This is a genomic window from Pseudomonas sp. W17 (assembly GCF_040268305.1).
GTDB lineage: Bacteria > Pseudomonadota > Gammaproteobacteria > Pseudomonadales > Pseudomonadaceae > Aquipseudomonas > Aquipseudomonas protegens.
On record NZ_CP158490.1, the window covers coordinates 6,559,087 to 6,614,496 of the forward strand.

Below are 55,410 nucleotides of genomic sequence, written 5' to 3' on the forward strand. Positions count from 1 at the left end.
GGTTCCTGGTCAAGCGTGAAGACCAGGGCACCCGCCTCGGGGTACTGCAATCGGCGGTGGCGGCACGGCCGGAAGCCGGCCAGGACGAGCAGGTGTTCAAGGAAGGCCAGCAAGTGCTGATGCGCCGTGACGGCCTAGGCCCGCTGCAGGCCCTGAACCTGGGCGCCGATGCCTGGACCCGGGGCATGCTGGTGGTGGACAACGCCCGCCTCGGTGACCTGATCGATGAGCTGGGCCGTTATCGCCGTGGTCACCTGGGCGTCGCACCGGAAGTGGCCGACCTGCGCATCACCGGCAGCTTCCCGCTGCAGGACACCGACCTGGCGCTCAATGCCCTGCTGCCGACCCTGCCCGTGAAGATCGAGCGGCACACCGCCTGGTGGGTGACGGTGGTGGCCAAGGCCGACGCCAAGCGCTGAGGTTGGTGTCGCAGCCTTCGCCAGCAAGCTGGCTCCTACACCGATCCCGTAGGAGCAGGCTTGCCAGCGAACCACCCCGACCGATCTAAATCTAAATTATTTTCAATTCGCCCTATCACTTTTCCAATCTCGTCCGGCACCTAGGCAATTGCGAAACATTTCCATTCAGGAGCCGCCGTATGCCCCGCCCGCTAGACACCCTGTTGCGCCCCAGTCTCTTGGCCGTTGCCATCGCCCTCAGCGCCCCCCTGGCCAGCCCGGCGCTGATGGCTGCCGAACAATCTTCCAGCGTGCGCGCCTACAACCTGCCGGCCGCGCCCCTGGCCAGCACCCTGAACCAGATCGCCAGCCAGGCCGGCCTGGCCCTGAGCCTGAATCCGTCCCTGGCGGCGGGCAAGACCTCGGCCCCGGTCAAGGGCCAGTTCGATGCCCCGGGCGCCTTGCGTGAAGCCCTGCGCGGCACCGGCCTGCAGCTTGAACACAGCGATGCCGGCAGCTACAGCCTGGTGACCATCCCCGACGGCGTGGTGGCCTTGCCGGAAACCAATATCACTGGCCAGGGCAGTTATGAAACGGCCTGGGGACCGGTTGAGGGTTACATGGCCAAACGCACGGCCGTCGGCACCAAGACCGATACCGAACTGCGCGAAGTGCCCCGCTCCATCTCAGTGGCTACCCGTGAGCAGATGAGCGACCGCGCGGTGCAGAACCTCGACGATGCCGTGCGCTACATGCCCGGCGTCACCGCCAGCAGCTACGGCAGCGACAGCCGTGCCGAATGGCTGAAAGTGCGGGGCTTCGAACCTACCCAGTTCCTCGATGGCCTGCCCCTGCCCAAAGGCACCTACACCATGCCCAAGCTGGAAACCTGGGACCTGGAGCGCGTGGCCCTGCTTCGTGGCCCGGCGTCTTCGGTCTACGGCCAGACACCGCCCGGGGGACTGCTGGACATGGTCAGCCGCCGTCCGGAGGACAGCAGCAGCCACGAAGTGCAACTGCAGATCGGCAGCTACCAGCGCAAGCAGATCAGCTTCGACAGCACCGGGCCCATCGATGACCAGGGACGCTTCCTGTATCGCGTCAGCGGCGTGGTCCGCGACAGCAACACCGCCATCGAACACAACCAGGACAAGCGCTACAACCTGGCCCCCAGCCTGACCTGGAATATCGACGAAGACACCAAGCTGACCTTCCTCAGCCAGTTCAACCGCGACGATACCGGCATCACCAGCCAGTTCCTGCCGTTGCAGGGCACCAAGCTGGCGAGCCCGGCAGGCGAGATCAAGTACCACAAGAACCTTGGCGACCCGAGCTGGGAATACTACGACAAGACTTACTACGCACTGGGTTACGCGTTCGAGCATCGCCTGGATGACGTCTGGCAGTTCCGCCAGAACCTGCGCTACACCAAGAGCGACCTGTCGTTCCAGGGCATCACCGCCGGTGGCAGCTTCTGGCCCAACAAGCCCGACCAGGCAGTGAGTGCCGACGGCACCGTGCGCCGTGGCGCCAACATCGTCAACGAGGACATCAGCCAGTTCGCCGTGGACAACAACTTCCAGGCCGACTTCAACACCGGTGAGCTCAAGCACACCCTGTTGCTGGGCCTGGATCACCAGCGCGTCAACACCAACTACAAGTGGCTGTACGGTGAAGCGCCCACCAGCAACATCATCAACCCGATCTACGGCCAGGACTTCAGCAAAGTCGCCTACTTTGCCTACAACGATTACAACCAGAAGCGCCAGGGCACCGGGCTCTATGTCCAGGACCAGATGGCCCTGGACAACTGGCGCCTGACCCTGGGCGGACGCCAGGACTGGCTGCACACCGACTCCAGGTTCTACAACATCACCAACAAGCCCCACGACGAGCGAGACGATCACGCCTTCACCGGCAACGCAGCCCTCAGCTACGTCTTCGACTCCGGCTTCACCCCCTACATTTCCTATGCCGAATCCTTCCAGGCCGAGCCCGGCGGCAACGCCAAAGGCCAGGCCTTCGAACCCAGCACTGGCAAGCAGTACGAACTGGGCCTCAAGTACCAGCCTCCGGGCAGCGAGATGCTGTTCACTGCCGCGGTATACGACCTGACCCGGCAGAACATCGTCCTCACCGACAGCCTGGGCGTCAGCCGCCCACTGGGTGAGGCCAAGGTCCGCGGCTTCGAGCTGGAAGCGGTGGGCAACGTCAATGAGAACCTCAAGCTGACGGCCGCCTATACCTACGCCAACAGCAAGATGACCAAGGTCGGCGACCCTCAGGACAAGAACCGTCCGCTGCCATTGACCCCGGAAAACCAGGCCTCGATCTGGGCCGACTACACCTGGCACAACGGGCTGCTGGACGGTTTCGGCGTAGGCTTCGGAGCCCGCTACATCGGCGAGACCAACAACGTTCCGGCAGGCAACCTGGCCTATGTAGCCCGCAAATCCGACGGCGATACCGCGGCCTATACCGTCTACGACGCTGCGGTGCATTACGACCTCGGCCGCCTGGACAACTCGCTCAAGGGCGCCAGCGTAGCCCTCAACGCCAACAACGTATTCGACAAGGAATACATGTCGACCTGCGACGGTACCTATTGCTACTACGGCGACCGCCGCAACGTCATGGCCAGCGTGAATTACAAATTCTAAGAAGGGAAATCCCTCACCCAAGGGCCGCCTGAACCGCGGCCCTTTTGCCTGTTGGAGCCTTGATGAAAAGCAAGACAATCCGCCGCTGGTCCTTTATCCACACCTGGACCAGCCTGATCTGCACGGTGTTCCTGCTGATGCTGGCGCTTACCGGCCTGCCGCTGATCTTTCACCACGAGATCGACCACCTGCTGGGGGACTCCCCCGAGCTGCGGCAAATGCCCGCCGACACCCCGCACCTGGACCTGCAACAGCTGGTCAAGGCCGCCGAGGCTCATCGCCCGGGTGAGGTCATGCAGTACTTCGGCTGGGACGAGGACGAACCCAATGGCGTGATGACCATCATGGCCAGAACCGCCGGCACCGAGCCCAACGCCTCCCACACCTTCATGCTCGACGCCCGCACCGGCGAGGCCGTGGCCATGCCTTCGGCCAATGGCGGGCTGATGATGGTCATGCTGCGCCTGCACGTGGACCTGTTCGCCGGTCTGCCAGGCAAGCTGCTGCTGGCCTTCATGGGCATCCTCTTCGTGCTGGCGATCATCTCCGGCACGGTGCTCTACCTGCCGTTCATGCGCCGCCTGAAGTTCGCCACGGTGCGCCAGGACAAGTCCAGCCGCCTGCGCTGGCTCGACCTGCATAACCTGATCGGCGTGGTAACCCTGACCTGGGCCCTGGTGGTGGGCGTTACCGGCGTGATCAGCGCTTGTGCCGACCTGATCATCGCCGCCTGGCGCAACGACAGCCTCAGCGCCATGGTCGCGCCCTACCGCGACGCGCCGCCACTGACCTCACTGGCGCCGGCCAGCCGCCTGCTGGATATCGCCAGGGAAGCCGCCCCGGGCATGCAGCCGGACTTCATCGCCTTCCCCGGCACACGCTTTTCCAGCGAGCATCACTACGCGGTGTTCCTCAAGGGCAGCAGCCACCTGACTTCGCACCTGCTGACCCCGGTGCTGATCGACGCCAGTAGCCTGCAGGTCACCGCCGTGGCCGGGCGGCCCTGGTACATGGACGCCATGGGCATGTCCCAGCCGCTGCATTTCGGCGACTACGGCGGCATGCCGATGAAGGTGCTGTGGGCGGCGATGGACGTGCTGACCATCATTGTCCTGAGCAGCGGCCTGTACCTGTGGCTAGCCCGCCGGCGAGCCGGCAAGTCGATGCCGCAGGTGCGCCCATGAAACCCCGGCAATCGAACTTCTGGAAGGTCTTCGCCGCGCCCCTGGGCATTGGCCTGCTCTGCGCCGCCGGGTTGTTCGCGGCGCTACTGGGAGACGGGGCCTGGGACAGCCTGAGCTGGCTGGGCCTGGGCCTACCGACGCTGATCGCCCTGCGCGGCCTGTTGCGGCGCAAGCCGGCGGCCTGAACCTGGCGCCGGGAAACCACGCCACAGGTACATCGAGAGCCCGAGGCCGATCAGCATCACCGGGATGAACAGGCGATTTTCCAGCAGCGCCTCGATGGCCACCAGCACGCTGAACAACGCCAGCCCCAGCAGCGGCACATAGCTGGCCGCCAGGCTCCAACGCCAGGGCTGGGTCACCGGGTCGGGCCCGCGCCAGGCCAGCAGTGCGCAGCCCAGGCCCGGCAGGGCCAGTGCCGGCAGGGCCCAGTACCAGGCCATGTAGGCGAACGCCATGACCAGCTCCGGCTCCCCTTCGCCCTTGCGGCGGAACTCGTATTGCAAGGCCAGATACACCGCCAGCGCGCCCAACAGGGTCAGGGCCAGGCTGTACAACCCGTGTAGAAGATAGGACCTGCGCACTCATCACTCCTCGTCTGTATCGCCAATCGCCCCTGTGGCCAATGCCACAGGCTGCGCTAAGATCCCCGGGCTGCGAGACTTCCACCCGCGAGGAATATTCATGTCCACCCCAAGCATGACGCTGTTCCACAACCCGGCATCACCTTACGTACGCAAAGTCATGGTGCTGCTGCATGAAACCGGGCAGTTGAACCGGGTCGCCCTGCAAGCCAGCCAGTTGAGCCCGGTAGCTCCGGACGCCGCGCTGAACCAGGACAACCCCCTGGGCAAGATCCCCGCCCTGCGCCTGGACAACGGCCAGGTGCTGTACGACAGCCGGGTAATCCTCGACTACCTGGACCAGCAGCACGTCGGCAACCCGCTGATCCCCCGGGACGGCTCGGCCCGCTGGCGGCGCCTGACGCTCGCGGCCCTGGCCGACGGGATCATGGACGCCTCGGTACTGGTGCGCTACGAGCTGGCCCTGCGTGCCCCGGAAAAACACTGGGAACAGTGGCTCGACGGCCAGCGCGACAAGATCCGCCGAGCCCTGGCGGTGCTGGAAGCCGAAGCGATTGCCGAACTGGCCAGCCACTTCGATATTGCCGCCATCAGCGTTGCCTGCGCCCTGGGCTACCTGGATTTCCGCCACCCCGACCTGGAATGGCGTCAGGACCATCCCCAGCTGGCCGCCTGGTACTTCGAGATCAGCCAGCGCCCGTCGATGCTGGCGACCCGGCCGCCGGTCTAATCGGTCAGGCGATCGGGCCTCTTCGTCGGCAAGCCGGCTCCTGCAGCACGGGGCATGGCTTGCTGGCGTACCAGCCACCAGGCATCGAGCGGAAACAACTGGCCGATGCGCTGCGCCAGATGCTCCCGCTGGCGCTGATCCTCACGCAAACCCAATGACCTACTCATGGACGGCCTCCAGATCGAACTGCAAAGGCTGCGCTGCCTTGCGCTGGCCAATGCCATACCAGTCCAGCTTGCGGGTCAGCACCATGAACACGCCCAACAGCCCGAACAGCAGCAGCGAGCCCATCAGCAGCGCGTAATCCTCGGCGCTGAGCAGGCCATAGAGCAGGCCGTACAAGGCCGCCAGCGCGATCGCGAACAGCGCGCCGTTACGCCAGCTGTGCAGCACATGGCTGACATAGAAGCCGATCAGCCCCACACAGGCTGCCGCTGATATGCCATAGGCCAGCGCAAAGCCCAGGTGCTCCGATAGCGACAGCAGCAACAGGTAGAAGAACGCCAGGGCCACGCCCACCAACCCGTACTGGATCGGGTGCACCGACAGGCTCTTGAGTACCTCGAAGAGAAAGAAGCCGGCGAAGGTCAGGCCGATGAACAGCAAGGCGTATTTGATGGCCCGGTCGCTCTTCAGGTACTGGTCCACCGGGTCGATGAAACTCACGCCGAAGCTGCGGCCGTTGAAGTCCTGGCATTGCGTGCCGAATGCGCAACGCTCCATGGCCTGTTCCAGGTTGGTGGAGAAAAACGAGGTCTGCCAGATGGCTGAAAAGCCCTGCTCGGTCACTTCACGCTGCACCGGCAGGTAGTTGCCGATAAAGCTCGGGTGCGGCCAGTTGGCCGTCAGCAGGACCTTGCTGGTCTTGCCCACCGGCAGCACCTGCAACTGGCCGGTACCCTGCAGGCGCAGGTCGAAGGCGAAATCCAGGCGGGTGTTCTTTTTCAGGTCCAAAGGCGGCAGCAGCACATGCACGCCTTCATCCAGCCAGCTGACAAAGGTGCCCGGGGCGAAGTCCAGGGTCTGGCCGTTGAGTTGCAGTTGCAGGGCGTTCTCGATGCCGCGGATATCGCTGATGCCCACCGCCAGGAAGGGCTGGTCGAACTGGTAGTCGGCAAAATCTTCCTTGATCCCGTATTGCTCGGGCACGGCGAAATGGCCGCTGATGTGATTGTCGGCGTGGAACAGCCGAGCCTCGTAGATGCCCCGGGCACGCAGCTCGGTCTGGGCCTTGCCGTCCAGCTCGAAGTGTTCCGGCAGGAAGAACATGCGCCCTTGCTCCTCGCCGATTTCCTGATAGCGCTTCTTGGTCTTTTCGTCGGTCTTCCAGGTGCGCACGGTCTTGCGGTAATCCACCACCATCACCGGGCCGCGGATCTGCTGCTGGGTGCTGGAGCTGCGGGCAATATCGTCGAGCACGCCGTCGCGCAGGCTCTGGCGCTCGCTGATCAGGCCGCTGATCATCAGCAGCGGTATCAGCAACAGCAGGATCAACAGGCCAATGGCCCCGAGTTTGAAGGTCAGGTTGCGGTTCATGAGGCTCTCCCGGTTCGAATGGGAGAGAGTCTGGAACGCGGCTATGGGGGTTTTATGGAAGCAATGTGGAGAGTCTGTGGAGAATCCCCGCTCAGGGCAGGCGCAAGGTCACCTGCACCCCGCCCGGAACGTTATCGATACGCATCTGGCCGCCATGCAACTGCACCACTTCCTCGACGAAGTTCAGCCCCAGGCCGGTGCTCTTGCGTCCGCTGTCCGGGCGCGGCAGGGAATAGAACCGCTCGCACAGGCGCGGCAGGGCATAGTCCGGAATCGGCTCGCCCTGGTTGAACAGCACCAGCTCCACGCCCTCCTCCACAGGTTGCGCGCTGCAACGCAACAGGCCGCCCACGGGGCTGAAGTCCAGGGCATTGGTCAGCAGGTTGCCCAGGGCCTGGCGCAGCAGGAACGGCTCGCCGGACCAGGCCAGGTCCGCCGGCACCCGAAGTTCCACCTGCAGTTGCTTGCCTTCGATACGCCCGTGCTGGCTGTTCAGCAGCTCCTTGCACAACGGCGCCAGGGGCACATTCACCTGCTCTTCCAGGCCCTGGCGCTGCTCCACCTGCGCCAGGTTCAGCAGGCGCTCGATCAACTGCTGCATGCGCGCGCTTTCGCTGTCGATATTGCCGACGAAACGCTGGCGCTGTTCCAGGGGCATTTCGCCCTGCAGCAGCTCCGCCGCCCCGCGAATCGCCGCCAGGGGGCTTTTCAGTTCGTGGGTCAGGGTATGCACGTAGCGCTCGACGTAGGCCTTGCCTTCGAGCTGGGTGCGCATGTGTTCCACCGCCGTGGCCAACTGCTCCATTTCACCGCCGCGATAGTGCGGCAACTCGGCCCGGCGCCCTTCGCTGACCGCCAGGGCATAGGCGGTCATGCGCCGCAGCGCGGCGCTCAGCCACCAGGACAGCAAGGCACCGAACAGCAGGCCCATGGCGATCAGCCCGGCGCCGTACCACAGCAGGCGCCGCTCGGTGCGGTCGACATAGGGCTGCAGGGAACTGTTGGGCTTGGCCACAGTGACCACGCCGATGATCTGGCCGTTGTCGCGGATCGGCGCACCCACGTGCATCACCGAGGAGTTGGGATCGTCGGCCAGCGAGCGCGACGAGCGCGCGCCGTACTGGCCGCGCAGGGTCAGGTACACGTCGTTCCAGCGCGAATAGTCCTGGCCCACCGCCAGGCCGCTGGAATCCAGGACCACGATGCCCTTGGCGTCGGTCACGTAGATGCGGTGGTTGACCTGATTCTTCGGCAGGCCCCAGATGGTCGCCGCCGGTTGCCGCTCGCCATAGGCACGCAACAGCTGCGGCCAGCGGTTCTCGCTGAGGGTGCCGGCCTTGAAGTCATCCCGCAGGATCTCCGCCAGCAGGTTGGCGGTGTCCACCAGGGTTTCCTCGGTGGACTGGCGGACCCCGGGACGGATCTCCTTCATCACCGTGCTCAGCACGAAATAGCCGGTCAGGCTGATGAACAGCAAATAGACCAGGAAGATCCGCAGCCCCAAGGTCATCAGGCGTGGCTCGGGCTGTAGCTGTAGCCCAGGCCGCGATGGGTCTGGATCGGTTCGGCCTGGGCCGCCACCAGGCGCAGCTTGGCCCGCAGGCTTTTGATATGGCTGTCGATGTTGCGCTCGTAGCCCACATCCGCCATTACCCCCAGGGCGTCCAGCAACTGCTCGCGGCTGAACACCCGCTCGGGCTGTTCCAGCAGGCATTGCAGCAGGCGGAACTCATGCCGGGTCAGGCTCAGGGGCTGGCCACGGTAACTGATCTGCACCCGCTCAGGGTCAATCACGAACAACGCCGCGACCGCCTCGGGAGCCACCCGCGGGACCATGCGCTTGAGGATCGCCTTGACCCGCGCCGCCACTTCCCGCGGGCTGAAGGGCTTGACCACATAATCGTCGGCACCGATTTCCAGGCCCACCACCCGGTCGATCTCGCCGTCCCGGGCACTGAGGAACATCACCGGCACCTCGCTGAAGCGCCGCAGTTGCTTGCAGGTTTCGAAGCCGCTGATATCCGGCAGGCCGATGTCGAGGATGATCAGGTCCGCCGGGCTCGCCTGTTGATGCTCCAGGGCCGCACGGCCCAGGCTCAGCCAGGTGGTAGTGAAGCCTTCGCCTTGCAGGGCAAAGATCAGGGTGTCGGCAATCGCCGCTTCGTCTTCGACAATCAGGATATGGGGCATGGCATCCAAGCACGCAAATTCAGTGGGCGAACGGTGCCGGATGCCTGGTAAGTCGTCAATCAGCAGTCGGGTTTATCGGCGGTATAACGCCGCGCCGGGTTCACCGCCGCACCGAATTCGCGCAGGGCCTTGGCGCCAATCAGCAGCGGGTAGTTGAAGCTGCTGCGGTCGGTGAGGTTGACCTCCACCGTGCGCTTGACGTTGCCCAGGCACATTTCCAGTTCCACCACCGGGCGCTTGGCCGCCTGCGGCTCTTCCCGGTCATCGTCCTCGTCGGAACGGCTCTTGATCTTGCTGATGCGCGCCACCTTATGTTCGTAGACCTTGCTGCCAGCGTCCTTGGTGGCCAGGCGGAAGCGCACCCAGTCCTCGCCATCGCGGGTGAAGGTCTGGATATCCTTGGCCGACAGCGAAGCGGTCAGGGCCCCGGTGTCCATCTTGGCTTGCAGGGTTTCGCCGATTTCCGGCAGGCGGATGTATTCGTAACGGCCATACAGGGTCGGCTCGGCAGCCATCACCGGCAGCGCCAACAGAGACACAAGAGCAAGGACAGATTTCACGACGGTGGATTCCTTGAAGAAAGTGGGCAGCGGGATTTTAGACCGCTGCCAACGAATTGGTTCTACCCGAGCCCCGTAGGAGTCGGCTTGCCGGCGAAAGGGCCCCGATAGACACCCCAGCCAATTGCCACCCACCCTACCCGCCCCCAGGTGAAACATTCGTCAGCACACTAGAATTTGGCCTGCCCGCCGAAGCTGCTTATCATGGCGCGCCCAAAAGATTGCAAAGAGTGCCTTATGCGCCGCCTGCTCACCGGCTGTTTCGTCACCCTGCTCCTGCTGCTCAACACCCTGGTGCTGTTCGGCCCGTTGATGGTGTTCGCCCTGCTCAAGCTGGTCCTGCCCGGGCGCCTGCGTGACTACGCCTCGGCCGCGGTGATGTGGATCGCCGAGACCTGGGCCGAGATCGACAAGCTGATCTTCGCCCTGTGCATCCCCACCCGCTGGGACATACGCGGCGGCGAGGGCCTGCGGGTCGACACCTCCTACCTGGTGGTGAGCAACCACCAATCCTGGGTCGACATCCCGGCCCTGATCCAGACCCTCAACCGGCGCACGCCGTTCTTCAAGTTCTTCCTCAAGAAGGAACTGATCTGGGTGCCGTTCCTGGGGCTGGCCTGGTGGGCCCTGGACTACCCCTTCATGAAGCGCTACAGCAAGGCCTTCCTGGCCAAGCACCCGGAACTGCAAGGCAAGGACCTGGAAATCACCAAGGCTGCCTGCGAGCTGTTCAAGCGCCAGCCGGTGACCGTGGTCAACTACCTGGAGGGCACCCGCTTCACCCCGGCCAAGCGCCAGCAGCAGGGCTCGCCCTTCCAGCATCTGCTCAAGCCCAAGGCTGGCGGCGTGGCCTTTGTCCTCGCGGCCATGGGCGAACAGCTGGACGCCATGCTGGATGTCACCGTGGTCTATCCCCAGGAACGCATTCCCGGTTTCTGGGACCTGATCTGCGGCAGCGTGCCCAAGGTGATCATCGACATCCGCACCCGCGAACTGGACCCCGCGCTGTGGCAGGGCGATTACGAAAACGACCCGGCGTTCCGCCAGCAGGTGCAGGACTGGGTCAACCGGCTGTGGACCGACAAGGACCAGCGCATCAGCGAGTTGCTGGGCGAAAGCCGCTGATCAATCGCTGATCACGTGCGGCAGGAAGCGGCTGCTGTCCTTGGTGATCGGCGAGTTGTCCTCACGAATGCCGATACCCGCCGGCTGGTCCCCGATCACCCAACTGCCGATCACCGTGTGGTTGCCGGCAAACACCGGCAAGGGGTGGAACTGCTGGCGGATGCAGGGCCCGCCGCCGTAGGGCCCGGCCTCGATCAAATGCTCGCCGCCTTCGGTGCAGATTTCCACATTGGCGCCCTCTCGGGAAAAGAACGGCTTGCGCACCCAGCCCGGGCCCAGGCTGGCGGAGGGGTCGTCGTCGATAAACGCCGGCAGCAGGTTCGGGTGCCCCGCATGCCGTTCCCAGAGCAGGGCCAGCGCGCCCTTGTTGGAGAGAATGGCTTTCCACGGGGGCTCGACAAACTGCGTGCGGCTGCCGGCAATGGCCGGGCCAAAGGCTTCGTTGAACAGGTGCTCCCAGGGGTAGAGCTTGAACAGGCTGTCGATGGGGGTGCCCAGCAGGTCGACGAAACGCCCGCCGGCATTCAGGCCGATGTCCTCGATGTCGAGCAACCGCGTCCCCAGGCCAGCCTGACGGGCAATGTCGCGCAGGTATTCGACCGTGCCGCGGTCTTCGAGCGAATCCCTGACCGAGGCAAAGTGCATCGGCGACTTGAAGCCGCCCTGGACGAAGGCCTGGAGCAGCTTGTCCTCGATGCTGTTGAACTGGTCGCAGCCGGCCGGCAATTGCCCGCGCTGCATCTGCTGTTCGAGCCAGACGTACTGGAAGAAGCTCGCCTCGTACAGCGAGGTCGGCGTGTCGTAGTTGGTTTCCAGGAGCTTGGCCGGGCCGGTGCCGTCGTAGCACAGGTCCATGCGCCCATAGAGGTGGGGGTCGCCCTGCTTCCATGACTGGCGGATCAACTCATGAAAGGCCGCAGGGATAGCCAGGCGCTCCAGCAGTTCCTCGCTGTCCACCACCTCGGCCACCAGGGCCATGCACAGCTCGTGCAGTTCCTGGGTCGGGTCTTCCAGGTCGTCCTCGATCTGCCGCAGGCTGAAGCGGTAGTAGGCCGACTCGTCCCAGTAAGGCTCACCGTCGAAGGTGTGGAAGGCAAAACCCAGTTGCTCCGCCGTGGCTTGCCAGTCCGCACGCGGGGTGCTGGGGATGCGCTTCAAGAACCGAAGCTCCAACTGCTGCGGCTGGAGGAACCGAAGCCGCTGCGGCTGACCACTTCATGGGCGCCGGCCAGCGGGTTGCCGGCGCTGGTGAAGTGTTCCGGGCTGGATATCCCGAAGCGCCCGCCACTGGCGCCGGAGAAGGTCTTGCCGGCCTCCACCTGCTGGCTGAGGGTGCTCAGCTGGGTACCGCCACGACCATCGCGCTGCTTGTACAGGGCCTCGCTGAAATAGCGCGGTTCAGGGGTCGAATCCAGGCCGATCCAGCGCCAGAAGCGCGAGCCCGAGCTGGAGCCACCACCACCACCACCACCACCACCACCACCACCACCACCACCACCACCACTGGAGCTGGTCTGTTGTTCTTCTTCGGGCTTGTCCGGCACCGTGCGCTGGGAGGTCAGGGCAAAACCGCTGGAAATCGGTACATAGGCTCGGTTATCGCGCGAGACCATGCAGTTGGCGGTGACGAAATCCTCCTCGCAACGTTGCAGGTCCAGGTAACGCGGGGCCACACGCTCCCCACGCTCGCGGGCGTCATCGCGGGCGGCCTGGCAAATGGCGGACGGAATCTGTGCCCGTTCGCATTCGCTGACGCTGCTGAAATTCTGGGTCTGGCGCACTTCCCGGGTCGCCTGGGGCTGGCCGTCACAGGCGGCCAGGGCAAACGGCACGCTGCCCAGCAACACCAGGCGCACGCTCTTGCTGCGTTTCATGGCCGCGCCCTCAGACCGAAGGAGTCATGCAGGCCGCGTTCAGCAGGCCGACACCGACAGAAACCGATGCCACCAGGATCGCCGCCGCGTACTCCTGGCTGGCAATGCGCTGGGACAGGCCCTTGAGGATCAGGCTGACCACAAAGAACGCCAGCAGCTGCACCACCGCGGCGATGCCGGCCCAGAGCAGGAAGTCGATGATCGAGATTGAATGGGAAATAGCGCTGGCCACCGGAATGGCAAAACCCAGCAAGGCACCGGACAGGGCGATGGAAGCCGCGCTGTTGCCCTCGCGGATCAGGGCGAATTCGTTATAGGGGGTCAGGCGCGTATAGATGAACGCATAGAGGGCAAAGACCAGGGCCGCGCCCAGCATGTAGAGCATGAAACCGAGCACCGCATCGGCGGGCAGAGACATCTTCAGTGCATCCATGAACATCGCGTTCAAGCTTCCTTGGAAAACGGGGCGCGAGATATAGCACAGGCCCGATTCGGCGAAAACTCCGGGAAAGGTAAAGACCAGGATTGCAGGAAACTGGGAGGGCCCCGGCGCGCCAGGCGCCGGGGCCGGAGCGCGCTACTTGGCCACGCCCCAGATGCCGCTCAGGCTTTGCAGCAGGGAGCCGCCAACGCCCTGCTGGCCCAGGTACTGCAGGATCACCGGCGCAAACTGGCCGATCATGCCGCTGTCCATGCCCAGGGCGCCGAAGGCGTTGTTCAGGTCATTGGTGTCCTTGACGTCGCCCAAGGCGCTGTCCAGGCCCTTGGTCTGCCCGGACGACTGGCCCAGCAGGCCGCTCAGGGCACCCAGGCTGCCCAGGGCGTTGCTGCCCGAGAGCTTGTCCAGGCCCGGGACACTTTTGCTCAACTGGGAATAGTCGGTGCTGCTCAACTGGTTCTTCGCCAGGCCAAGCATGGCGCCCGTACCGCCGATGGCTTGCTGGGGAGTGACATTCAGTTGCGAACCCAGGGCTCCGAGCAGGCCGGCGGTCTGGGAAGTGGGGGCCGCGGCGGCAGCCTTGTCGCCGCCCTGCATGCCGGAAATGGCATTGGCCGCGTCGTTCAGGCTGAAACCGCCGGCCAGGGCCGAACCGGCTGCCAGGGTCATCAGGGTAGCCAAGGCGAAACCGCGTGGAATATTCATCGAAACAACCTCATGGGGCAGGAAACCACCCGTGTTCGGATGGCTGGAAAACAGCCTTTTGACTGAAGCATCGGGCGAATGTTCCGAAAGTGACGCAGCGGCGCCCGCACCCTGTGGATTTTAGTCGAGAATCACGCATCCACGGCTCGCCGCTCTGCGTATATGCAGCAACGACGACCGGCGCAGGCACATCGGCACCGGCCGTAGCAGGAGGTCGCAACCCGTGAATGGAACAACCGCCCACCCTGGACTACCCTCTGGCTGGATCGACCGTTGCCAGCCGTGGTCCATTCATTTGCCACCTGCCTGGAGAACCGCCATTTCCGCTCTCGACCCCGATCAACTGCGGCACTTGCTGGCCCAGTGCTCACTGGGCGATCGCCGCGCCTTCGAAACCCTGTACCGCAGCGTTGCCCCGTGCCTGAATGGGGTGGCCCTGCGCTTCATGGGCCGCCGCGACCTGGCCGAGGAGGTGCTGCAGGAAAGCTTCGTGCGCATCTGGAACAACGCCGTGCGCTACCAGCCGCACCTGTCCGCCCCCCTGACCTGGATGATCAACATCACCCGCAACCAGGCCATCGACCAGTTGCGCAAACAGCGCGAACGGCCCCTGGGCGAACTCGAAGAACAACAGCTGGAGGATCAAAGCCCTTCAGCCCACGACCAACTGGACAGCGCCCGCAAGGCCCGGGCCCTGAACCGCTGCCTGGAAAGCCTGGAGGGCATGCAACGCCAATCCATCACCGTGGCCTACTTCCAGGGCCTGTCCTGCTCGGAACTGGCCGAGCAGCTGGCCGCCCCCCTGGGCTCGGTCAAGTCCTGGATCCGCCGCGGCATGGAACGCCTGCGCAGGTGCCTTGAATCATGAATTATCGAACCCCCGAACGGCGCCGCGCCCTCGCCGCCGACTACGCCATCGGCCTGATGCAGGGCGCCGCGCGCCGGCGCTTCGACATGCTCCTGCTGGACGACCCGGCCCTGCGTGAGGAACTGGCGCAGTGGCAGGAGAGCCTCGCCAGCCTGACCGACGCCTTGCCTGAAGAGTTGGTGCCCGAACGAGTCTGGGAGGGTATCCAGGCGCGCATCGAACCCCAGGTCCTGCATGTGCCGAAGAAAAATCCACTGTGGATGCGCCTGCGCTTGGCGATTGCCGCCTGCGCCGTGCTGGCGACCCTGTACATCGGTTTTATCCAGCAGAGCGATCGGGTGCGCTACAGCGCCACCCTGCTCAGCGCCGACCAGCAACCGGCCCTGCGGATCAAGGCCCATGCCCAGTACCTGCAAGTCGAACCCTTGACCCTGGCCGCAGTCGGCCTGGATCGCAGCCTGGAACTCTGGGCGATTCCTGCCGATGGCAAGCCTATTTCCCTCGGCGTGGTGCCGGTAGGCGGCCAAGGCAAGATCAACCTGAGCCCGGCCCAACGCGAACTGCTGGGCACCCCGATCGCCCTGGCCGTGAGCCTGGAGCCCCACGGCGGCTCACCTACTGGGCAACCCACCGGGCCGGTGTTGTACCAGGGGCAATTGGCGGCGCTGTAACAGGCACCTGCTGCCGCAGGAACGGGCTTGCCCGCGAACGCCGTCAGGGTAAACTCCGCGCCCAGGCCCCCCGCCGCGTCCTTGCAGGCAGGCCCTTGCCTGCCATGCAAGCCCCCGCCTCGCCTGGCGCCATCCATCGAACGGACTCTTATGAAAGCTGCGCTCTACAGCGGTCTCCTGCTGGCCCTGGCAATCGCCGTCTTGCTCTGGCGAATCGGCACCCCGGTCGATAGCAGCCAATGCGCCGACACGCCCCCGGGCCCCCTGACCGGCTTCATCCGCCAGCACTTCAGCGATCGCCAGGGAGCCGACTGGCGCGACGACGGCAGTGCCTTGGGCATTCTTGGCGTTGCCGAGGCCCAGGCGTTCGCCCGCCAACCCGAGCGTTACTACTGCGAAGCCCTGAACCTGCTGCAGGACCCAGAGCGAACCCAGACGGAAAAGGTGCATACCACGGCCCTGATGCTGTCCCTGCCCCTCGACTACTACCTGGACCTCATGGACCGCAGCCACCAGCTGTACCAACGCGGCGCCATGGACCGCCCCGTCCTGACCCTGGTGCTGATACCAAGAGGCACGGCGCTGAACTACTGGTGGCTGCCCCAGTGGCGCTCGCGCTTCCAGCGGGATGCGCCAGGCATCCTGGCCGAGACCGACATAAAGGAAATCCTGAGTGGCGAACACTGGTTCGACTACCCGGGTAGAGGCTATTGATCAGGCTTGATTGGCGGGCAACACAAACCCGCCAATAGGCGGGTTTGTACAATCTGCATTAGGCTATCTGAACAATTCGGCATGGCTGCCCAGGTCGACAAAGGTCACAAGACCGGCTCGGGCCACGTCATAAATCAGCAGAAAATCGCCACCGATATGACACTCCCTGAAACCGTCCCACTCCCCCTTCAGCGCATGATCGAGATACTGCGCCGGTAGCGGCTCCCCCAGGAACAGCAGCACCATGACCTTGCGCACTTCGTGCATGTCACGACGCCCTGCACGCCGATAGCGCTCCCAGGACTTTTTAAACTCCGGCGTTTGTGCGCATTGCCTGGGCAGGTCAGCGCGCTTTGGGTTCCTCTCCGGCTTCGCCATCAGCATCCCTCAACATGTCGTCAATCGAGTCGTACTGACGACGAATCTCACGCGCCTGCGCCATGGCTCGAGCGGTTTTCTCCGATGGGACACGCACTTCGAAAGGCAGCCCCTGCACGGCCACAACCTGACGCAGGAAAAGACGCATGGCCTCGCTCAGGCTCAGCCCACAGGCATTGAGCACAGCGGTGGCACTGACCTTCAAATCCTCGTCTATGCGGCAACGCACGTCAGTGGTTTTCAGTAATGCAGCCAAGGTATCACCTCTATTCGTTATTTGTAGCTACATTGTGGCTACGTTTTTCCATTCTGCGAGGTCGACTCTTTGCGGTCAACCGATTTCAGTGGACCGGACTCGTAAACAGGACCTCATGCACGTTCAGCGACGCCACAGCGGACGAAACCTTCTGCAAGACATCAACCACCCGACGCCTTGCCGCCCCTGCGCCGGCGGCTTATAGTCCGCCGGTCGCCCAGATGGCGACCGGGTTTGGCGACCCGTTAGATACAAGGCGTACACGGTTTCCGCACACAGTGGAAAACGTGAGCGCATGCGCATCCGTTGCTTCATGGCAGCTGTGCGCGGGAGACCTTAGGGTCTGCCGGGTTCTTGTGTCTCCGGTTCGCCAACCTGCGTACAGCTGCCACCCAATGCTTGGCGACAAATGAGTGGCGGCATTCAGGAAGACGACACAGGAGTGTTATCGAATGAACCGTTACATGCCGATCACCGGCCACGACTGCAACATTCCCTCTCTACTGATCGATACCCAGGCGCCGCTGGACGTGCTCCATGAAGCCGCCGCCTTCCGTATCCGCGCCGTGACCCAGGTGCTGGAGCAACTGGCCTTGAGCGATGCCCTGGGCAAGGACCCGGTACTGGCCCAGGAGTTGGCCCAGCTCTGCGCCATTCCCTTGCGCGATGGCTGCGACCTGATGGATGTGCTGGGACGGCGCTTGTGCGCCACACTGATCGCCTGATTGAAAGTGCCTCCCCCCAGAAGAAAAAACGCCGCGTTCTCGGCAAGAGAAGGCGGCGTTTTAAGTGACTGACAGGCTTCAACCCAAAGGCTGACTGTCCTCAGGCAGCGCTGAACAGCTTGTGCGGGTCGATGACGAATTTCTTCGGCACGCCGGCGTCGAACTCGCCATAGCCGCGCGGGGCGTCGTCGAGGCTGATGACTTCAACCCCCACCACGTCGGCGATGTTGATGCGGTCCCACATGATGGCCTGCATCAGTTGGCGGTTGTATTTCATCACCGGGGTCTGGCCGGTGTGGAAGCTGTGGGACTTGGCCCAGCCCAGGCCGAAGCGGATGCTCAGGCTGCCCATCTTCGCCGCGGCGTCCACCGCGCCCGGGTCTTCGGTGACGTACAGGCCGGGAATGCCGATCTTGCCCGCCACCCGCACCACGCCCATCAGCGAGTTGAGCACGGTGGCCGGGGCTTCGTGCTGAGCACCGGCATGGCCGTGGCCACGGGCTTCGAAGCCCACGGCGTCCACTGCGCAGTCGACTTCCGGCTCACCAAGCAAATCGGCGATCTGTTCGTGCAGCGGGGTGTCCTTGGACAGGTTGGCAATTTCAAAACCCTGGGCCTTGGCGTGGGCCAGGCGCACCGGGTTGACGTCGCCGACAATCACCACCGCCGCCCCCAGCAAGCGCGCAGAAGCGGCGGCCGCCAGACCGACCGGACCGGCACCGGCCACATAAACGGTGCTGCCCGGGCCAACGCCAGCAGTGACGGCGCCGTGATAACCGGTGGGTAGGATGTCGGAGAGGCAAGTCAAGTCGCGGATCTTCTCCATGGCCTTGTCGCGATTCGGCAGTTTCAGCAAGTTGAAGTCGGCGTAAGGCACCAGCACGTACTCGGCCTGGCCACCGGTCCAGTCGCCCATGTCGACGTAGCCGTAGGCACCACCGGCGCGAGCCGGGTTGACGGTCAGGCAGACCCCGGTGTGCTGTTCCTTGCAGGAGCGGCAGCGCCCGCACGCGACGTTGAACGGCACCGACACCAGGTCACCGATCTTCAGGTTCTCGACGTCGCTGCCCTTCTCGATGACTTCGCCGGTGATTTCATGGCCCAGCACCAGGCCGACCTGGGCGGTGGTACGGCCACGGACCATGTGCTGGTCCGAACCGCAGATGTTGGTGGAGACCACGCGCAGGATGACGCCGTGCTCAATCTTCCTGCCGCGCGGGTCCTGCATTTTTGGATAGTCGATTTTCTGTACCTCGACCTTGCCGCTGCCCAGATACACGACACCACGATTACCAGACATGCTTTCACCTCGCTGTTGTTGTTATGGAACCGCGTAACCCAAAGGGGAAACACGTGGATTGCTCGGGTACAGATGCTGTTTCGTTTTCAAAATCGCTTTCGCGCGAACAGGCGCAACGCCTGTAGGAGCGAGCTTGCTCGCGAAGGGCTGCGCAGCAGCCCCGGGAATCATCAGAGCACCACCGTCCGGTTGCCGTTCAGGAACACCCGCCGCTCGATGTGATAACCCACCGCCCGGGCCAGGGTCAGGCCTTCAATGTCCCGGCCCTTGGCGATCAGGTCTTCGGGGTAGTAACTGTGGTCCACCACTTCCACGCCCTGGGCGATGATCGGGCCTTCGTCCAGGTCGTTGTTGATGTAGTGCGCCGTGGCTCCCACCAGTTTCACCCCCTTGTTGTAGGCCTGGTGATAAGGCTTGGCGCCCTTGAAGCCCGGCAGCAGCGAGTGGTGGATGTTGATGGCCTTGCCATCGAGCTTGCGGCACAGCTCCGGCGACAGCACCTGCATGTAGCGGGCAAGGATCACCAGTTCGGCGCCGGAGTCCTCGATCACCTGCCACACCTGGCGCTCCTGGGACGGCTTGTCGTTGGGATCGAGGGGGAAGTGGTGGTAGGGAATCTGGTGCCAGTCGGCCAGGGGCTTGAGGTCCGGGTGGTTGGACACCACCGCCACCACGTCCATGGGCAACTGGCCGATGCGCTGGCGGTAGAGCAGGTCGTTGAGGCAGTGATCGGCCTTGGAGACCATGATCACCACCTTCGGCCGGTAGTGCGGCGCGGTCAGTTCGAAGTTCATCTCGAAGGCCTTGGCCCGCTGTGCCAGGCCCTCGCGAAAACCCTGCTCGTTCAGGCCATCGGGCTGGCGGAACTCCACGCGAATGAAGAAACGGCCCGAGAGCCGGTCATCGAAGGAATGGTGCTCGGTGACGTAGCAGCCCTGCTCGAACAGAAAGCGGGTCACCGCGTCCACCGTGCCGAGCACGCTGGGGCAGTCGGCGGTGAGAATCCATGTATCGGGGGCGCGGCTCATGCGGGATAACTCCTGTTCGTTGGGGCAACCGCAGCGCGGTCGATTCTCTGTAGGAGCGAGCTTGCTCGCGAAAAATCCAAGGGCGCTGTGGTCTTCCGGAAAATCCATCCTTCGCGAGCCAGCTCGCTCCTACCAAGCCAAGCTGGGTTCAGGCCTGGACGCTCAGGCCATATTCGGCCGCGGCATCCTGCAGCCACATCCACCAGTAATCGGAAAAGCTGCGGCGCACCAGCAGCTCCCAGGTGTCTTCGCCGGTACGGCGGATCACCAGTTGCGACTTGGCGAACACCGTGCCCACGGCCTTGCCCACCGGGAAGTTGTTGGGGTGCACGTCGTAGCTGGTGGACTTCATCAGCACCTGGCGCACGTTGGGCCCGGACAATTCGAGAATCTGCTGGCCGCCGCTGACGTTGACGATCTGGATATGCAGGTCGCCCAGGGCGGCCCGCAGGTTCTGCTCGGCGGCGAACTCTTCGCCGCTGGGCACGATCAGCAGCCACTCATCCGGGCCCAGCCATTGCAGGCTGGTCTCGCCCTTGACCACTACGCTCAGGGCGCCCGGCAGTTCGATGCCCAGGGCCTTGTGCACGCCGGCGGCGAAGGCCGGATCGTGGCCGTCGCCACGGATCGTCAGGTGGCCGAGGAGTTTTTTCTCGCGCAGGGTCACCCCGGCGTTCTTGCGGCCCTTGCCCACCAGGCTCGGCAGGTCGGCGTGGTGCAACGACGACTCGGCCTTGGCCCCGCTGGTAGGGCGCTGTTGGTAAACGTTGACTGCGGTCATAGAGCACCTGTCCTGAATTCTGTTGATAACGCCAGCCCTGTGGGGAGGCGGCTGTCGGCGAAGAGGCGCTTGGGCCTTGTGCCGGCCCTAAGGCCGCCTTCGCCGGCAAGCCGGCTCCTACGTGAGCCGTGTTGTGCCTTAGATGTTCTGGCGGTCGCCTTTGGGGTCGAAGAACACCGAGGAAACGATTTCCGCCTCGATCACCCGGCCATCGGCCAGCGGTGCGAAGACCCGCTCGCCCAGGCGCTTGAGCCCCCCCTTGACCACACCCAGGGCGAAGGAATAACCCAGGGAGTTGTGGGCATAGCTGGAGGTCACGTGGCCCACCATGCTCATCGGGATCGCCTGCTTGGGGTTGAACACCAGTTGCGCACCTTCCGGCAGCCACTGGGTCGGGTCGATCGGCTTGAGGCCCACCAGTTGCTTGCGCTGCTCACGCACGCAGTCTTCACGGTTCATGCCGCGCCAGCCGATCCAGGAGAACGGCTTGGTCCGGCCCACGCACCAGCCCATGTTCAGGTCGTCCGGGGTCATGGAACCGTCGGTGTCCTGGCCGACGATGATGAAGCCCTTCTCGGCCCGCAGCACGTGCATGGTCTCGGTGCCATAGGGGGTCAGGTTGTACTTCTTGCCGGCCTCGACGATCTGCTCCAGCACGCCCATGGCGTAGTCGGCCTGGACGTTGACCTCGTAGGACAGCTCGCCGGTGAACGAGATACGGAACACCCGCGCCGGTACGCCACCCACCAGGCCTTCCTTCCAGGTCATGAACGGGAAGCCGTCCTTGTCCAGGTCGATGTCGGTGACTTCGCTCAGCAGCTTGCGGCTGTTGGGCCCGGACAGGGTCATGGTGGCCCAGTGGTCGGTGACCGAGGTGAAGTACACCTTGAGGTCCGGCCATTCGGTCTGCTGGTAGATCTCCAGCCACTGCAGCACGCGAGCCGCGCCGCCGGTGGTGGTGGTCATCAGGAAGTGGTTGTCGGCCAGACAGGCAGTGACGCCGTCGTCGAAGACCATGCCGTCTTCCTTGCACATCAGGCCGTAGCGGGCCTTGCCCACGTCGAGCTTGGTCCAGGCATTGGTGTAGATGCGGTTGAGGAACTCCCGGGCATCGGGGCCCTGGATGTCGATCTTGCCCAGGGTCGAGGCGTCCAGCAGGCCGACGCTGTCGCGCACGGCCTGGCATTCACGCTTGACCGCGGCATGCAGGTCTTCGCCGTTCTTAGGGAAGTACCAGGGGCGTTTCCACTGGCCGACGTCTTCGAACTCGGCGCCATTCTTCACATGCCAGGCATGCAGCGCGGTGAAGCGCACCGGCTCGAAGATGTGCCCGCAGTGCCGGCCAGCCACGGCGCCGAAGGTGATCGGCGTGTAGTTCGGACGGAACATGGTGGTGCCCATCTGCGGAATGCTGACGTTCAGCGAGCCGGCGGCGATGGCCAGGCCGTTGACGTTGCCCAGCTTGCCCTGGTCGGTGCCGAAGCCCAGGGCGGTGTAGCGCTTGACGTGTTCCACCGACTCGAAGCCCTCGCGGGTCGCCAGTTCGATGGCGGCCGCAGTGACGTCGTTCTGCAGGTCGACGAATTGCTTCGGCGCACGCGCCGTGCCTTTTTCGTGGGGCACCTGGAACAGCGCCAGGGTCGGTTCTTCAAGACGGGCCAGGGCCTTGGGCAGAACGCCCTCAACGGCCTGGAAACCGGCTTCGCTGGCGGCGCGCACACCGCCTTCGAAACCGTCGGCCAGGGTATCGCCGAGGCTGTAGACGCCGTTGATGCCACCGACGCACACACGTTTCTGCGGCGCTTCACCGGGCACGAAACCGAGGATGTCTTCGCGCCACACCGGCTTGCCGCCCAGGTGCGAGGCCAGGTGCACCACCGGGCTGTAGCCGCCGGAGCTGGCGATCAGGTCGCAGTCGAGCCATTCGCCGGGGCTGGTGACCTTGTGTGCCTTGACGTCGATGGCCGCTACACGCGCGCCGGTCACGTGCTTGCTGCCACGGGCCTCGATCACCGCGCTGGAGGTGAGGATGCGAATGCCCTTGGCCCGGGCTTCTTCCACCAGGGCGCCGCGCGGGTTGTGCCGCGCATCGGCGATGGCCACCACTTGCAGGCTGGCGTCGAGCCAGTCCAGGGCCACACGGTAGGCGTGGTCGTTATTGGTGGACAGCACCAGTTTCTTGCCCGGGGCCACGCCGTAGCGGCGCACATAGGTGGAGACCGCGCCAGCCAGCATGTTGCCCGGCACATCGTTGTTGCCATAGACCAGCGGCCGCTCGTGGGCGCCGGTAGCCAGCACCACGCGCTTGGCGCGTACCCGGTGGATGCGCTGGCGTACCTGGCCGATGGGCGCGCGGTCGCCGAGGTGATCGGTGAGGCGCTCGTGAATGGTCAGGAAGTTGTGGTCGTGGTAGCCGTTGACCGTGGCCCGCGGCAGCAGCAACACATCCGGCAGCGACTGGAGTTCGGCAACCACACTGGCCACCCACTCCGCCGCCGGCTTGCCGTCCAGGCTCTCGCGGCTGTCCAGCAGGGTACCGCCGAACTCTTCCTGCTCGTCGGCGAGGATCACCCGGGCGCCACTGCGGGCCGCTGCCAGGGCGGCGGCAAGGCCCGCGGGGCCGGCGCCGACGATCAGCACGTCGCAGTGCTGGTTCATGTTGTCGTAGGTGTCCGCATCGTTCTCGGTGGGCGAGCGACCGAGGCCCGCCGCCTTGCGGATGTACTTCTCGTAGGTCATCCAGAAAGATTGCGGGTACATGAAGGTCTTGTAGTAGAAGCCCGGCGGCATCAGCTTGCCGCCGACCTTGCCGAGAATCCCCATCATGTCGTTGTTGACGCTGGGCCAGCCGTTGGTGCTGGTGGCGACCAGGCCCTGGTACAGCGCCTGCTGGGTGGCGCGCACGTTGGGGATCTGGGTGGCTTCGGTGGCACCGATCTGCAGCACCGCGTTGGGCTCCTCGCAGCCTGCGGCGAAGATGCCCCGGGGCCGGGAGTACTTGAAGCTGCGGCCGATGATGTCCACGCCGTTGGCCAGCAGGGCCGAGGCCAGGGTGTCGCCCTCAAAACCCTTGTAGCTCTGGCCGTTGAAGGTGAAGGTCAGGACCTTGTTGCGGTCGATGCGTCCGCCGTTGGACAGGCGATTGGTCTGGCTCATACCTTCTCTCCAGCAGCCTTGGCGGTGAATTGCGGCTTGGTGCCGATCTTGTAGGTCTCAAGAATTTCGTAGGTGACGGTGTCGCGGGTAGCGTTGAAGTACTGGCGGCAACCGGCGGCGTGGATCCACAACTCGTGGTGCAGGCCGCGAGGGTTGTCGCGGAAGAACATGTAGTCGCCCCACTCCTCGTCGGTGCAGGCGTTGGGGTCCAGGGGCCGTGGAATATGCGCCTGGCCGGACGAATGGAATTCCTCTTCGGAGCGCAGCTCGCCGCAGTGAGGACAGAAGATATGCAACATAGGGAGTTGTCCTTTTAGTGGGCGACCGCAGCAGCGCCGTGTTCGTCGATCAGCGCGCCGTTGTGGAAACGGTCGATGGAGAAAGGGGCGGCCAGAGGATGCATCTCGCCCTTGGCGAGGCTTGCGGCAAACACGTTGCCCGAACCCGGGGTGGCCTTGAAGCCGCCGGTGCCCCACCCGCAGTTGAAGAACATGTTCGGCACCGGAGTCTTGGAAATGATCGGGCAGGCGTCCGGGCTGGTGTCGACGATGCCGCCCCACTGGCGGTTCATGCGCACACGGGAGAGGACCGGGAACATCTCGACGATGGCCTGGATGGTGTGCTCGATCACCGGGTAGGAACCGCGCTGGCCGTAGCCGACCCAGCCGTCGATACCGGCGCCGATCACCAGGTCGCCCTTGTCCGACTGGCTGATGTAGCCGTGCACCGCGTTGGACATGATCACGCTGTCGATGATCGGTTTGATCGGCTCCGACACCAGCGCCTGCAGCGGGTGGGATTCGATCGGCAGGCGAAAACCCGCGAGCTTGGCCATGTGCCCGGAGTTGCCGGCGGTGACCACCCCGACGCGCTTGGCACCGATAAAGCCCTTGTTGGTCTCGACGCCGATGCACACGCCGTTTTCCTTGCGAAAACCAATGACTTCGGTCTGCTGGATCAGGTCCACGCCCAGGGCGTCGGCGGCCCGGGCAAAGCCCCAGGCCACGGCGTCGTGACGGGCCACACCGCCGCGGCGCTGGACCGTGGCGCCGAGCACCGGGTAGCGAGTGTTCTTCGAGCAGTCCAGGTAGGGGATCTCGTCCGCCACCTGCTGGGTGTTGAGCAGTTCGCCGTCGATGCCGTTGAGCCGGTTGGCGCTGACCCGGCGCTCGGAGTCACGGATGTCCTGCAGGGTATGGCACAGGTTGTAGACCCCGCGCTGGGAGAACATCACGTTGTAGTTGAGGTCCTGGGACAGGCCTTCCCACAACTTCATCGCATGCTCGTAGAGCTGCGCCGACTCGTCCCACAGGTAGTTGGAACGCACGATGGTGGTGTTGCGCGCGGTGTTGCCGCCGCCCAGCCAGCCCTTCTCCACCACCGCGACATTGGTGATGCCGTGTTCCTTGGCCAGGTAGTAGGCGGTGGCCAGGCCATGCCCGCCGCCGCCGACTATGACCACGTCATAGACTTTCTTCGGGGTCGGGGTGCGCCACATGCGCTGCCAGTTTTCATGGTGGCTGAGAGAGTGCTTGAAGAGGCCGAAGCCCGAATAGCGTTGCATAGTCATTGCTCCAGTTGCGGCTCTCAGCGGTAAACCGGGAAATCAGCACACAGGGCCGCCACCTGACGGGCGACATTGGCCTCGACGTCGGCATCGCCGAGGTGGTCGAGAATGTCGCAGATCCAGCCCGCCAGTTCGGTGCACTGGGTGACCTTGAAACCGCGGGTGGTGACCGCAGGGGTGCCGATGCGCAGGCCGGACGTGACAAACGGCGACTGCGGGTCGTTGGGCACGGCGTTCTTGTTCACGGTGATGTGGGCGCGGCCCAGGGCGGCATCGGCATCCTTGCCGGTCAGGCCCTGGCGAATCAGGCTGACCAGGAACAGGTGGTTGTCGGTGCCGCCGGACACTACATCGTAGCCGCGTTTGATAAACACGCCGGCCATGGCCTGGGCGTTGTCGATCACTTGCTGCTGATAAGCCTTGAAGCCAGGTTCCAGCGCTTCCTTGAAGCACACCGCCTTGGCCGCAATCACATGCATCAGCGGACCGCCCTGGGCGCCGGGGAATACCGCGGCGTTGAGTTTCTTCTCGATCTCTTCATTGGCCTTGGCCAGGATCAGGCCGCCACGGGGACCGCGCAGGGTCTTGTGGGTGGTGGTAGTGACCACGTCGGCATAGGGCAACGGGTTGGGATACAGCCCGGCAGCCACCAGCCCGGCGACGTGGGCCATGTCGACGAACAGCAGCGCCCCGACCTTGTCGGCGATCTGCCGGAAGCGCGGGAAGTCCAGGGTCTTGGAGTAGGCCGAGAAGCCGGCGACGATCATCTTCGGCTTGTGTTCCACGGCCAGGCGCTCGACTTCGTCGTAGTCGATCAACCCGGTGCGGGTGTCGATGCCGTACTGCACCGCGTTGTACAGCTTGCCCGAGGACGACACCTTGGCCCCGTGGGTCAGGTGGCCGCCATGGGCCAGGCTCATGCCGAGGATGGTATCGCCGGCCTGCAGCAGGGCCAGGTACACCTCGCTGTTGGCCGAAGAACCGGAGTGCGGCTGGACGTTGGCGTAGTCGGCACCGAACAGTTGCTTGGCGCGCTCGATGGCCAGGGCCTCGACCTTGTCCACGTGCTCGCAGCCACCGTAGTAGCGCTTGCCCGGATAGCCTTCGGCGTACTTGTTGGTCAGCCCGCTGCCTTGCGCCTGCATCACCCGCTTGCTGGTGTAGTTTTCCGACGCGATCAGCTCGATGTGATCTTCCTGGCGTTGTTCCTCGGCATTGATGGCCGCCAGCAGTGCATCGTCGTAACCCTGGATCTGGTCTTGCTTGCTGAACATCACGTCTCTCCCAGCGGCGGCGGTGCGCCTTTCGTCTCGGTGAGGCGAGCCTTACAGCTACGCCCTTTGGATGCGATGGTATGACCGGGAAGGGGAACTCAAATGCCTATGGACGCCACGCAAAGGTGCGTTTACGACATGCCCTGGCGTGCGGAGATAAATGCCTGCCCGCACCACCCGCCAACGGCTCTGGATCGGGCCTGTCCCTCCCCCGCAACGCAACGCTCTCTGCCGTAGGAGCCGGCTTGCCAGCGAAGAGGCCCGCAAGCCGGGCGCAAATCCTCACGGGCGCCTTCGTCGGCAAGCCGGCTCCTACAGGGCTGCGCGCAGGGCCAGCAGCAGGAGAAAGTGCGCCGGGTACAGCAGGTAGGCCCAGCGGCGCATGGCCGGCACCGACCTGCCACGCAGCCCCCGCAGCAGCATCAGCCCCAGCCACGGCGCCAGCAGACAAGCGGCAATACCGCAGGTCGCCACCTGATTGCCCAGGCGCGCCGCCGGGAACAAGGTTTCCCATTGATTGGCCGCCAGGCACAGCGCCCCAGGCAGCAGGCTGAAATACCAGGGCCGGCGCAACACCAGTACCAGGGCCAGCGGCAGCAACACCCCGAAGGCGCCGAACATCAGCCGCTCGCTGAAAACCACCGCCAGCAGCAAGGCCAGCAGGCCAAGCCCCAGGTCCAGGTCTCTGCGCCGCTGCCAGCCGCGAGCCACCAGCAGGCCCAGGGCCAGGGTGGGCAACACATTCAAGGTATCGGGGTCGGGAATGAACAGACGATAGGGAATCTCGCTCAGCAGGCTGAACAGCAGCAACCAGCCCAGGTAGCGCCATGGGCCGGGCCGGCGGTCGATTTCATCCCTGGCCCGGGTCAGGTTCACCGCCATGGCCAGGCAGAACCAGGGAAACGCCAGGCGCCCGGGTACGTAAAGCCAGTCCAGGCTCAGGCCCACATAACGCAGGTGATCGAGGACCATGCTCAGCAGCGCCAGCCATTTCAGCGCATCCAGCGCCCCGTCGCGCCGAGCAGTGTCGGGTTTCAGCATCGCGTCACGCATAAATCCTTATGGGCCATGCATTATTCCGGCATAAACAGAGCGTGTGCTGGGCCATTATTCTTGGTTAAAGTGCGCACCATCATCGACCACGGAGCCGGCCATGACCGACAAGAGCCAACAATTCGCCAGCGACAACTACTCCGGCATCTGCCCCGAAGCCTGGGCCGCCATGGAGCAGGCCAACCACGGCCACGAGCGCGCTTACGGCGACGACCAGTGGACCGCTCGCGCCTCGGATCATTTCCGCAAACTGTTCGAAACCGATTGCGAAGTGTTCTTCGCCTTCAACGGCACCGCCGCCAACTCCCTGGCCCTGTCGTCGCTGTGCCAGAGTTACCACAGCGTGATCTGCTCGGAAACCGCCCACGTCGAAACCGACGAGTGCGGCGCCCCGGAGTTCTTCTCCAACGGCTCCAAGCTGCTGATCGCCGGCACCCAGAACGGCAAGCTGACCCCGGAATCGATCCGCGAGATCGCCCTCAAGCGCCAGGACATCCACTATCCCAAGCCGCGGGTGGTAACCCTGACCCAGGCCACCGAGGTGGGCAGTGTCTACACCCCGGAAGAAGTTCGCGCCATCAGTGCCACCTGCAAGGAACTGGGGCTGAACCTGCACATGGACGGCGCGCGCTTCTCCAACGCCTGCGCCTTCCTCGGCTGTACCCCGGCGGAGCTGACCTGGAAGGCCGGCGTGGACGTGCTGTGCTTTGGCGGCACGAAAAACGGCATGGCGGTGGGTGAAGCGATCCTGTTCTTCAACCACAAGCTGGCGGAAGACTTCGACTACCGCTGCAAGCAGGCTGGCCAACTGGCCTCGAAAATGCGCTTTCTCTCCGCGCCCTGGGTCGGCCTCCTGGAAAACGACGCCTGGCTCAAGCACGCCCGCCACGCCAACCACTGCGCGCAGCTGCTGGCCCAGCTGGTGGCCGACATCCCTGGCGTGGAACTGATGTTCCCGGTGCAGGCCAACGGCGTGTTCCTGCAACTCTCGGAACCGGCCATTGCCGCACTGACGGCCAAGGGCTGGCGCTTCTACACCTTCATCGGCAAGGGTGGCGCGCGCTTCATGTGCTCCTGGGACACCGAGGAAGACCGCGTGCGCGAACTGGCAGCCGACATCCGCACCGTCATGAGCGCCTGACCCACCCCCCGCCTGTAGGAGCTGGCTTGCCAGCGAAGAGGCCCGCAACCCAAGCGCCGCGCTCACCGACGCCTTCGCCGGCAAGCCGGCTCCTACAATGGCCAGCGCACCTCCCACCCCGTAGGAGCTGGCTTGCCAGCGAACAGGCCCGCAACCCAAGCGCCGCGCTCATGGACGCCTTCGCCGGCAAGCCGGCTCCTGCAACGGCCAGCGCACCTCCCACCCCGTAGGAGCTGGCCTGCCAGCGAAGAGGCCCGTCAAGCACGCCCCCTTCATCAGTTCACAAATTCCTGAACTGATTATTTGCCCCCACTGATTCAACAACCGCAGCGTTTGTCCGAGACTCCGGGGTCGACCTATAAAAATAAGGCTGTACCCCATGACGACTTCTTCTTGCGTCACCGAGAAAGCCCAGCCTCCCGGCCTTGCGATCGAAACCCGTTCCATCGACTACGTGCCGCGCAACGAGCGCCACGGCAAGGTCTGGCACCAGGGCCCCTTCTGGTTCACCGGCAACTTCGTGCTCACCACCATGGTCACCGGTTTCACCGGCGCAGCCCTGGGCCTCGCCCTGCAATACGCCATCCTGGCGATCGTCATCGGCGTCTGCCTGGGCACCTTCTGCATGGCCTTCCACGCCAACCAGGGCCCGCGCATGGGGCTGCCGCAGATGATCCAGTCCCGCGCCCAGTTCGGCCTGCGCGGCGCCATCGTGCCGTTCACCGCCGTGGTGTTCGTCTACATCGGCTTCAACGTGTTCAACGTGATTCTCGCCACCGATGCCATCAACACCGTGATTCCCGGCGCCCGGGCGCCCTGGTACACCCTGATGATCGCCGTGGCGGTGCTGATCGCGGTGATCGGCCATGACCTGCTGCACACCGTGCAGCGCTGGCTGACCTACGTGATGATCAGCGTGTTCGCGGTGCTCACCGTCAGTGCCCTGCTGACCCTGCAGGCCGACTCGGCCCTGGCCGACCCGCAGTTCTCCTGGTCGGCGTTCCTGATCCAGCTGTCGGCCGCCGCCGGCTACCAGATCAGCTATTCGGTGTACGTCTCCGACTACTCACGCTACCTGCCGCACAAGACGCCGTCGCGCCAGGTGATCTTCTGGACCTACCTGGGCGCTGCCGGTTCGGCCCTGTGGCTGATGTCCCTGGGGGCGTTCCTGGCCTCGGCCCTGCCCTCCCCCGATGCCATCGCCAGCGTGCGCGAAGTGGGCAACCGGGTGATCCCCGGCTTCGGCACCTTCACCGTGCTGATCGCAGTGCCGGCGCTGGTGGGCATCATGGCGGTCAACTGCTACGGCGCCATGCTCACCGGCATCAGCGCCATCGACGGCTTCAAGTCGATCAAGCCCAACCTCAAGAGCCGGGTCTGCGGAATCGTGCTGGTGGCGGTGGTGATCTTTCTCATCGCCATGAACATTCCCGAGAGCTACCTGGGCAGCTTCAACACTTTCGTGCTGCTGATGCTGTATTTCCTGGTGCCCTGGACCGCAGTCAACCTGGCGGACTTCTACCTGGTGCGCAAAGGTCGCTATGCCATCAGCGACATCTTCAATCACACCGGGATCTATGGCCGCTGGTCCAGCGCCGGGCTGCTGGCGTATTTCCTCGGCCTGCTGGCGATGGTGCCGTTCATGTCCCTGAGCTTCTTCCAGGGCCCGCTGTCCCAGGCCCTGGGCGGCGCCGACATTGCCTTCGTGGTTGGCCTTGCCGTGGCCGCGCTGGTCTACTGGGCGCTGACCCGCAACCTGGACCTGGACGCGGAGCGCCTGGCCATCCAGGCCAGCGAGCAGCAACTGGAAGGAGGCGCGCAATGATTCCTCAGGCATCCCTCAAGGTGGCCTGCCAGCAAGTGGCCCCGCGCATCGGCGACCTTAAGTACAACCGCGCCCTGGGCGCCGAGGCGATACGCCAGGCCGCCGCCCGCGGCGCCCAGGTGGTGGTGCTGCCGGAACTGGTGCAGAGCGGCTATGTGTTCAGCGACCGCAATGAAGCCCTGGCACTCTCGGAAAGCCTCGACGGGCCGACCCTGAGCCTGTGGAAAACCCTGGCCGAAGAGCTGCAGGTGGTGATCGTCGGCGGCTTCTGCGAGCGCCTGGACCAGGAGCGCGTGGCCAACAGCGCGGCGCTGGTCGAACCCGAAGGCAGGCTGACGCTGTACCGCAAGGCCCACCTGTGGGATAGGGAAAACCTGATCTTCACCCCGGGCGACGAGCCGCCGCCGGTGGTGCCGACCCGCTTCGGGCCGATCGCCATGATGATCTGCTACGACTTGGAGTTTCCCGAGTGGGTGCGCCTGCCAGCCCTGGCCGGCGCGGCCCTGCTGTGCGCCCCGGTGAACTGGCCGGATGGCCCGCGCCCGCTGGGCGAGCGGCCGGCGGAGATGGTCCGGGTGCAGGCCAATGCGGCGGTCAACCGGATGTTCATCGCCGCCTGCGACCGCTGCGGCGAGGAACGTGGAGTGAACTGGGTGGGCGGCTCGACCCTTGTCGATGCCGACGGTTATCCACTGGCGGGCAGGGATCGGGAAAGCGCCGAGCAGTTGCTGTTGGCGGAGCTGGACCTGACCCAGGCCTGGCACAAGTCCATCAGTGAACATAACCATGTGCACCTGGATCGGCGCCCGGCGTTGTATCAGTAACCGAAGGATCAGGTTGCACCTGTTCGCTGGCAAGCCGGCTCCTACAGCAAACGGATGCAGGGGCCGGTTTGCCGGCGATCAGAACTCCACGCGCACGTCGCCCTTGGGCACGCTGCAGCAGGACAGGATGTAGCCTTCGGCTTCGTCTTCCTCGGTGATCCCGCCGTTGTGCTCCATCTCCACCTCGCCCCCCAGCTTGAGCACCTTGCAGGTGCCGCAGATGCCCATGCCGCAGGCCTTGGGAATCATCAGGCCAAGCTTGGCCGCCGCCGCGTGCACGGTTTCCCCGGGGGCCACGCGGATGCTCTTGCCCGAAGCGGTGAACTCCACCTGATGCAGATCCGCCAGGTCCGGCTCCGGCGCCTCGGCCGCCTGTTCGGCGTGTTCCACCGCATCGGCCCGGGCTTCGGCCGGGGTCGCGCCGAAGGATTCCTCGTGGTAGCGGGCCATGTCGAAACCGGCGGCTTCCAGCAGCCGCTTGACCGCGCTCATATAGGGCGTGGGGCCGCAGCAGAACACTTCCCGCTCCAGGAAATCCGGGGCCATCAACTCCAGCATCTTGTGGTTCAGGTAGCCGCGATAACCGGCCCAGGGCTCGCCCAGGCCGTGCTTTTCGCAGATCAGGTGCAGGCTGAAGTTGTCGATCCGCGAGGCCATGTGCTCCAGCTCGCGGTGGTAAATGATGTCCTTGGGGGAACGGGCGCTGTGGATGAACACCATGTCGACGTTGGCGTTGGTGTCGTAGAACCAGCGCGCCATGGACATCACCGGGGTAATGCCGACGCCGCCGCTGAGGTAGAGGATCTTCGGCGCCGGAAAGTCGATGGCGTTGAACAGCCCCACCGGCCCGTGCACCGCCAGTTCCTGGCCTTCGTGCAGGGTGTCGTGCAGCCAGTTGGAGACCTTGCCGCCGGGCACGCGCTTGATGGTCACCGAGAAGCTGTAGGGCACCGAGGGCGAGCTGGAGATGGTGTAGGAACGCATCACCGGCTGGCCCTCGATCTCCAGCTCCAGGGTGACGAACTGCCCCGGTTTGAAGAAGAACATGATCGGCTGGTCGGCCATGAAGCAGAAGGTCCGCACGTCCCAGGTTTCCTGGATGACTTTGACGCAACGGACGATGTGACGGCCATTGGCCCAGGTCTGGGTGGTTACCGGGTTGAGGAAGGTGTTGGACATGCTGTTCTCCACGGCCGACGGTCGGCGTCTTGTCAGCGATTCTGCGTAAGGCTTCTCGCGCCCATTTACCTATCTGCGACATTCACATGCTTATCGCGACCAGCCCCCAGCTGCCGGGGCTGGCGCGTCGGGAACAGATTGGGCCATGTCGCCCATGGATAAGGTTCTTGGCGCCTGCGGACCCACACTCGCCTCAACGACAACAGCCGTTTTTTTCGTGACTTGCGTAGCACCCACCGTAGCCACTAATTAATTCGCCGGCCGCACTGAACGGCCATGAGGACTTGAACGATGGACGTCACCGCAACCCTGAGCTTGGGCGATCCGCTGGAACCTGCACGCAAGGCCACTGCACAGATGCTGCAGGAACGTGAGCGGACCTTTTCCCTGCCGCAGCCGTTCTACTGCGATGAAAGGCTGTTCGATATCGACATGCAGGAGATCTTCCAGAAGGAATGGCTGATCGCCGGCATGACCTGCGAGATCCCTACCAAGGGCAACTACATCACCCTGCAGATCGGCAAGAACCCGATCATCGTCATCCGCGGCGCCGACGGCGTGGTCCACGCCTTCCACAACGTCTGCCGCCACCGCGGCTCACGGCTGTGCACCAGCGACAAGGGCAAGGTCGCCAAGCTGGTCTGCCACTACCACCAGTGGACCTACGAACTGGACGGCCGCCTGCTGTTCGCCGGCACCGAGATGGGCGCCGACTTCGACATGAAGCAATACGGCCTGAAACCGGTGAACGTGAAGACCGCCGGCGGCTACATCTTCATCTCCCTGGCCGAGAACCCGCCGGCCATCGACGACTTCCTGGCGACCCTGGCCCATTACATGGAGCCCTACGACATGGAGAACACCAAGGTGGCGGTGCAGACCACCTTGCACGAAAAGGCCAACTGGAAACTGGTGCTGGAGAACAACCGCGAGTGCTACCACTGCGGCGGCTCGCACCCCGAATTGCTGAAAACCCTGCTGGAATGGGACGACGTCACCGACCCGCGGGCCGACCAGGCGTTCAAGGACCACGTGGCCGCCTCCGCTGCCGCCTGGGAAGCCGAGAAGATCCCTTACGCCCACGCCAGCTTCGGCCTGCGCAACCGCATCGTGCGCATGCCGCTGCTCAAGGGCACCGTGTCCATGACCCTGGACGGCAAGCAGGGCTGCGCCAAACTCATGGGCCGGATCAAGAACCCGGACCTGGGCTCGATGCGCATCCTGCACCTGCCCCACTCGTGGAACCACTGCATGGGCGACCACATCATCGTGTTCACCGTGTGGCCCATCAGCGCCCAGGAAACCATCGTCACCACCAAGTGGATCGTGCACAAGGACGCCGTGGAAGGCGTGGACTACGACGTCGAGCGCATGCGCCAGGTGTGGGACGCCACCAACGCCCAGGACCGGCGCCTGGCGGAGGAGAACCAGCGCGGCATCAACTCCACCGCCTACCAGCCCGGCCCGTACTCCAAGACCTACGAGTTCGGCGTGGTCAACTTCGTCGACTGGTACAGCGAGCGCATGCTGAGCAACCTGGGGGCGGAACCGGCGCCTTACCTCAAGGGTGTTCCGGTCACCGGCTGACACTGCAAGCACGGCAGCGGGGGTTTGTGTATCCGCTGCCGCAAGCTGCGCGGGAGATTGCCCGGCAAGGTCCTGCGGACCTTTGTGCAAACTCGGTGGCGACTGCAACGGTCGGCTCACCGCGCCGGTTTCGCCAATGAAGGTCTCGCCGGTCTGTGCTCCATCCAGCTTCACCCTCACGTGACCGTGCATAGCCGCAGCGGCTAGTGCGGATCATCCACCAGGTCGGCGTGCTCTTCGCTGCCGGAGCCGGCGTAATACACATCACCCGGATGAATGGTGAGGGCGCAGCGGCGGGTGCGTCCAGGGCGAAACGACAGTCCATTGCCTGAGTTCCCGGGAACCGGATGTGGATAAGTCGCAACCATGTCCTTGTGGCATCAGTGACGACAGGCCACTTGCCAGTGTCAAGGCAGCCATTAGAACTGTATGAAATTTGATCTATTGCCGCACAAGCTATGGATTACAAGGGGTGCAGCCTTCGACGAACACCTTATCCACACCTTGGCCCACAGCAACTGTGGGCAAGTTCCTCTGGCTTGGGGATATTTCGCCGGGCAATGGCAATAAAATCCGTGACTTATGTAGAAAGTGCTGTTTCACAAGGTATTGATCATTTTTTGATCAAAGCCATCAAAGCCACGTATTCAGAGGGCTACAGAGGAAGGCGAACACCTTATCCACAGAACGGCCAACAGACTTTGGGGGCAACTCGGGTGCACTAGTCGGGCACTGTGGAAAACCGCCAAAAGCCGCGCATTATCAGGGGCACGCCAGGATATTCAGCGGAAAAACCAGCATTTGATCATTTTTTGAACAAAAGCTTGAAAGCCCCGATCTGCAAGGGATACAGCGCTAAGCGAACATCTTATCCACAGAAGCGCCAACAGACTTTGGGGGCAACTGCTGTGCAAAAGTCTGCCCGAGGGTTTTCCCATCATGGAAAAAACGCCATAAAAAACGCCCACTTAGCCTGATCAAAAATCGTACAGGCGGCGCCAGGGCCTGCTGCACAAGGGCTGGAGCGAGGCGCGAACACCTTATCCACAGGTCCGCACACAGGGATTGTGAGTAACCCCAGCCCCCTGTCGCGAAAGACGGCCGGGAATTGTGCAAAACCGCGCCGGCCTCTTCGCCGGCAAGCCGGCTCCTACAGGGCATGGGTGCATTTCCCCCGTAGGAGCCGGCTTGCCAGCGAACAGCGGTGCCAGGGGTTGTGCATAACCCTGAGGTCAGCGCACTACACCTTCTTCGATGAGCAATTTGAGAATGGCTTCGGCACCCGCCTCAGGGCTGACGCCCTTGAGTACCTGGCCGGTGCCTCCGCTGGCCTTGGCGGTAGCGGCTTTCATGCGGTCGGCGCCGCTCTTGGCCTTGATCACTTTCAGGCGCTTGGGCCGCGGCTTGGCCGGCTGCAGGCTGGAGCCTGTGAACAACTCGTCCTCCACCACCAGCACCTGGTCGGCTTCGAGCACACCCCGGCGCGCCGGGCCGTAGGCGCTCTGGCGCGGCTTGGGTGCGGCGTTATCCACAGTGGCGAGGAATGGCAGGCGCACCTTGAGCCGGCGTCGCTGGCCCCGGGGCAAGGCTTGCAGAACATGGGCCACGCCATCGCCCAGGGACTCGACCTGGGCCAGCCCCACCACCAGCGGCCAGCCGAGGTTTTCCGCCAGCAGGAATGGCAGCATCCCCGAGCCCTCGCCGGTTTCCGCCTGGCTGCCGGTGAGCACCACCTGGGCGCCGGCATGGCGCAGGTACTGGGTCAGGGCCGGCAGGGCGTCGGCCCCCGCCGGCTGCTCCAGCACATGCAGCTGTTCCAGGCCCATGCCCAGGTAGGCGCGCAGGGCCGGCTCGGCTACATCGCCGGCATGCAGCACCTGCAACTGCGCACCGGCCAGTTGCAGGCCCAGTTCCACTGCCCGGGCATCCTGTTCGGCACGCCGCGGGCGGCCGGAGGTGGGGTGGGCGCCAATCGAAATCAGGCTGATTACATTGCTGTGCATAACATCCCCTTAAGCCGCATCGCGCTTGGCGTCGTTGCGGTAGGCCGCTACCGCCGCGATCAAGGCCTTGAGAATCTCCGCGCTGTCGCCAATCACCGACAGGTCGGCACGCTTGATCATGTCGCAACCCGGGTCGAGGTTGATCGCCACCACCTTGTCGCAGGCACCAATGCCCTGCAGGTGCTGGATCGCTCCGGAAATCCCCACCGCCACATAGACCCGCGCGGTGACCCAGATACCACTGGCCCCCACTTGCCGGTCGCGGGCCATGAAGCCGTCGTCCACCGCCACCCGCGAAGCGCCTTCGGTGGCCCCCAGGGCGGCGGCGGTCTGGTGAAACAGCGGCCAGTCCTTGACCCCGTTGCCCCCGGAAAAGATGAATTCGGCCTCGGCCATGGGAATCGCCGCCGGGTCCACCGCCACCGCGCCCAGGTCTTCGATCCGCGCCAGGCTGCGGGCCACGCTTGTGGATAACTCCACCGGCAAGGCTTCGTGGCGGGTTTCGCTGACCGGCTCCGCGCATTCGGCGGCGGCCAGGATCAAGCGCGCCACCGGCCGCGCCAGGTCCTGCAGGCCGGCGCCGGCACGACCGATGCACTGCCCGTCCTTGACCTGCCAGACCCGGGTCGCCGGGCGTTCGCCCAGGGCAGCGGCAAGGCGCCGGCCCAGCTCGCCGCCGCCGGTGCGGCTGTCGGGTAGCAGCCAGTGGCGCGGGCTGAACTGGTTATCCACAGCCCGCAGGCCTTGCACCCGTTGCTCCGGTGCATAACCTTCGAACTCGCTGCCTTGCAGCACCAGCAGGCGGTCGACACCCGCGGTGGCGAAGGCCGATTCCTTGTGCTCGCCGAACACCACCGCCAGCACCGCGCCGTCCTGGCCCGCCAGTTGATGGGCCAGGCCCAGCAGATCGCGGTCGTGACTGCTCAGGCGGCCACCGACCATGTCCGGCACCACGCTGATGTAGAACGCCGGCTGCGCCACTTGATGCAGCGGCAACTGCACCTCGGCCGCCGCCGTGCGCTTGGCGCTGCCGCCCTGCTGGGCGCCACTGCGGTCGATGCGCTTGAGGCCGTTGGGGCCGATGAAACCGATGCCATGGGGATTCTTGCGGATCAGGCCATTGGGCCCCATCCAGCTGTGTTGCGCCGGCTGCATGGCCGCGTGCAGCGGGTGCAGGCGGTTACGGGCAATCCATTCGGCCCGAGGATCGCGGCGGATAATGTCGCTCATCAGTGCACCTCCGCAGGTTCAGGTTTCACCGACGCCGGCGCTTTGCTCGGGGCGGCGTCTTCGAGCAAGGCATCGGCCACCAGTTCGGCGATGTCCTTGATCATCGGCCGCGGCTCCACCACCCCTTCGAGCATCGCCGTGCACTGTGGACAACCCACGGCCACCAGCTCGGCGCCGGTTTCGCGGATGTCCTGCATGCGCATGTCGGGTATGCGTTGCTTGCCCGGAATGTCGGTGATCGGCGCGCCGCCGCCACCGCCGCAGCAACGGGAACGGAAGCCCGAGCGCTGCATTTCCTTGATCTCGATGCCCAGGGCCCGCAGTACGTCCCGAGGAGCTTCGTACTCGCCGTTGTAACGGCCCAGGTAGCACGGGTCGTGGTAGGTCACGCTATTGCCTTTGTGCTGGCCCAGATTGAGGGCACCGGCACCAATCAACTCGGCCAGGTAGGTGCTGTGGTGCTGCACCAGGTAGTTGCCATCGAAGGCGCCGTACTCGTTCTTCAGCACATGGAAACTGTGGGGGTCGCAGGTGACGATGCGCTTGAAGCGGTACTTGGCCAGGGTCTGGATGTTGCGCTTGGCCAGCAGCTGGAAAGTCGCTTCGTCGCCCAGGCGCCGGGCCACGTCACCGCTGTCGCGCTCTTCCAGGCCGAGCACGGCGAAGTCCACCTTGGCCGCCTTGAGCACTTTGACGAAGGCCCGCAGGGTGCGCTGGTTGCGCATGTCGAAGGCGCCGTCGCCGACCCAGAACAGCACGTCGGTGCTTTGTTTATCGCTGAGCAGGGACAGGTTCAGGTCCGCCGCCCAGTTCATCCGCCCGCCGGGGTTGAAGCCCCCGGGGTTGTCGGTGGCAATGAGGTTTTCCAGGACCTCGGCGCCCTTGTTCGGCGTGGCGCCCTTCTCCAGGGTCAGATGGCGACGCATGTCGACGATGGCATCGACGTGTTCGATCATCATCGGGCATTCCTCGACACAGGCCCGGCAGGTGGTGCAGGACCACAGGGTCTCGGCGTCCACCAGACCGTTGACGATGGGCTGGTGCGGGTTGCCGCCGTGTTCGCCGATGGCCTTGCCAGGGTACGGGCTGCCAGCGAACTGCGCGTCGGTACCGCCGGCCAGGCCGACCACCATGTCCTGGATCAGTTTCTTCGGGTTCAACGGCTGGCCGGCGGCGAAGGCCGGGCACGCCGCCTCGCACTTGCCGCACTGCACGCAGGCGTCGAAGCCCAGCAACTGGTTCCAGGTGAAGTCCTTGGGCTTTTCCACCCCCAAAGGCGCGTTCGGGTCTTCCAGGTCCAACGGCTTGAGGCCGGTGGAGCGTCCGCCACCAAAGCGCTCGGCGCGGCGGTGCCAGGCCAGGTGCAAGGCGCCAGCGAAGGCGTGCTTCATCGGCCCGCCCCAGGTCATGCCGAAGAACAGCTCGGACACGCCCCAGAGCACACCCAGCGCAAGCAGCGCCGCCAGCAGCCAGCCACCGAAGTTTTCCGGAAGGATCCCGGCCACCGGCAGGGTCGCCACGAAGAAGCTCACGGAGAATGCCAGCAGGCTTTTGGGCAGGCGCATCCACGGCCCTTTGGACAGCCGCGTCGGCGGGTTGCGCCGACGCTTGGCGACGAACAGCGCGCCGACGAACATCAGCGTGGTGGCCAGCAGCAAGGCATAACCCAGGATGCGGTTGTGCAGGCCGAAACCGTGCACCAGGATCGCCAGCACGGCGGCCAGGACAAAGCCCCCCGCCGTGGCCACGTGGGTGTTGGCCATGTATTTGTCCCGGGCCACCACGTGGTGCAGATCCACCATGTAGCGCTTGGGCATGGCCAGCAGGCCGCCAATCAGATCGACCTTGGAGGCTCGCCCCCGGCGCCACATGGCCACGCGTCGCAGCGCGCCAAGGACCGCAAGGCCGATGGCGGCGAACAACAGAATGGGAAGAAGGGTGTTCAACATGGTGGAGCTCCCAAAGACCTGGGGCCTTGTAGGAGCTGGCTTGCCAGCGATCAGGCAGCACGCGGTATCTCGCCAGTGCCGATCGCCGGCAAGCCGGCTCCTACAGGAAGTGGCTTAGAAATCCTTGCACAGGCGCAGTGCGTCGTAGATCGCGGCATGGGTGTTGCGCTGGGACACGCAGTCGCCGATGCGGAACAACAGGTAGCCCTCCCCCGTCTCGCTCAGGCACGGCTGCGGCTTGATCGCGAACAGCGCCTCGACGTCCATCTGGCCCTTGTTGCGCGAACCTTCCTTGAGCCCGTAGTAGAGCTCTTCGTCAGGACGCACGCCGTTTTCCACCACCACCTGATCCACCACCCGCTCTTCCCGGGCGCCGGTGTATTCGTTCTCCAGCACCGCCACCAGCTTGTCGCCCTCGCGGTAGACCTTCTCCAGGGTCAGGTCCCCGGTCATGATCACTTCCTTGGGATACAGGCTGCGGTAGTAGGTGGGGAACGAGGTGCCGCCCACGGCGATGCCCGGCTTGATGTCGTCGGTGACGATCTCCACTTGCGAGCCCTTGTCGGCAATGAAGTCGGTGACCGACATGCCGGTGAACTCGCAGATGGTGTCGTACACCAGCACGTTCTTGCCCGGCGCGACCTTGCCGTCGAGGATGTCCCAGCTGCTGACCACCAGCCCTTCGGCGGCGCCCCAGTGCTCGTTCTGCTCGATGAACGGATGGCCGCCCACCGCCAGCACCACCACGTCGGGGCGCAGGTCGAGGATGGTCGCGGTGTCCGCCGCGGTGCCCAGGCGCAGGTCGACTTTCAGCCGCGCCAGCTCCAGCTGATACCAACGGGTGATGCCGGCGATCTGGTCCCGTTGCGGCGCCTTGGAGGCCGTGGTGATCTGCCCGCCAATGGCTTCCTTCTTCTCGAACAGGGTCACGTCGTGGCCACGTTCGGCCGCCACGCGGGCGGCTTCCATACCGGCCGGGCCGGCACCGACCACCACCACCTTGCGCTTGATGCCGGTGGTTTTCTCGATGATGTGCGGCACGCCCATGTATTCACGGGAGGTGGCGGCGTTCTGGATGCACAGCACGTCCAGGCCCTGGTACTGGCGGTCGATGCAGTAGTTGGCGCCGACGCACTGCTTGATCTGGTCGATCTGGCCCATCTTGATCTTGGCGATCAGGTGCGGGTCGGCCATGTGCGCGCGGGTCATGCCCACCATGTCGACGTAACCGCCTTCGAGAATCCGTGTGGCCTGGTTCGGGTCCTTGATGTTCTGCGCGTGCAGCACCGGGACCTTGACCACTTCCTTGATGCCCGCCGCCAGGTGCAGGAACGGCTCCGGCGGGAAACTCATGTTGGGGATCACGTTGGCCAGGGTGTTGTGGGTGTCGCAGCCCGAACCCACCACGCCGATGAAGTCCAGCATGCCGGTGTCGTCGTAGTACTTGGCGATCTGCTTCATGTCCTCGTGGGACAGGCCGTCCGGGTGGAATTCGTCGCCGCACAGGCGCATGCCCACGCAGAAATCGTCGCCCACTTCAGCGCGTACCGCCTTGAGCACTTCCAGGCCGAAACGCATGCGTTTCTCGAAGGTGCCGCCCCATTCGTCGGTGCGCTTGTTGACCCGCGGGCTCCAGAACTGGTCGATCATGTGCTGGTGCACCGCCGACAGCTCGACACCGTCCAGGCCACCGGCCTTGGCCCGGCGCGCGGCCTGGGCGTAGTTGCCGATCACCCGCCAGATCTCCTCCGGCTCGATGGTCTTGCAGGTGGCACGGTGCACTGGCTCGCGCACCCCGGACGGCGACATCAGGGTCGGCCAGTTGAAACCGTCCCAGCGCGAGCGCCGGCCCATGTGGGTAATCTGGATCATGATCTTGGCGCCATGCTTGTGCATGGCGTCGGCCAGGTTCTGGAAATGCGGGATGATCCGGTCGGTGGACAGGTTCACCGAGCTCCACCACTCCTGGGGGCTGTCGATGGCCACCACCGAGGAACCACCACAGATCGCCAGGCCGATGCCGCCCTTGGCCTTTTCCTCGTAGTACTTCACATACCGTTCAGTCGTCATGCCGCCGTCGGTGGCGTAGACCTCGGCGTGCGCGGTGCTCAGCACACGGTTGCGGATGGTCAGTTTGCCGATCTGGATCGGCTGGAACATCGCTTCGAAAGCCATTTTTCTTAACTCCGCTTACAACGGTTTGACGACGAACAGGCCATCGTCGTGGCCTTCTTCGGAACCACCGTAAACCTGCTCTGCCACGGTGCGGATCTTGCTGCCACGGGCCGCCAGGATCTGGTCCATGGCACCGGCGAACCAGCCGGTGAACATGTAGTCCACCTTGCGCCCGACCTTGCCGTACACGTAGACGAACGCCGAGTGCTCGAGCTTGACGCTGGCGGTGCCTTTATCCAGGTCGATGTCCTGGATCTTGAACAGGCCCCAGCCGCGCTGGGACAGGCGCTTCATGTAGTGCTCGAACACCGCCACGCCTTCCAGGTCATGGCATTCGGCTTCTTTTTCGCACCAGTGCCAGGCGGACTTGTAGCCGGCCTTGTAGAGGATCTCGGCGTAGGCATCGGCGCCCAATACCTCCTCGATGCCCATGTGGTTGTTGACGAAGAAATGCCGTGGCACGTAGAGCATCGGCAGGGCGTCGGAGGTCCAGACACCGGTTTCGCTGTCGACTTCGATAGGCAATTGCGGGGCGATCTTGGCCATGTTTCAAAACTCCGGAATTCTGTGGATAAGTACGTCTGTAGCCGCTGCCGCAGGCTGCGAAAAGGCTCGAAGAGCCTTCCGAGGGCCGCAAGAGCGCGTCTCCTTCGGAGCCGATCGCAGCCTGCGGAAGCGGCTACAGGAATGTGCTGTGGGGGGTGGCCTTATTCGCCCCAGACGTCCTTCAGGACGCTGACCCAGTTCTCGCCCATGATCTTGCGCACCACGCGCTCGCTGTGGCCGCGCTTGAGTAGGGTCTCGGTGAGGTTGGGGAACTCGCCCACGGTGCGGATGCCCAGGGGGTTGATGATCTTGCCGAAGTTGGTCAGGCGCCGGGCGTAGCCCTTGTCGTGGGTCAGGTATTCGAAGAAGTCCTGGCCATGGCCCTGGGTGAAGTCGGTGCCGATGCCAATCGAATCTTCACCGACGATGTTCATGGTGTATTCGATGGCTTCGGCGTAGTCGTCGATGGTGGAGTCGATGCCCTTGGCCAGGAACGGCGCGAACATGGTCACGCCGACGAAACCGCCGTGGTCGGCGATGAATTTCAGTTCGGCATCGGACTTGTTGCGCGGGTGCTCCTTGAGGCCCGACGGCAGGCAGTGGGAGTAGCAGACCGGCTTCTTGGATTCGAGGATCACTTCCTCGCTGGTCTTGGAACCAACGTGGGACAGGTCGCACATGACCCCGACGCGGTTCATCTCAGCGACGATCTCGCGGCCGAACCCGGAGAGCCCGCCATCACGCTCGTAGCAGCCGGTGCCCACCAGGTTCTGGGTGTTGTAGCACATCTGCACGATGCCCACGCCCAACTGCTTGAACACCTCGACGTAGCCGATCTGGTCTTCGAAGGCATGGGCATTCTGGAAGCCGAAGAGGATGCCGGTCTTGCCCAGCTCCTTGGCCTTGCGAATGTCCGCGGTGGTGCGCACGGGCATCACCAGGTCGCTGTTTTCGCGGATCAGTTTCTGGCTGGAGGCAATGTTGTTGACCGTGGCCTGGAAACCTTCCCAAACCGACACGGTGCAGTTGGCTGCGGTCAGGCCGCCCTTGCGCATGTCCTCGAACAGCTCGCGGTTCCACTTGGCAATGATCAGCCCGTCGATAACGATGCTGTCGGCGTGTAGTTCGGCTGGGCTCATCAGGCTGTCCCCTTATTGGCGATTCATGCGCCGAATCGTCTGCCGGCGCTTTGGGGTCAGCATATGCTTGAGGGCCGGGGCGCCTGGGTGCAAAAACGACAGGGGAATTGCCGAAAGCGTCAAGCGCCGACAAAGGGCCGGACGGAGGGCATGGGTGGCCTCTGTTCTTTGCCCGGGGCTTGCGCCAGAATTCGCCGCTTCAACGAAAGCGTCACTGGATGAGGGCAGCGCTGCAATGAAACCGATCTTCCTGGCCTTGTTACTGATAACGACAGGCGTACAGGCGGCCGAAGAGGCCGACAACACGCCCTGCGACGGCGTGGAAAACAACGTGCAGACCCTGGAATGCGCGACCTACAACAGGACCACCGCCGAACAGTTGCTGGGCGACAACGTGCAGAGCCTGCTGGAACGCCTGGGCACCCTCTATGGCAGCGACAAAGGGCAACTGGCCGACATCAGCGCCAAGGTCAAAAATGCCCAGCAACTGTGGCAGAAGCAGCGCGACGCCGACTGCGCGATGGAGTCCTTTCCGGCCAAGCCCGGCACCAAGGCCTACACCATCGCCACTAATGACTGCCTGGCGCGCATGAGCGACGAACGCTCGGAGTTCATCGAATCCATCGCCCAGGAATGACCCGCCACCGCTAGGAGCGGGCCGGCCCGCGAAAAGCGCTCTGCCGAACCGGTTGTGGTGGCTGCGAGCGTTTCGCGATCAAGCTCGCTCCTACAGGTCAGCGCCGGGTCAGGCGCCACCGCGAAAGCAGGACACGCCCCAGGCGGTGAGCTTGAACGGCAGGTGGTAGTGCTGGCGCGGATCATCCAGGCCGAAGCGGTACACCAGCACCTCGAGGAAGGGCACCGGCGGCAGCGCCTGGCCTTGCTCGCGATAGAACGCCGCCACGTCCAGCTCCACTTCGTAGACGCCCTGGCCGAAGCTCGCCGACCGCTCGGCAAGCTCGCTCAGCAAGCCGTTGCCGGCAATTCGCCCTGCGCAGAGCAGCTCGCCGCCCAGGCGGCGCACCCGCACCGCCATGCCTTCGGCCACCTTGCCGCTGGCGACGTCCACCACATGGATGGATAGGCCGCCGTTCATTTCCAGAAGCCCTTGTGCGCCAGCGCGGCCTCGCTCTCAAGCATCGGCCCGAACACCGGGATCTGCCGCTGCCCACGGGCGAACACTTCGCGGCACGGCAGGGAAAAGGTCGGGTTTTCCGGGTGGGCGCCGGTCAACTCCAGCAGCTCATGTTCGGACAAGGCGTAGACCACCCGGCCAATGCCGGTCCAGTAGATGGCCCCGGCGCACATGCAGCAGGGCTCGGCGCTGGTGTACAGGGTGCACTCGGCCAGGGCCTGGGGGCTGAGGCGCTTGGCCGCCAGCGCCGCTGCCGCCAGTTCGGCGTGCTGGGTCGGGTCGCCTTCGGGGGGCATCGAGTTGTTGCCGGCGCTGGCGATGACCTTGCCGTCGCGATCGGCCACCAGGGCCGCGAACGGATGACGGCCACGGGCCTTGGCCTCTTCGGCGAGCTGGATGCTCTGGCGCAGCAAGTGCAGGTCCAGTTCGGTGACACCGGCAGGGATGGAAGAAAGAATCTGGGTCATCTTGACCTCCTTTTCATGGGCAGGAGCCGCCACAGCAATGGCGGCGAGAAAAACGTCAGTCATTGAGCTCGACATGGGCTGCCAGCACCTGGGCGGTGGCCTCACGGGGATTGAGCAGCAGGTTGAGAACGATGGCGGTGATGGCGCCAAGGAAGATGCCGCTTTCCAGCACCAGCCTGAGGGGACCGTGCAGATGGGCGAACAGCGCCGGGAAGGACATCGGCAGCACCCCGACGCTGACCGACACCGCCACCACGATGGCGTTGCGCGTACCTTCGAACGGCACCCGCGACAGTTCCTGGATGCCGGCCACTGTAGTCATGCCGAACATCACGATGGCGCAACCGCCAAGCACCGGGGTCGGCACCGCCGCCACCAGGGCACCCAGCTTGGGAAACAGCCCCATGAGCACCATGATTGCCCCGGCCGCGGCCACCACGAAGCGGCTCTTGACCCTGGACAGCGCGATCAGCCCAGTGTTCTGGGTAAAGGCGTTGTAGGGAAAGCTGTTGAACAGGCCGCCGAGCAGGGTCGACAGGCCATCGGCGCGGAACGCATCGCCCAGGGTGCGCTGGGTGGTCGGCTTGCCGGTGAGCTTGCCGATGGCCAGGCAGTTGCCGGTGGTCTCGGCCATGATCACCAGCATCGCCAGGGTCATGATCAGGATCGGCACCAGGGAAAACTGTGGAGCCCCAAACGCCATGGGCCGGCTCAGTTCGAACCAGGCCGCCTGGCTCACCTGGGCAAAGTCGGTCATGCCGAACGCCGCGGCGATCAGGCTGCCCACCAGCAAGCCGATGAGCACGCTGAGGTTGCCGATAAAGCCCGAGAACTTGCCGTAGATCACCAGCGTCACCGCTACCGTGGCCAGCCCCAGCAGCAGGTTGGCCGGCGCGCCGAAATCGTCCGCCGCGGGGTTGCCGCCGCCGAGCCAGATCGCCGCTGCCGGCATCAGGGAAATGCCGATGATGGTGATCAGGCTGCCGATCACTACGGGCGGGAAAAACCGCAGCAAACGGCTGAACAGCGGCGCCAGGGCAATGGTGATGAGGCCTGCGGCGATCACCGCGCCGAACACCTCGGTCAGGCCGAACTGCTTGCCGATCATGATCATCGGTGCAAGGGCGATGAACGAACAGCCCTGGATCAACGGCAGCCGCGCCCCAAAACGCCAGAACCCCAAGGTCTGGACCAGGGTGGCGATGCCCGAGGTCAGCAGGTTGGCGTTGATCAATAGCACCACCTGCGCCGGGGTCAGGCCCAGGGCATTGCCTAGAATCAACGGCACCGCCACCGCACCGGCATACATCACCAGCACATGCTGCAGGCCGAAGGTGAACAGCTGGCGGACGGGCAGGACCTCGTCCACGGGATGCACGCGGGAAATTGTCATGTCGCAGGTCTCCTGAAGGTGCAGCTTTTGCTTTTGTTTTGGCAGGCATCCGGGGCAAGCGCCGCCGGCAGGAAGTACGGACGTCGGGGCCATGATCTGTGCTTGAATACGATGAAACAAATGAGCAGCCATCGTTTTTAACGATGGATCAGACAGCCCTCTTCCAGGGCCGGGAGCCGCGATGCGCTTTTCGCTGGATCAACTGCAGATGTTCGTACAGGCCGCGCAAAGCGGCTCGTTCTCGGCCGCCGCACGCAAGCTGGGCAAGACCCAGTCCACGGTCAGTGTGGCCATCGGCAACCTGGAGGCGGACCTGGGGGTCGAGCTGTTCGACCGCAGCGCTCGCAGCCCGGTGCTGACGGCCACCGGGCAGAAGATGCTGCTGCAGGCCGAGGCGGTGCTGGAGCGCTGCCTGACCCTGCAGGCCAACGCCGACTGCCTGTCGCAGGTGGTGGAGCCACACCTGTCGATCGTCATCGAAACCCCCTATGGCCCGCTGATGCCGGCCCTGCGGGAGTTCGAACAGGCCTTTCCCTATGTCGACCTGCTGATCCGCCACCCGCTGTCCGGGGACGCCAGCGAGCTGGTGGCCCGGGGTGAGGCGGTGCTGGGCATCGCCTTCTCGCAACCGGGCTACCCCCAGGAGCTGGAGTTCCAGCAATTGGGCAAGCTGATCATGTTGCACGTCTGCCACCCGGACCACCCGCTGGCGCAGCTCGACAGCGTGACCTTCGACGACCTGCATGTGCACCGGCGCCTGGCCTTCAGCGCCCACGCCAACAAGCTGCCCAGCAGCGAATACCTGCGCTCCACCCAGCTGTGGCAGGCGGAAAACTACCTGGCGCTGCTGGAAATGGTCCGCGCCGGCCTGGGCTGGGCGACCCTGCCGCGGCAACTGATCCAGCGTGAACTGGCCAAGGGCGAGCTGGTGGAACTGCAACTGGGGGCCTACCCCCATACCGACTGGCTGATCGGCGTCGACCTGCTCTGGGCCCGACAACGGGTGATGGGCAAGGCCGAGCGCTGGCTCAAGGAGCGGCTGCTGCGCCAGAAGGTGTACGAGGTGGACCGGCGCGGGCAGTCCACGACCTGGTAATGCTGGCGCGGGCAACAAAGGGACAAGGTTCTGCACTTGGCCGGGCAGGAAATATAAGCAAGGATTCGCATTCCTTATAAAAGACTTATATAGTCCGCCATGAACGAGATCCTCTGGAGTAGAAAAGCGGTCAAGCAGTTGATGCGACTTCACCACGAGCATCAGGTCCAGGTTCGCGATGCGATTGCCCTGCTGGCCGACATGCCCGCCAGTGGCAACGTCAAAGCCCTGTCCGGCCACACTTATGCCTATCGTCTTCGGGGCGGGCAGTACCGGGTCCTGTTCGACTGGGACGGAGCCATACACATCGTCAGTGTTCAAGAGGTCAAGAAACGTGATGAACGTACCTACTGACATCCAGATCATCCACGGCCCGGACGGCAGCCCGGCATTCGTGGTGATTCCCTACGCGCAGTACATGGCGCAGTACAAGGAAGCCGATCTGATACCCCATGACGTGGTCAGCCGCATGGTCGACGGCGCCACACCGATACGCGCCTGGCGCGAGCACCTGCACCTCACCCAGGACGAAGTCGCCAGGCGCCTGGGGATCTCCCAGCCGGCCTTTGCCCAGCAGGAAAGCGTCGCCCGGCCGCGCCGGGCCACCCGGGAAAAGATCGCCGCCGCCTTCGGCATACGCGCCGACCAGCTGGAGCTGTAAGCTGCGCCTCACTCACTGATTGAAAGGGTTCCCCATGAGCATCTGCGGTATCGAGATCAAAGGCAGCGAAGCCATCTTCGCCCTCGCCACCCTGCAAGACGGCGCGGTGCAACACCAGCTGCTGGCCACCAAGAAAATCGCCCTGGAAGACGATGACGAGGCCGCCAACGTCAAGGCCTTCGCCAGCCATGTCGGGGCCTTCGTGCGCGAACACGGGATCACCCGCATCGCCATCAAGAAGCGCAGCAAGAAAGGCGAGTTCGCCGGCGGCCCCACCACCTTCAAGATCGAAGGCGTGTTTCAGTTGCTGGAGAATTGCGAGGTGACCCTGCTGTCGCCCCAGACCATCAACGCCCAGTACAAGAAGCACGGCTTCGCTCTGGCCGCTAGCCTCAACAAATACCAGCACGAAGCCTACAAAGCCGCCTGCGCCGCCCTGCTGAAAAAATAACCGTAGGAGCCGGCTGACCGGCGCTACCGAGCCCGAGTCAAGCCAGCTCGCGGCCGCCGCCCGACGGGCGCCGGTCTTCACGCGGGCACCGCACGAAACGCGCGCGGTAACTGCGGGTGAAGTAGGACGGCGATTCAAACCCGCAGGCAATGCTCACCTCCAGCACGCTCATGTCGGTCTGGCGCAGCAGTTTGCGGGCTTTCTCCAGGCGCAGGCCCAGGTAGAAATTGCTCGGGGTGTCGTTGAGGTGCAGGCGGAACAGGCGCTCCAGCTGGCGCCGGGTGACCTTGATCGACTCGGCCAGGGCCAGGGTGCTCAGGGGCGGTTCGCTGTGCTGTTCCATTTCGCCGATCACCTGCACCAGCTTCTTGTTGCTGATGCCGTAGCGGCTGGCGACTTCCATGCGCTGGTGATCCTTGCGCGGGCGGATGCGCCCCAGCACGAACTGCTCGCTGACCTGGACCGCCAGTTGCGGGCCGTGGGCCTGGGCGATCAGGTCGAGCATCATGTCGATGGACGCCGTGCCGCCGGCACAGGTGATGCGCCGTCGATCGATCTCGAACAGCTCCTGGGTCACGCTCAGTTGCGGGTAGGACTCCTTGAAGGCCTCGATGGCCTCCCAGTGCAAAGTCACCCGGTGCCCCTCCAGCAAACCGCTCTCGGCAAGGATCACACTACCGGTGTCGATCCCGCCCAGGGTCACGCCCTCCACCTCCAGCCGCCGCAACCAGTGCTCCAGGGCCGGGGTGAGAAACTTCAGCGGCTCGAAACCGGCCACCACCCACAAGGTCGCGCCTTTCTTCAGCGGCTCCAGGGCCGCATCGACATTCACCGACATGCCATTGCTGGCCAGCACCGCGCCGCCGTCGGCGCTCAGCACATGCCAGCGGTACAGCTCGCCGCGAAAGCGGTTGGCCACCCGCAGCGGCTCGATGGCCGAGATGAAACCGATGGCGGAAAACCCCGGCATCAGCAGGAAATAGAAGTCCTGGGACATGCAACGCACTCCGGTGACGGCCAGCGTGGGCCTTGTGATACGCCAAATGCCCCCGTGCCACAAGGGGGCAGGTCGCTGCAGTGCAAGAGTCGGTCGCCGCTGTGCGCTTGCCACCGGCGGCGCCTGCGTACCTTGGCAACACCTGCGCACAAAGACGCCGGGACCGACAATAACGACCTGCCGAGGAAAGCATCATGAAACGACTGATCAGCAGCTGTGTGCTTGCGCTTAGTGGTAGCGTTTTTCTGAGCAGCGGGGCCCTGGCCGCCGATGCCGCCAGCTGCCAGAACGTGCGCCTGGGCGTGGTCAACTGGACCGACGTGATCGCCACCAGCGCCCTGACCCAGGTCCTGCTCGACGGCCTCGGCTACAAGACCAAGCAGACCAGTGCTTCCCAGCAGATCATCTTCGCCGGCATCCGTGACCAGCGCCTGGACCTGTTCCTGGGCTACTGGAACCCGCTGATGACCCAGACCATCACCCCCTTCGTCGACGCCAACCAGGTCAAGGTCCTGGCCGAACCGAGCCTCAAGGACGCCCGCGCCACCCTGGCCGTGCCGGCCTACCTGGCGGACAAGGGTCTGAAGACCTTTGCCGACATCGCCAGGTTCCAGAAGGAACTGGGGGGCAAGATCTACGGCATCGAACCGGGTTCGGGAGCCAATACCCAGATCAAGGAAATGATCGCCAAGAACCAGTTCGGCCTGGGCAAGTTCCAGTTGGTGGAGTCCAGTGAGGCGGGCATGTTGTCGGCGGTAGCCCGGGCGGTGAAACGCAACGAGGCCATCGTGTTCTTCGGCTGGGCGCCGCACCCGATGAACGTCAACTTCAAGATGACCTACCTCAGCGGCAGCGAAAACGCCCTGGGGCCCAACGAAGGCCAGGCCACGGTGTGGACCGTCACCGCGCCTAACTACGCCGAGCAGTGCCCGAACGTGCACCGGCTGTTGACCAACCTGACCTTCAGCGCCGAAGACGAGAGCCGCATGATGCAGCCGCTGCTGGATCACAAGGATGCCCTGGAATCCGCGCGGCAATGGCTCAAGGACCACCCGCAGGACCAGCAGCGCTGGCTGGAAGGGGTCACCACCTTCGATGGCAAGCCGGCCGCCGAACACCTGCAACTGACCAGCAAATAAGCCACCGCCACTGCCGCCCCGCAGCCCGCCCTGGGCTGCGCACGGCCACCTCACGCCCTCAGCAAACACGCCTGTAAGGAACCGCACCATGAACCACGACGTCATCATCACCTGCGCACTCACCGGTGCTGGCGACACGACCGCCAAGAGCCCGCACGTGCCGGTCACCCCGAAACAGATCGCCGCGGCCGCCGTAGAAGCCGCCAAGGCCGGCGCCACCGTGGTGCACTGCCATGTGCGCGACCCCGCCACCGGCAAGTTCAGCCGCGATGTGGCGCTGTACCGCGAAGTGATGGAGCGGATCCGCGAAGCCGACATCGACATCATCGTCAACCTCACCGCCGGCATGGGCGGCGACCTGGAGATCGGCGGCGGCGAGAACCCCATGGAGTTCGGCCCCAACACCGACCTGGTCGGCCCCTTGACCCGCCTGGCCCATGTCGAGGAACTGCTGCCGGAGATCTGCACCCTGGACTGCGGCACCCTGAACTTCGGCGACGGCGACACCATCTACGTCTCCACCCCGGCCCAGCTGCGGGCCGGCGCCAAGCGTATCCAGGAGCTGGGAGTGAAGGCCGAGCTGGAAATCTTCGACACCGGGCACCTGTGGTTCGCCAAGCAGATGATCAAGGAAGGCCTGCTGGACAATCCGCTGTTCCAGCTGTGCCTGGGCATTCCCTGGGGCGCCCCGGCGGACACCACCACCATGAAGGCCATGGTCGACAACCTGCCGGCGGACGCGGTCTGGGCCGGCTTCGGGATTGGCCGCATGCAAATGCCCATGGCTGCGCAAGCGGTGCTGCTGGGGGGCAACGTGCGGGTCGGCCTGGAAGACAACCTGTGGCTGGATCGCGGCGTGCTCGCCACCAACGGCCAACTGGTGGAACGGGCCACGGAAATCCTCAGCCGCCTCGGCGCCCGGGTCCTGACCCCGGCCGAAGGCCGCCAGAAGATGGGCCTGAAGCAACGCGGCTAACCTCAATCCACCTCTCCCCCCGTAGGAGCGAGCTTGCTCGCGAAGAGGCCATCACACCCGGCCACTCACCCCCTGACACGCAGGAGTCGGCTTGCCGGCGAACGGCCCCGCAAGGCCACTAAAAGCTTCGCTGGCAAGCCAGCTCCTACGGGTCGTTTATCTGGAGTACGCAATGAGCTTTATCACCGACATCAAAACTTTCGCCGCCCTGGGCAGCGGCGTGATCGGCAGCGGCTGGGTGGCCCGAGCCCTGGCCCACGGCCTCGACGTAGTGGCCTGGGACCCGGCGCCCGGCGCCGAAGCGGCCCTGCGCAAGCGCGTCGCCAATGCCTGGGGCGCGCTGGAAAAACAGGGGCTGGCCCCCGGCGCCTCACCACAGCGCCTGCGCTTTGTCGCCACCATCGAGGAATGCGTGAAGGATGCCGACTTCATCCAGGAAAGCGCTCCCGAACGCCTGGAGCTCAAGCTGGAGCTGCACAGCAGAATCAGCGCCGCGGCCAAGCCTGACGCGCTGATCGGCTCCAGCACCTCGGGCCTTTTGCCCAGCGAATTCTACGAGGGCTCGACCCACCCGGAACGCTGCGTGGTGGGCCACCCGTTCAACCCGGTGTACCTGCTGCCACTGGTGGAGGTGGTGGGCGGCAAGCGCACCGCGCCCGAAGCGGTCCAGGCCGCGATCAAGGTCTATGAATCCCTGGGGATGCGCGCCCTTCACGTGCGCAAGGAAGTACCCGGGTTCATCGCCGACCGTCTTCTCGAAGCGCTCTGGCGCGAGGCCCTGCACCTGGTCAACGACGGCGTGGCGACCACCGGGGAAATCGACGATGCGATCCGCTTTGGCGCCGGCCTGCGCTGGTCGTTCATGGGCACCTTCCTCACCTACACCCTGGCGGGCGGCGACGCCGGCATGCGCCACTTCATGGCCCAGTTCGGCCCGGCGCTGCAACTGCCCTGGACCTACCTGCCGGCCCCGGAGCTGACCGACAAGCTGATCGACGACGTGGTCGAAGGCACCGCCGAGCAACTGGGCACCCACAGCATTGCGGCCCTGGAGCGCTATCGTGATGACTGCCTGCTGGCAGTGCTGGAGGCGGTGAAAACCACCAAGGCCAAGCACGGCATGCACTTTCACGACTAACCCAACCCCGTGGGAACTGGCTTGCCGGCGAACGGGCCGCCAAGCCAGGCGCAAACCCAACGGACGCCTTCGCCGGCAAGCCGGCTCCTACCGTTATCCGGTGACCTTATGCCTGCCCTGACCACCTACAGCACCCGCATCATCAGCGACTGGGTCGATTACAACGGCCATCTGCGCGATGCCTTCTACCTGCTGATCTTCAGCTATGCCACTGACGCCCTGATGGATCGCCTGGGGCTCGACAGCGACAACCGCGAAGCCAGCGGCCACTCGCTGTTCACCCTGGAACTGCATCTGAACTACCTGCATGAGGTGAAGCTCGACACCGAGGTCGAAGTGCGCACCCAGGTCATCGGCCACGATCGCAAGCGCCTGCACCTCTACCACAGCCTGCACAGACTCGATGATCCCCGGGAGCTGGCAGGCAACGAGCAAATGCTGCTCCACGTCGACCTGGCCGGGCCGCGTTCGGCGCCGTTCAGCGAGCCGGTGCTGCAACGCCTGCAAACCCTGGCCGCCGAGCAGGCGGACCTGCCGCGCCCGGCCTGCCTCGGCCGGGTGATCGCCCTGCCCGCGGAAAAATAGCCCTCAGAAGAAAAGGAGATCGCCGTGAACACCGCCGCCCTTGCCGACTACCGCAGTTACCCGTTGATCAGCGCACTGGCCACTGTCCAGGTCCTGCCGGACCGGCTCCAGGTGCACTGGGCCGACGGCCGTCTCAGCCCTTTTCACCATCAATGGCTGCGGGACAACTGCCCTTGCCCGCAATGCGTCTACAGCGTGACCCGCGAACAGGTGCTGGAAATCGTCGATGTTGCCGAAGGCCTCGAGTGCAACGCCGCACGCATTGATGCCGACGGCTGCCTGAACCTCGACTGGGCGGACGGCCACCGCAGCCGCTTCGACCCCGGCTGGCTGCGGGCCCATGCCTATGATCGACAGTCGCGCGAAGAACGGCAGGCCGCCAAGGCCCGGCACTCGCTGTGGGACGCCAGCCTGCAACTGCCCGAGTTCCAGTACCAGGCGCTGATGGAGGACCCCCAGGTGCTGCTGCAATGGCTGCTGGCCCTGCGCGATACCGGCCTGACCCAGGTCCGTGGCGCGCCCACCGAACCCGGCTCGCTGGCCCTGATTGCGCGGCGTATTTCGTTTATCCGCGAAAGCAATTTCGGCGTGCTGTTCAACGTGCAGTCCAAGGCCGATGCCGACAGCAACGCCTACACCGCCTTCAATCTGCCGCTGCACAGCGACCTGCCGACCCGCGAGCTGCAACCGGGGCTGCAATTCCTGCATTGCCTGGTGAATGACGCGGTAGGCGGCGAAAGCATTTTCGTCGACGGCTTCGCCATTGCCGACGCCCTGCGCCGGGAAGACCCCGAGGCGTTCCGCGCCCTGTGCGAAATCCCCGTGGAGTTTCGCAACAAGGACCGCCACAGCGACTACCGCTGCCTGGCGCCGGTCATCGCCCTGGATGCCCGGGGCCAGGTCGCGGAAATCCGCATGGCCAATTTCCTGCGTGGCCCCTTCGACACCACGGAAGAACAGATGCCCCGGCTGTACCGCGCCTACCGGCGCTTTATCGCCCTGACCCGCGAAGCCCGGTTCCGGGTCATTCGCCGCCTGGACCCGGGCCAGCTCTGGTGCTTCGACAACCGCCGCACCCTGCACGCGCGCAACGCCTTCGACCCGGCCAGCGGCGCCCGGCACTTCCAGGGCTGCTACATCGACCGCGACGAACTGCTCTCCAGAATCCTGGTGCTGCAGCGCTGATCCTCACCCCTCCCGCCCCCGGCTCCCCTGTAGGAGCCGGCTTGCCGGCGAAACTTGCCGGAGAGCTTTGCACAGGCAAAAAAAAGCCCCGATCAAGCCGTGACAGGATCGAGGCAGGGACTACTTCTGAGGAGCTGCGGTGAGAAGGTGACCAAACCGACACGACGCGAGCTGGTTTCAGTCTGCCCACTCTGCCTTCCCGCGAGTTAGCCGAGAGCGACCTGCTCATAGGTAATAGGGCCACTGCCACGCCTTCAGATGTCCTCGGTATACAGCACCACCGTCACATAGAAATAGCCGATCTTGTGCCAATCCTGGCGCTGGTTGTAGGGCGTCTCTTCAGAGCCCATGCCAATCTGGTAATTACGCCCGGTCTTTTTATCCCTATAGGAAATGAAACCCTTCGTTTCCCAGCCGCAGCAGACAAACCTGAGCCCCTCCTGAACCCCCAACTCCCGCTGCAGATAGCGCTCTACCTCATGGGCATCCTGACCTTTGACCCGGTAACTGGCGGTCAGCGGTGCGCCCTGATCCTGGGGCTTCGACTCACAACGGAAAAACTCCAGGGACTTCGGTGGATCGGTCATGGCCTTCAGAAAATCGCCACACTCGGGAGCTGCCAGAGCAGCGCCGGAAACCATCAACAACAAACAGGCGAACCCCATTCTGAACATCACTTTCATCCACTCCAGCTCCATGGTTTACCACTCGGCGGCCATCCTACCGAACCCCCAGCGCTTGCACAGAGTGTCTTTGCGCGGCAGGAGCGCTCATTACCCCACCCTTCAGGCAAGCCCGAGGCCTCACAAGCAGGCGCCGCAAGACTTGATTGC

56 protein-coding genes (1 of these 56 only partly in view) are annotated in these 55,410 nt (G+C 64.5%); 24 read left to right on the top strand and 32 right to left on the bottom strand.

Annotated features, from left to right (window positions below; all coding sequences use genetic code 11):
* The 4 genes from ABCR88_RS30210 to ABCR88_RS30225 all read left to right on the top strand — a co-directional run.
* On the top strand, nt 1-419 hold the 3' portion of the coding sequence (locus tag ABCR88_RS30210; RefSeq protein ID WP_041120141.1) for a FecR family protein. The gene continues 559 nt to the left of window position 1, outside the view; only the last 419 of its 978 coding nucleotides appear in the window; the start codon falls outside the window, past its left edge; the stop codon is at nt 417-419.
* A gap of 179 nt (nt 420-598) precedes the next feature.
* The gene (locus tag ABCR88_RS30215) at nt 599-3,058 is read left to right on the top strand and encodes a TonB-dependent siderophore receptor (protein WP_350403795.1); all 2,460 of its coding nucleotides are present in this window, start codon (nt 599-601) and stop codon (nt 3,056-3,058) included.
* A 62-nt stretch (nt 3,059-3,120) separates the two neighbouring features.
* Nucleotides 3,121-4,242 (top strand): PepSY-associated TM helix domain-containing protein, encoded by a 1,122-nt coding sequence (locus tag ABCR88_RS30220; RefSeq protein ID WP_325985310.1) that lies wholly within the window; start codon nt 3,121-3,123, stop codon nt 4,240-4,242.
* Entirely contained in the window at nt 4,239-4,427 is a 189-nt protein-coding gene (locus ABCR88_RS30225) for a hypothetical protein (protein WP_011063883.1), read from the top strand. The genes ABCR88_RS30220 and ABCR88_RS30225 overlap by 4 nt, the downstream gene beginning before the upstream one ends.
* On the opposite strand, the gene ABCR88_RS30230 is transcribed toward ABCR88_RS30225, so the two are convergent.
* Nucleotides 4,374-4,826, bottom strand: coding sequence for a hypothetical protein (locus ABCR88_RS30230; protein ID WP_011063884.1), 453 nt, complete (start codon nt 4,824-4,826; stop codon nt 4,374-4,376). The two genes, ABCR88_RS30225 and ABCR88_RS30230, sit on opposite strands and share 54 nt — an antisense overlap.
* Nucleotides 4,827-4,926: 100 nt before the next feature.
* Between ABCR88_RS30230 and ABCR88_RS30235 the strand changes: the two genes are divergently transcribed.
* Entirely contained in the window at nt 4,927-5,556 is a 630-nt protein-coding gene (locus tag ABCR88_RS30235; RefSeq protein WP_011063885.1) for a glutathione S-transferase, read from the top strand.
* On the opposite strand, the gene ABCR88_RS30240 is transcribed toward ABCR88_RS30235, so the two are convergent.
* The 5 genes from ABCR88_RS30240 to ABCR88_RS30260 all read right to left on the bottom strand — a co-directional run bounded on the left by ABCR88_RS30240 (nt 5,553) and on the right by ABCR88_RS30260 (nt 9,842).
* Nucleotides 5,553-5,723, bottom strand: coding sequence for a hypothetical protein (locus ABCR88_RS30240; protein WP_155246651.1), 171 nt, complete (start codon nt 5,721-5,723; stop codon nt 5,553-5,555). The two genes, ABCR88_RS30235 and ABCR88_RS30240, sit on opposite strands and share 4 nt — an antisense overlap.
* A complete protein-coding gene (creD, locus tag ABCR88_RS30245) occupies nt 5,716-7,092 on the bottom strand; it encodes a cell envelope integrity protein CreD (protein WP_325985312.1) in 1,377 nt (458 codons plus the stop codon). Before creD ends, ABCR88_RS30240 begins: the two co-directional genes overlap by 8 nt.
* A gap of 91 nt (nt 7,093-7,183) precedes the next feature.
* The gene (gene creC, locus ABCR88_RS30250) at nt 7,184-8,602 is read right to left on the bottom strand and encodes a two-component system sensor histidine kinase CreC (protein WP_041120145.1); all 1,419 of its coding nucleotides are present in this window, start codon (nt 8,600-8,602) and stop codon (nt 7,184-7,186) included.
* Complete coding sequence (gene creB / locus ABCR88_RS30255; protein WP_011063888.1) at nt 8,602-9,282, bottom strand: two-component system response regulator CreB; 681 nt, start codon at nt 9,280-9,282, stop codon at nt 8,602-8,604. The genes creC and creB overlap by 1 nt, the downstream gene beginning before the upstream one ends.
* 59 nt (nt 9,283-9,341) lie before the next feature.
* A complete protein-coding gene (locus ABCR88_RS30260) occupies nt 9,342-9,842 on the bottom strand; it encodes an ATP-dependent zinc protease (protein WP_011063889.1) in 501 nt (166 codons plus the stop codon).
* Between the two features lie 237 nt (nt 9,843-10,079).
* On the opposite strand from ABCR88_RS30260, the gene ABCR88_RS30265 reads away from it, so the two are divergent.
* Nucleotides 10,080-10,967 carry an acyltransferase gene (locus ABCR88_RS30265; RefSeq protein ID WP_011063890.1) on the top strand — a complete coding sequence of 296 codons (888 nt, stop codon included), beginning with the start codon at nt 10,080-10,082 and terminating at the stop codon, nt 10,965-10,967.
* Here ABCR88_RS30265 and ABCR88_RS30270 read toward each other — a convergent pair whose 3' ends face one another.
* The 4 genes from ABCR88_RS30270 to ABCR88_RS30285 form a co-directional block, all read right to left on the bottom strand.
* Nucleotides 10,968-12,125: a glutathionylspermidine synthase family protein gene (locus ABCR88_RS30270; protein ID WP_350403796.1), complete on the bottom strand. Its 1,158-nt coding sequence runs from the start codon at nt 12,123-12,125 to the stop codon at nt 10,968-10,970.
* Complete coding sequence (locus tag ABCR88_RS30275) at nt 12,122-12,841, bottom strand: DUF1190 domain-containing protein (protein WP_350403797.1); 720 nt, start codon at nt 12,839-12,841, stop codon at nt 12,122-12,124. The genes ABCR88_RS30270 and ABCR88_RS30275 overlap by 4 nt, the downstream gene beginning before the upstream one ends.
* Before the next feature lie 10 nt (nt 12,842-12,851).
* The gene (locus ABCR88_RS30280) at nt 12,852-13,280 is read right to left on the bottom strand and encodes a DUF350 domain-containing protein (protein ID WP_011063893.1); all 429 of its coding nucleotides are present in this window, start codon (nt 13,278-13,280) and stop codon (nt 12,852-12,854) included.
* A gap of 138 nt (nt 13,281-13,418) precedes the next feature.
* Nucleotides 13,419-13,985 carry a DUF2780 domain-containing protein gene (locus ABCR88_RS30285; protein WP_011063894.1) on the bottom strand — a complete coding sequence of 189 codons (567 nt, stop codon included), beginning with the start codon at nt 13,983-13,985 and terminating at the stop codon, nt 13,419-13,421.
* Between the two features lie 265 nt (nt 13,986-14,250).
* Here ABCR88_RS30285 and ABCR88_RS30290 point away from each other — a divergent pair, with 265 nt between their 5' ends.
* The 3 genes from ABCR88_RS30290 (at nt 14,251) to ABCR88_RS30300 (ending at nt 16,238) form a co-directional block, all read left to right on the top strand.
* A complete protein-coding gene (locus tag ABCR88_RS30290) occupies nt 14,251-14,853 on the top strand; it encodes a sigma-70 family RNA polymerase sigma factor (protein WP_232512126.1) in 603 nt (200 codons plus the stop codon).
* On the top strand, nt 14,850-15,524 hold the full coding sequence (locus ABCR88_RS30295; protein WP_041120151.1) for an anti-sigma factor: 675 nt from the start codon (nt 14,850-14,852) through the stop codon (nt 15,522-15,524). The genes ABCR88_RS30290 and ABCR88_RS30295 overlap by 4 nt, the downstream gene beginning before the upstream one ends.
* A 150-nt stretch (nt 15,525-15,674) precedes the next feature.
* Nucleotides 15,675-16,238 (top strand): hypothetical protein, encoded by a 564-nt coding sequence (locus tag ABCR88_RS30300; RefSeq protein ID WP_015637292.1) that lies wholly within the window; start codon nt 15,675-15,677, stop codon nt 16,236-16,238.
* A gap of 63 nt (nt 16,239-16,301) precedes the next feature.
* On the opposite strand, the gene ABCR88_RS30305 is transcribed toward ABCR88_RS30300, so the two are convergent.
* On the bottom strand, nt 16,302-16,622 hold the full coding sequence (locus ABCR88_RS30305) for a type II toxin-antitoxin system YafQ family toxin (RefSeq protein WP_306766516.1): 321 nt from the start codon (nt 16,620-16,622) through the stop codon (nt 16,302-16,304).
* The gene (locus ABCR88_RS30310; RefSeq protein WP_015637294.1) at nt 16,582-16,872 is read right to left on the bottom strand and encodes a type II toxin-antitoxin system RelB/DinJ family antitoxin; all 291 of its coding nucleotides are present in this window, start codon (nt 16,870-16,872) and stop codon (nt 16,582-16,584) included. Before ABCR88_RS30310 ends, ABCR88_RS30305 begins: the two co-directional genes overlap by 41 nt.
* Before the next feature lie 452 nt (nt 16,873-17,324).
* Between ABCR88_RS30310 and ABCR88_RS30315 the strand changes: the two genes are divergently transcribed.
* Entirely contained in the window at nt 17,325-17,597 is a 273-nt protein-coding gene (locus ABCR88_RS30315; RefSeq protein ID WP_015637295.1) for a hypothetical protein, read from the top strand.
* A gap of 100 nt (nt 17,598-17,697) precedes the next feature.
* On the opposite strand, the gene fdhA is transcribed toward ABCR88_RS30315, so the two are convergent.
* The 8 genes from fdhA to ABCR88_RS30355 all read right to left on the bottom strand — a co-directional run bounded on the left by fdhA (nt 17,698) and on the right by ABCR88_RS30355 (nt 27,756).
* Complete coding sequence (fdhA, locus tag ABCR88_RS30320; RefSeq protein ID WP_350403798.1) at nt 17,698-18,897, bottom strand: formaldehyde dehydrogenase, glutathione-independent; 1,200 nt, start codon at nt 18,895-18,897, stop codon at nt 17,698-17,700.
* A gap of 170 nt (nt 18,898-19,067) precedes the next feature.
* A complete protein-coding gene (purU, locus tag ABCR88_RS30325) occupies nt 19,068-19,925 on the bottom strand; it encodes a formyltetrahydrofolate deformylase (RefSeq protein ID WP_011063899.1) in 858 nt (285 codons plus the stop codon).
* A gap of 148 nt (nt 19,926-20,073) precedes the next feature.
* A complete protein-coding gene (gene soxG, locus ABCR88_RS30330) occupies nt 20,074-20,706 on the bottom strand; it encodes a sarcosine oxidase subunit gamma family protein (RefSeq protein WP_320335604.1) in 633 nt (210 codons plus the stop codon).
* A gap of 138 nt (nt 20,707-20,844) precedes the next feature.
* On the bottom strand, nt 20,845-23,862 hold the full coding sequence (locus ABCR88_RS30335; RefSeq protein ID WP_350403799.1) for a sarcosine oxidase subunit alpha: 3,018 nt from the start codon (nt 23,860-23,862) through the stop codon (nt 20,845-20,847).
* On the bottom strand, nt 23,859-24,161 hold the full coding sequence (locus tag ABCR88_RS30340; RefSeq protein WP_011063902.1) for a sarcosine oxidase subunit delta: 303 nt from the start codon (nt 24,159-24,161) through the stop codon (nt 23,859-23,861). The genes ABCR88_RS30335 and ABCR88_RS30340 overlap by 4 nt, the downstream gene beginning before the upstream one ends.
* A 14-nt stretch (nt 24,162-24,175) precedes the next feature.
* The gene (locus ABCR88_RS30345) at nt 24,176-25,426 is read right to left on the bottom strand and encodes a sarcosine oxidase subunit beta family protein (RefSeq protein ID WP_011063903.1); all 1,251 of its coding nucleotides are present in this window, start codon (nt 25,424-25,426) and stop codon (nt 24,176-24,178) included.
* Nucleotides 25,427-25,449: 23 nt separating this feature from the next.
* Nucleotides 25,450-26,703, bottom strand: a complete 1,254-nt coding sequence (locus tag ABCR88_RS30350) for a serine hydroxymethyltransferase (RefSeq protein ID WP_011063904.1) — start codon at nt 26,701-26,703, stop codon at nt 25,450-25,452.
* A 312-nt stretch (nt 26,704-27,015) separates the two neighbouring features.
* Complete coding sequence (locus ABCR88_RS30355) at nt 27,016-27,756, bottom strand: TraX family protein (protein WP_053154277.1); 741 nt, start codon at nt 27,754-27,756, stop codon at nt 27,016-27,018.
* A gap of 100 nt (nt 27,757-27,856) precedes the next feature.
* On the opposite strand from ABCR88_RS30355, the gene ABCR88_RS30360 reads away from it, so the two are divergent.
* From ABCR88_RS30360 to ABCR88_RS30370, 3 genes are all read left to right on the top strand, one after another.
* Nucleotides 27,857-28,897 (top strand): low specificity L-threonine aldolase, encoded by a 1,041-nt coding sequence (locus tag ABCR88_RS30360; protein WP_011063906.1) that lies wholly within the window; start codon nt 27,857-27,859, stop codon nt 28,895-28,897.
* 379 nt (nt 28,898-29,276) lie between these two features.
* Nucleotides 29,277-30,722 (top strand): cytosine permease, encoded by a 1,446-nt coding sequence (locus ABCR88_RS30365; RefSeq protein ID WP_283993967.1) that lies wholly within the window; start codon nt 29,277-29,279, stop codon nt 30,720-30,722.
* Entirely contained in the window at nt 30,719-31,546 is an 828-nt protein-coding gene (locus ABCR88_RS30370) for a nitrilase-related carbon-nitrogen hydrolase (RefSeq protein WP_047289640.1), read from the top strand. Before ABCR88_RS30365 ends, ABCR88_RS30370 begins: the two co-directional genes overlap by 4 nt.
* A gap of 78 nt (nt 31,547-31,624) precedes the next feature.
* Here the strand turns inward: ABCR88_RS30370 and gbcB are convergent, their stop codons facing one another.
* Entirely contained in the window at nt 31,625-32,725 is a 1,101-nt protein-coding gene (gbcB, locus tag ABCR88_RS30375) for a glycine-betaine demethylase subunit GbcB (RefSeq protein WP_011063909.1), read from the bottom strand.
* 291 nt (nt 32,726-33,016) lie between these two features.
* On the opposite strand from gbcB, the gene gbcA reads away from it, so the two are divergent.
* Nucleotides 33,017-34,312, top strand: a complete 1,296-nt coding sequence (gene gbcA, locus ABCR88_RS30380; protein ID WP_011063910.1) for a glycine-betaine demethylase subunit GbcA — start codon at nt 33,017-33,019, stop codon at nt 34,310-34,312.
* A gap of 1,232 nt (nt 34,313-35,544) precedes the next feature.
* Here gbcA and ABCR88_RS30385 read toward each other — a convergent pair.
* The 6 genes from ABCR88_RS30385 to ABCR88_RS30410 all read right to left on the bottom strand — a co-directional run bounded on the left by ABCR88_RS30385 (nt 35,545) and on the right by ABCR88_RS30410 (nt 43,354).
* Nucleotides 35,545-36,315 (bottom strand): electron transfer flavoprotein subunit beta, encoded by a 771-nt coding sequence (locus ABCR88_RS30385; RefSeq protein WP_041120166.1) that lies wholly within the window; start codon nt 36,313-36,315, stop codon nt 35,545-35,547.
* A 9-nt stretch (nt 36,316-36,324) separates the two neighbouring features.
* Nucleotides 36,325-37,545, bottom strand: coding sequence for an electron transfer flavoprotein subunit alpha/FixB family protein (locus tag ABCR88_RS30390; protein ID WP_041120168.1), 1,221 nt, complete (start codon nt 37,543-37,545; stop codon nt 36,325-36,327).
* Nucleotides 37,545-39,494 (bottom strand): dimethylglycine demethylation protein DgcB, encoded by a 1,950-nt coding sequence (gene dgcB / locus ABCR88_RS30395; RefSeq protein ID WP_350023318.1) that lies wholly within the window; start codon nt 39,492-39,494, stop codon nt 37,545-37,547. Before dgcB ends, ABCR88_RS30390 begins: the two co-directional genes overlap by 1 nt.
* Nucleotides 39,495-39,608: 114 nt before the next feature.
* On the bottom strand, nt 39,609-41,669 hold the full coding sequence (gene dgcA, locus ABCR88_RS30400) for a dimethylglycine demethylation protein DgcA (RefSeq protein WP_015637308.1): 2,061 nt from the start codon (nt 41,667-41,669) through the stop codon (nt 39,609-39,611).
* A 15-nt stretch (nt 41,670-41,684) separates the two neighbouring features.
* The gene (locus ABCR88_RS30405) at nt 41,685-42,215 is read right to left on the bottom strand and encodes a 4-vinyl reductase (protein WP_232643786.1); all 531 of its coding nucleotides are present in this window, start codon (nt 42,213-42,215) and stop codon (nt 41,685-41,687) included.
* 161 nt (nt 42,216-42,376) lie between these two features.
* Nucleotides 42,377-43,354, bottom strand: coding sequence for a dipeptidase (locus tag ABCR88_RS30410; RefSeq protein ID WP_011063917.1), 978 nt, complete (start codon nt 43,352-43,354; stop codon nt 42,377-42,379).
* A 235-nt stretch (nt 43,355-43,589) separates the two neighbouring features.
* Between ABCR88_RS30410 and ABCR88_RS30415 the strand changes: the two genes are divergently transcribed.
* Nucleotides 43,590-43,991 (top strand): lysozyme inhibitor LprI family protein, encoded by a 402-nt coding sequence (locus tag ABCR88_RS30415; RefSeq protein WP_015637309.1) that lies wholly within the window; start codon nt 43,590-43,592, stop codon nt 43,989-43,991.
* A 108-nt stretch (nt 43,992-44,099) separates the two neighbouring features.
* Here the strand turns inward: ABCR88_RS30415 and ABCR88_RS30420 are convergent, their stop codons facing one another.
* Genes ABCR88_RS30420 through ABCR88_RS30430 form a run of 3 tightly spaced genes read right to left on the bottom strand, consistent with a single transcriptional unit; the run spans nt 44,100 to nt 46,349 of the window.
* Nucleotides 44,100-44,450 carry a hydroxyisourate hydrolase gene (locus tag ABCR88_RS30420; RefSeq protein ID WP_041120173.1) on the bottom strand — a complete coding sequence of 117 codons (351 nt, stop codon included), beginning with the start codon at nt 44,448-44,450 and terminating at the stop codon, nt 44,100-44,102.
* Nucleotides 44,447-44,956, bottom strand: coding sequence for a nucleoside deaminase (locus ABCR88_RS30425; protein ID WP_123431067.1), 510 nt, complete (start codon nt 44,954-44,956; stop codon nt 44,447-44,449). Before ABCR88_RS30425 ends, ABCR88_RS30420 begins: the two co-directional genes overlap by 4 nt.
* A 55-nt stretch (nt 44,957-45,011) precedes the next feature.
* Nucleotides 45,012-46,349 (bottom strand): nucleobase:cation symporter-2 family protein, encoded by a 1,338-nt coding sequence (locus tag ABCR88_RS30430; RefSeq protein ID WP_041120177.1) that lies wholly within the window; start codon nt 46,347-46,349, stop codon nt 45,012-45,014.
* A gap of 181 nt (nt 46,350-46,530) precedes the next feature.
* Between ABCR88_RS30430 and ABCR88_RS30435 the strand changes: the two genes are divergently transcribed.
* From ABCR88_RS30435 to ABCR88_RS30450, 4 genes are all read left to right on the top strand, one after another.
* Nucleotides 46,531-47,445 (top strand): LysR family transcriptional regulator, encoded by a 915-nt coding sequence (locus ABCR88_RS30435; RefSeq protein ID WP_011063922.1) that lies wholly within the window; start codon nt 46,531-46,533, stop codon nt 47,443-47,445.
* 99 nt (nt 47,446-47,544) lie between these two features.
* Nucleotides 47,545-47,799, top strand: a complete 255-nt coding sequence (locus ABCR88_RS30440; protein ID WP_350403800.1) for a type II toxin-antitoxin system RelE/ParE family toxin — start codon at nt 47,545-47,547, stop codon at nt 47,797-47,799.
* The gene (locus tag ABCR88_RS30445; RefSeq protein ID WP_015637312.1) at nt 47,783-48,106 is read left to right on the top strand and encodes a helix-turn-helix transcriptional regulator; all 324 of its coding nucleotides are present in this window, start codon (nt 47,783-47,785) and stop codon (nt 48,104-48,106) included. The genes ABCR88_RS30440 and ABCR88_RS30445 overlap by 17 nt, the downstream gene beginning before the upstream one ends.
* A 34-nt stretch (nt 48,107-48,140) precedes the next feature.
* On the top strand, nt 48,141-48,557 hold the full coding sequence (locus ABCR88_RS30450; RefSeq protein ID WP_041120178.1) for a DUF3010 family protein: 417 nt from the start codon (nt 48,141-48,143) through the stop codon (nt 48,555-48,557).
* Nucleotides 48,558-48,594: 37 nt separating this feature from the next.
* On the opposite strand, the gene ABCR88_RS30455 is transcribed toward ABCR88_RS30450, so the two are convergent.
* Nucleotides 48,595-49,554, bottom strand: a complete 960-nt coding sequence (locus ABCR88_RS30455) for a GlxA family transcriptional regulator (protein ID WP_015637314.1) — start codon at nt 49,552-49,554, stop codon at nt 48,595-48,597.
* A 194-nt stretch (nt 49,555-49,748) separates the two neighbouring features.
* Between ABCR88_RS30455 and ABCR88_RS30460 the strand changes: the two genes are divergently transcribed.
* The 5 genes from ABCR88_RS30460 to ABCR88_RS30480 all read left to right on the top strand — a co-directional run bounded on the left by ABCR88_RS30460 (nt 49,749) and on the right by ABCR88_RS30480 (nt 54,577).
* Complete coding sequence (locus tag ABCR88_RS30460) at nt 49,749-50,693, top strand: choline ABC transporter substrate-binding protein (protein WP_011063927.1); 945 nt, start codon at nt 49,749-49,751, stop codon at nt 50,691-50,693.
* 88 nt (nt 50,694-50,781) lie between these two features.
* The gene (locus tag ABCR88_RS30465; protein ID WP_019095257.1) at nt 50,782-51,669 is read left to right on the top strand and encodes a 3-keto-5-aminohexanoate cleavage protein; all 888 of its coding nucleotides are present in this window, start codon (nt 50,782-50,784) and stop codon (nt 51,667-51,669) included.
* A 172-nt stretch (nt 51,670-51,841) separates the two neighbouring features.
* Nucleotides 51,842-52,807 carry an L-carnitine dehydrogenase gene (locus ABCR88_RS30470; protein WP_350403801.1) on the top strand — a complete coding sequence of 322 codons (966 nt, stop codon included), beginning with the start codon at nt 51,842-51,844 and terminating at the stop codon, nt 52,805-52,807.
* Between the two features lie 108 nt (nt 52,808-52,915).
* Entirely contained in the window at nt 52,916-53,392 is a 477-nt protein-coding gene (locus ABCR88_RS30475) for a thioesterase family protein (protein WP_041120182.1), read from the top strand.
* Nucleotides 53,393-53,416: 24 nt separating this feature from the next.
* Nucleotides 53,417-54,577: a gamma-butyrobetaine dioxygenase gene (locus ABCR88_RS30480; protein WP_325985323.1), complete on the top strand. Its 1,161-nt coding sequence runs from the start codon at nt 53,417-53,419 to the stop codon at nt 54,575-54,577.
* Between the two features lie 254 nt (nt 54,578-54,831).
* Here ABCR88_RS30480 and ABCR88_RS30485 read toward each other — a convergent pair whose 3' ends face one another.
* Nucleotides 54,832-55,260, bottom strand: coding sequence for a DUF4952 domain-containing protein (locus ABCR88_RS30485; RefSeq protein WP_015637319.1), 429 nt, complete (start codon nt 55,258-55,260; stop codon nt 54,832-54,834).
* Nucleotides 55,261-55,410: the final 150 nt, after the last annotated feature.

Coding starts and splice junctions, on each gene's coding strand:
- ABCR88_RS30460 (WP_011063927.1), top strand. CDS start 49,749: ATGAAACGACTGATCAGCAGCTGTGTGCTTGCGCTTAGTGGTAGCGTT.
- ABCR88_RS30315 (WP_015637295.1), top strand. CDS start 17,325: ATGAACCGTTACATGCCGATCACCGGCCACGACTGCAACATTCCCTCT.
- purU (WP_011063899.1), bottom strand. CDS start 19,925: ATGAGCCGCGCCCCCGATACATGGATTCTCACCGCCGACTGCCCCAGC.
- ABCR88_RS30425 (WP_123431067.1), bottom strand. CDS start 44,956: ATGACCCAGATTCTTTCTTCCATCCCTGCCGGTGTCACCGAACTGGAC.
- ABCR88_RS30455 (WP_015637314.1), bottom strand. CDS start 49,554: ATGTCCCAGGACTTCTATTTCCTGCTGATGCCGGGGTTTTCCGCCATC.
- ABCR88_RS30470 (WP_350403801.1), top strand. CDS start 51,842: ATGAGCTTTATCACCGACATCAAAACTTTCGCCGCCCTGGGCAGCGGC.
- creB (WP_011063888.1), bottom strand. CDS start 9,282: ATGCCCCATATCCTGATTGTCGAAGACGAAGCGGCGATTGCCGACACC.
- ABCR88_RS30385 (WP_041120166.1), bottom strand. CDS start 36,315: ATGCACAGCAATGTAATCAGCCTGATTTCGATTGGCGCCCACCCCACC.
- ABCR88_RS30235 (WP_011063885.1), top strand. CDS start 4,927: ATGTCCACCCCAAGCATGACGCTGTTCCACAACCCGGCATCACCTTAC.
- ABCR88_RS30420 (WP_041120173.1), bottom strand. CDS start 44,450: ATGAACGGCGGCCTATCCATCCATGTGGTGGACGTCGCCAGCGGCAAG.
- ABCR88_RS30345 (WP_011063903.1), bottom strand. CDS start 25,426: ATGCAACGCTATTCGGGCTTCGGCCTCTTCAAGCACTCTCTCAGCCAC.
- ABCR88_RS30410 (WP_011063917.1), bottom strand. CDS start 43,354: ATGAGCCCAGCCGAACTACACGCCGACAGCATCGTTATCGACGGGCTG.
- gbcA (WP_011063910.1), top strand. CDS start 33,017: ATGGACGTCACCGCAACCCTGAGCTTGGGCGATCCGCTGGAACCTGCA.
- ABCR88_RS30440 (WP_350403800.1), top strand. CDS start 47,545: ATGAACGAGATCCTCTGGAGTAGAAAAGCGGTCAAGCAGTTGATGCGA.
- ABCR88_RS30220 (WP_325985310.1), top strand. CDS start 3,121: ATGAAAAGCAAGACAATCCGCCGCTGGTCCTTTATCCACACCTGGACC.
- ABCR88_RS30350 (WP_011063904.1), bottom strand. CDS start 26,703: ATGTTCAGCAAGCAAGACCAGATCCAGGGTTACGACGATGCACTGCTG.
- ABCR88_RS30340 (WP_011063902.1), bottom strand. CDS start 24,161: ATGTTGCATATCTTCTGTCCTCACTGCGGCGAGCTGCGCTCCGAAGAG.
- ABCR88_RS30465 (WP_019095257.1), top strand. CDS start 50,782: ATGAACCACGACGTCATCATCACCTGCGCACTCACCGGTGCTGGCGAC.
- ABCR88_RS30430 (WP_041120177.1), bottom strand. CDS start 46,349: ATGACAATTTCCCGCGTGCATCCCGTGGACGAGGTCCTGCCCGTCCGC.
- dgcA (WP_015637308.1), bottom strand. CDS start 41,669: ATGGCTTTCGAAGCGATGTTCCAGCCGATCCAGATCGGCAAACTGACC.
- ABCR88_RS30285 (WP_011063894.1), bottom strand. CDS start 13,985: ATGAATATTCCACGCGGTTTCGCCTTGGCTACCCTGATGACCCTGGCA.
- fdhA (WP_350403798.1), bottom strand. CDS start 18,897: ATGTCTGGTAATCGTGGTGTCGTGTATCTGGGCAGCGGCAAGGTCGAG.
- ABCR88_RS30405 (WP_232643786.1), bottom strand. CDS start 42,215: ATGGCCAAGATCGCCCCGCAATTGCCTATCGAAGTCGACAGCGAAACC.
- ABCR88_RS30365 (WP_283993967.1), top strand. CDS start 29,277: ATGACGACTTCTTCTTGCGTCACCGAGAAAGCCCAGCCTCCCGGCCTT.
- ABCR88_RS30240 (WP_155246651.1), bottom strand. CDS start 5,723: ATGAGTAGGTCATTGGGTTTGCGTGAGGATCAGCGCCAGCGGGAGCAT.
- ABCR88_RS30360 (WP_011063906.1), top strand. CDS start 27,857: ATGACCGACAAGAGCCAACAATTCGCCAGCGACAACTACTCCGGCATC.
- ABCR88_RS30215 (WP_350403795.1), top strand. CDS start 599: ATGCCCCGCCCGCTAGACACCCTGTTGCGCCCCAGTCTCTTGGCCGTT.
- ABCR88_RS30300 (WP_015637292.1), top strand. CDS start 15,675: ATGAAAGCTGCGCTCTACAGCGGTCTCCTGCTGGCCCTGGCAATCGCC.
- ABCR88_RS30450 (WP_041120178.1), top strand. CDS start 48,141: ATGAGCATCTGCGGTATCGAGATCAAAGGCAGCGAAGCCATCTTCGCC.
- gbcB (WP_011063909.1), bottom strand. CDS start 32,725: ATGTCCAACACCTTCCTCAACCCGGTAACCACCCAGACCTGGGCCAAT.
- ABCR88_RS30475 (WP_041120182.1), top strand. CDS start 52,916: ATGCCTGCCCTGACCACCTACAGCACCCGCATCATCAGCGACTGGGTC.
- soxG (WP_320335604.1), bottom strand. CDS start 20,706: ATGACCGCAGTCAACGTTTACCAACAGCGCCCTACCAGCGGGGCCAAG.
- creD (WP_325985312.1), bottom strand. CDS start 7,092: ATGAACCGCAACCTGACCTTCAAACTCGGGGCCATTGGCCTGTTGATC.
- ABCR88_RS30390 (WP_041120168.1), bottom strand. CDS start 37,545: ATGAGCGACATTATCCGCCGCGATCCTCGGGCCGAATGGATTGCCCGT.
- creC (WP_041120145.1), bottom strand. CDS start 8,602: ATGACCTTGGGGCTGCGGATCTTCCTGGTCTATTTGCTGTTCATCAGC.
- ABCR88_RS30415 (WP_015637309.1), top strand. CDS start 43,590: ATGAAACCGATCTTCCTGGCCTTGTTACTGATAACGACAGGCGTACAG.
- ABCR88_RS30445 (WP_015637312.1), top strand. CDS start 47,783: ATGAACGTACCTACTGACATCCAGATCATCCACGGCCCGGACGGCAGC.
- dgcB (WP_350023318.1), bottom strand. CDS start 39,494: ATGTTGAACACCCTTCTTCCCATTCTGTTGTTCGCCGCCATCGGCCTT.
- ABCR88_RS30280 (WP_011063893.1), bottom strand. CDS start 13,280: ATGTTCATGGATGCACTGAAGATGTCTCTGCCCGCCGATGCGGTGCTC.
- ABCR88_RS30305 (WP_306766516.1), bottom strand. CDS start 16,622: ATGCTGATGGCGAAGCCGGAGAGGAACCCAAAGCGCGCTGACCTGCCC.
- ABCR88_RS30435 (WP_011063922.1), top strand. CDS start 46,531: ATGCGCTTTTCGCTGGATCAACTGCAGATGTTCGTACAGGCCGCGCAA.
- ABCR88_RS30225 (WP_011063883.1), top strand. CDS start 4,239: ATGAAACCCCGGCAATCGAACTTCTGGAAGGTCTTCGCCGCGCCCCTG.
- ABCR88_RS30355 (WP_053154277.1), bottom strand. CDS start 27,756: ATGCGTGACGCGATGCTGAAACCCGACACTGCTCGGCGCGACGGGGCG.
- ABCR88_RS30370 (WP_047289640.1), top strand. CDS start 30,719: ATGATTCCTCAGGCATCCCTCAAGGTGGCCTGCCAGCAAGTGGCCCCG.
- ABCR88_RS30265 (WP_011063890.1), top strand. CDS start 10,080: ATGCGCCGCCTGCTCACCGGCTGTTTCGTCACCCTGCTCCTGCTGCTC.
- ABCR88_RS30295 (WP_041120151.1), top strand. CDS start 14,850: ATGAATTATCGAACCCCCGAACGGCGCCGCGCCCTCGCCGCCGACTAC.
- ABCR88_RS30275 (WP_350403797.1), bottom strand. CDS start 12,841: ATGAAACGCAGCAAGAGCGTGCGCCTGGTGTTGCTGGGCAGCGTGCCG.
- ABCR88_RS30485 (WP_015637319.1), bottom strand. CDS start 55,260: ATGAAAGTGATGTTCAGAATGGGGTTCGCCTGTTTGTTGTTGATGGTT.
- ABCR88_RS30335 (WP_350403799.1), bottom strand. CDS start 23,862: ATGAGCCAGACCAATCGCCTGTCCAACGGCGGACGCATCGACCGCAAC.